The organism is Pseudoalteromonas sp. PAST1, from assembly GCF_021532515.1.
GTDB lineage: Bacteria > Pseudomonadota > Gammaproteobacteria > Enterobacterales > Alteromonadaceae > Pseudoalteromonas > Pseudoalteromonas simplex.
In genome coordinates this window covers 57,672-115,342 of the sequence record NZ_JAKGBH010000008.1, presented here as the reverse complement: position 1 = coordinate 115,342, position 57,671 = coordinate 57,672, and the positions used below count along the sequence as shown (strand labels likewise).

Sequence of the window (57,671 nt, the reverse complement as noted above, 5' to 3'; positions counted from 1 at the left end):
CAAAAGAAGAAGACATCGTTGCTGCTATTGGCGCAAAACCAGGTTCATTAGGCCCAGTCGGTCTATCAATGCCAATTATTGTTGATCGCACAGCTAACGTTATGGCTGACTTTGTAGCAGGTGCTAATAAGGATGGTGAACATTTCAGCGGTATCAACTGGGATCGCGATGTAGAAAACTACGAAGTGGCTGATATCCGTAATATCGTTGAAGGCGACCCAAGCCCATGTGGTCAAGGTTCACTGCAAATCAAACGTGGCATTGAAGTAGGTCATATTTTCCAACTTGGTACTAAATACTCAGAAGCAATGAAAGCTGGCGTATTAAGTGAAACAGGTAAAAATCAAGTAATGACAATGGGTTGTTACGGTATTGGTGTATCACGTATCGTAGCTGCCGCTATTGAGCAAAACAATGACCAATACGGTATTAAATGGCCGCAACCTATTGCGCCTTTTGATTTAGCGATTGTGCCAATGAACATGCATAAGTCTCATCGTATTCCTGACATTGCAGATAACCTTTACAAAGGCTTGAAAGATGCCGGTTTAGACGTGTTGTTTGATGACCGTAAAGAGCGCCCAGGTGTTATGTTTAACGATATGGAATTACTAGGTGTGCCTTTCACATTAGTAATTGGTGAGCGTAACCTTGATGAAAACAAGGTTGAGCTTAAAAACCGTCGTACTGGCGAAAAGCTAATGCTTGATTTAGATAGTGCCGCTTCTGAAATTGCCGCACTTGTTAAAGGCTAATTAAGTCTGCTCAACAAAATTTAAAAAACCGCTTCGGCGGTTTTTTTGTTTTATTAATTGTCATAGATGTTTCGCTAAAGCGTCTTTTAACTGTCATTGATTCTGCCTAGCATTTACTTTATTACACCATGAGTAAATGCCATGAATAACACCACTTGCAGTAGTAAAACCCACTATCCTGCCGTTTGGATTTCCGACGTTCACTTAGGTTATAAAGACTGCCAAGCGCAGTATTTACTAGACTTTTTAAATGCCATTGAATGCGATGTTCTGTATTTGGTCGGTGATATTGTCGATTTATGGTCAATGAAACGACAGTTTTTTTGGCATCCTAGTCATTATGATGTACTTGCGCTTATTCAACAAAAAGCGAAAGATGGCACACGAGTGATCTATATACCAGGAAACCATGACGAAACCTTTCGCCATTATGCTAATGATTCATTATTCGGTATCGAAGTACACAAGCAATATATTCATACCACTAAAGCCAACAAACGTTTTTTACTTTTACATGGCGACGATTTTGACTCAGCAACGCGCTACAACAAATTAATCAGTATTGCAGGCGATGCAGGATACGACTTTTTATTATTTTTAAATCGCTGGACTAATCGCATTCGGCGTTTATTTGGCGGTAATTATTGGTCATTGGCCTCTTGGATCAAAGCACGCGTGCATAAAGCACGTGAAGCTATTGATGCATTTGAAAAAGCAGCCATCCACGAAGCAAAAAAACAAGCCGTCGATGGCATTATTTGTGGGCACATTCATCACCCAGCCGTTAAAGTGGTTGATGGAATTTTATATTGCAACGATGGCGACTGGATTGAAAACTGCACTGCATTAGTAGAGAACAGCTCTGGGCGTATAGAGTTATTGCACTGGAGTGAAACTAAAAAAGTGATTAACTCAGCAGACATTAGCAAACTTACACCAAAGACTGCTTATGATAAAAACCAAGATGCAGCCTAGACCTAAACGTAAAAAGCCCCTACTCGGGGCTTAAATTTATTGTAATTTACTATCTAAATAGTACATCTTCTTTATTGAACCATTTAACACAAAACGCAAGTAATGCACCTGCCACAATGACTGTCGCTAAGAAAATTAAACCCACGAGTGTGTAATCAACTGTGCCTTTAATGATTTCTTTAATTGCCAAAGCTACATTTGTCACAGGAATAAATGCTGTTTTGCTCGTAAGCTCAACATTCGGCATTAAGGCAACCATAATTGGAAAAATTACCCCCATGCTAAGTGGTGCCATGTAGTTTTGTGCTTCTTTAAAGGTTCGCGCATAGATAGAAATAGCCAACGCTAATGATGAGAAGATTGCAGCTATAGGTAATAACAGCACAAAAATCAGCCCTAAATCTAATACAGTTAAAGAGCTAAATGCGTTTTTAACAACGGCTAAATCTACAAATGCAATGGCCACTGATATCCACACCCCCATACTGAGTACGGTAATGGTGGTTGTTGCAATAGAAGAAGCAAGTAAGGTTACAAACTTACCTAACACCAGCTGTGTACGGGTGATTGGTGTAAGTAGAAGGGTTTCGAGCGTACCGCGCTCTTTTTCACCAGCACCTAAATCAATCGCCGGATACGTTGCGCCCATCAATACCAGAGGAATAAGTAGATAAGGAATAAACCCACCAATTTTCTCACCCAGATTTTCACGTTTATCTGCAGTGTCGACCTTCACCACTTTAATAGGCTCGATAATAGCGGCTTGCTGCTGCTCTGAAACACCAAAGCTTAATAGTTTGTTTGTACGCAGCGTATCGCCATATTCTTTTGCCAGTTCTTTTACACGGTCAAATAGGAAGTTAATTGCTTTTGCGTCGTTATACACAACTTGCCATTCACTTTGCTTTGCATCATCTAACGTTTGCTTAGCGTCTGACGGTAAATAGATACCCATGTCAATGGTGCCCGCTTTAACCGCTTCAGTGAGATCTTCTACTGTATTAAAGGTTTCATCACCTTTATATAAAGCAAAGCTTTTATGGTAAAACACCTTATCTGTAAACTCTTGCGCATAGTTACCATTGATAATGGCGTAAGTATGCACCTCTTGTTCTGCCTCTAACGCCGCTTGTGAACTAATAAATGCCATAACAGCAAATAATAATGGAAAGATAGCAACCGGTAATGCAACAACAAATATCAATGTTTTACGGTCACGTAACAGCTCTTTTAACTCCTTTTTAAATACTTCAAACATTACGGCTCTCCGTTAAAATATTCATAAACGCTTGGTTTAATTCTTCACTTTGACCTGCTTGTTTAAACCCATCTAAGGTGCCATCAAAGCAACTAATTCCTTGGTTTATCACCGCAACACGGTCACAAAGTAAGGCAACTTCATCTAAATGGTGCGTTGAGAAAATAACTGGCGTGCCCTGCTCTTTAAGGCCGCGAATAAAGTTAATGACGGTTTGCGTAGTCATAATATCTAAACCAGTTGTCGGCTCATCAAGAATAACCACATCAGGATGATGAACAACAGCACGGGCAATATTGGCTTTTTGCTTCATACCTGTTGAAAGGTTTTCGGCGCGTTTATCAATAAAGCTGTGCATATCAAGTAAGGTGAATAGCTCATCACAACGAGCGGCGACCGCTTTTTTACTCATGCCATGTAAACGGGCAAAGTATTCAACGTTTTCTTTTACTGTTAAACGCCCATATAAGCCAGTACTACCTGACAGAAATCCAATTGATTTGCGGCCAACTAATGGCTTTTTAACGATATCGTGACCAGAGATGGTAATGCTGCCTTCATCTGGTTTTAAGGCTGTTGAAATCATTCTAAGGGTGGTTGTTTTACCGGCACCATTTGGGCCGAGTAAACCGAGTACTTCACCTTTGTTACATTGAAAGCTGACGTCTCTTACAGAATGAAAAAATTCTTTATCTTCACGGGGGTCTATGTTGTCCGTTTTATTTTTTTTATGATCTTTTGTTAGCTTAAACTTCTTTTTAAGCCCTGCCACTTCAATCATGTGCGTTTCCTTCGTTTCGGTCTAAAGTAATCAGTGTTACTGTAAAATTCTGGATTTTCATTGTCAGTCCACCATCCCGGTACGCCTAACAAGGGTAAGGGTGATAAATTTTTATTATCACGCAAACAATCATCATGCTTAATCATCTCATAAAGACGCTGATCTAGATACGCATATTGCTCGGTTAAATCTTTACAAAATATGTCATCAGGAACAATTACAAATAATGCTTTACCCGTTAAACCAATATAAGGCTGTGTGAGCATTTCGTAGTTAGCATGGCCAAACATAAATGGTCTAATGCTTTTACCCCACTGTTCACGCTGTTCTACAAAGGCTTGCTGCCATTGGTGGTCGCGTAATTGCTGCTGCCAGCTTTGTTCAGTAATTGCCAGCACCACGCCGCATTCATCAAATAAGGTCAGTGCGTTTCGGTGTTTACTACGCTCTTTTAGACCATGCAGTTTAATTTCTTCAATGTGCTGATGATTAATCAGCGCTTTGGTTTTTGGGAATAAACACCAAATAAAGCCACCAAAAAGGTCATGCCAATTTTGTTGTCTTGTTGGTACTTGCCCTGTCTCAAATATGATTTGCTCATAATAACGGGTTTCATCGGCAAACTTTTCATCTTCAACAAAGGTTATGGCTTTGCCCTGTGTAGTTTTCGCATTTAGATATTGATTAAACCACTGGCAAGATGGCCAATCTGAGAGTTTATCAATATTAAATAGCGTTGCTAGGTCACTAAAGGCACCCGTTGTAAGGTATTGCGTTGACCATTGCTCGGGAGCAGTAAATCGTTTCATTGCTTATTTTTTTAACTTATTGATGTATTGTGGGTAGTTTACCGTAAAAACTGGTTCTCATTAATAGAACCTCATATACTAACGTCACCATAAAACAAAAAAAGAGCTATTATGAAACGCTATTTTCCAATGACAGTCCTTGCAAGTGCTATTCTTGCGGGCTGTGCTTCAACAAGTATCACATCAAGTGATGTCGAAAAAGCCTATCAAAGCATTAATTCACAGCAACTAGCAGAACACATTAAAGTGCTTGCCTCTGATGAGTTCGGTGGCCGTGCACCCTCATCGAAAGGTGAAGAGCTAACGCTTGCCTATTTAACCGACCAATTTAAAGCATTGGGTTTTGAGCCGGGTAACGGTGATAGCTTCTTACAAGAAGTACCGCTTGTTTCATTAGAAGCTGATTCAGACATGGTACTTACCATTGGCGGCAAAGATTACCAATACAAAAAAGATATGGTAATGGGTAGTAGCCGTATTAGTGCTAAGCAAAGCATTAAAGATTCTGAATTAGTATTCGTTGGTTACGGTGTTAATGCACCAGAGTACAACTGGAACGACTACGAAGGCCTAGATGTTAAAGGCAAAACCGTTGTTATGCTGGTAAACGATCCTGGTTTTGCGACGAAAAACCCTGATTTATTCACGGGCGATGCCATGACCTATTACGGTCGTTGGACATACAAATATGAAGAAGCAAGCCGTCAAGGTGCAGCAGGTGCGATTATCATCCACGAAACAGCACCGGCTTCTTACCCATGGTCAGTTGTTGAAAACTCTTGGAGCGGTGAGCAATTTGGTTTCCAAAAAGAAAATAACAACATGGACCGTGTTGCTGTCGAAGGCTGGGTAACAACTGATGTTGCTAAAGAGCTTTTCACAAAAGCAGGCTTAGATTTCGATACCATGAAAGCGAATGCGGCAAAAGGCGCTTACCATGTTGATATGGGTGACCTAACTGCAAGTGTTGAAGTAAATAACACAATTAAAAAATCAATTTCGTATAACTTTATCGCGACGTTACCGGGTAGCGAAAAGCCTGATGAGCACATCATTTATTCAGCTCACTGGGATCACCTTGGTACTGATAAAACCCGCAAAGGCGACCAAATCTATAATGGCGCCCACGATAATGCAACGGGTACTGCTGGCTTAATCGAAGTTGCTGAAGCATTCGCGACCCTACCTGAGCACCCTAGCCGTTCAATGACTTTCTTAGCCGTTACTGCTGAAGAACAAGGTTTACTTGGCTCGAAATATTATACTGCAAATCCAGTGATCCCAGCATCACAAACGGTTGCAAACATCAATATGGATAGCTTAAACCTATTAGGTAAAGTAAAAGACATCAGTGTTGTTGGTATTGGCAAATCTGAAATGGATAGCCTACTAGAAACAGCTGCAAAAGCGCAAGGCCGTACAGTATCTGGCGACCCTAAACCGTCTTCAGGTGGTTACTACCGCTCTGATCACTTTGCATTTGCAAACATGGGTGTACCAGCAATGTATGCCGGTGGTGGTAGTGAAGCCCTTGATGAAGAAACGGCAAATTACCGTAAGCGTATGAGCCTAGTGCTTCGTGGTTGTTATCATCAGCCTTGCGACCGTTACCGTGATGAATGGGATTTATCAGGTGCCGTTCAGGACCTTCAGTTATTCTATCAAGTAGGTTTTGATATCTCAGAACGAAAAGAATGGCCGACCTGGAATGCCACTTCTGAGTTCCAACGCAAATAGATACAAATGAGATTGATTTTCATTTAAAATCGTACTACAGTGTAACCTGATTAATTTTAAGGTTGCACTGTATGCTCTCACTAACACAAACGAGGTTTATTCCTAACAAAGCGAGGTGTTACATTACGGACAATAAACGCTTATTTTTACCCCTTTTATTACTAATTTCTTTGGCGGTACCTGCAAGCCGAGAATTCACCCTACAAGCGCTAAGTGATGCTTTTTTTCAAGTATCTGTATTTGTTGCAGCCACCTTATTAATCTATTACTACCTTATTGATAAACTTCCTCAGTTACAGCTGAGCTATCTACGCGCTAAATCAGGCATTCTAGAGGTGAGTTTTGCCTCAATTTTAGGTGCTTTACCTGGCTGTGGGGGTGCCATTATTGTGGTAACCCAATTTACTAAAAAGCAGGCTAGCTTTGGCTCTGTTGTTGCTGTCTTAACCGCAACCATGGGTGATGCCGCCTTTTTACTGTTAGCAACCCGTCCGCTTGATGGCTTATTAATGATGTTAATAGGTGTTGCTGTAGGCGTTATTAGTGGTCAATTAGTTAATACATTTCATAGCCCAGATAAATTTCAGCCTGATGAGGCTAGCGAATACAACGAGCAGCCACAATGCCAACCAAAAGCGTTAAAGTTTAGCCGACCAGTATGGAAATTTGCTTTAGTACCGAGCTTGATTGTTGCTTTTGTTATCGCCACCAATACCGACTTAAGTGTATTTGGCAGTGGTATTAATGAGGGCATTACTGTATTTGGCTCAATCATGGCACTATTCACCGTGGTTGTGTGGGCACTGTCTTCTAAAGGCAGCAGTTATAAGCAAGTAACCAGTGAAGAAGCACCTTGCACACCTCCTTCAAAACTCACGAAAGTGTTAATGGACACGCACTTTGTTACGGCCTGGGTAGTTGCCAGTTTTATGCTGTTTGAAATTCTCGTTAACCTAGTTGGTGTTGATTTAACAGCGTGGTTTTCTGAGTATGCTTATCTTGCACCGCTGGTGGTTGTGGCTATTGGCTTATTACCCGGCTGCGGGCCACAAATCGTCGTGATGACACTCTATATTCAAGGTATTATTCCATTTAGTGCGATGGCAGCCAATGCAATTTCAAATGACGGCGATGCCCTATTCCCAGCTATCGCATTAGCGCCAAAAGCGGCCTTAATCGCGACGGTGTATTCAACAATTCCAGCGCTGTTACTCGGTTATGGGTTGTATTTTTACGGCATATAATCCTTAGCATTAAAAAAACCAGCCGAGGCTGGTTTTTTAATGCTTACTGATTTAGCTCATCGCCATCATCATTTTTGCAGGATCTTCTAAATAAGACTTCCATAAGTTATTGAAGCGTGCAATTGTTCCGCCATCAATCACTCGGTGGTCTCCAGACCAGCTTACTTGCATAATTGCTGCTGAAATCACATTACCTTGTGCATCAAAGCGAGGTAAATGCTGCAGTTTACCTAAAGCAACAATCGCTACCTCAGGTTTATTGATGATCGGGGTTGCAATTGTGCCGCCAATCGCACCGATGTTAGAAATGCTAATAGTGCCGCCTTTCAAATCATCCGGTGAAACACGACCATCACGTGCTGCTTCAGTTAAGCGGGTCACTTCGTTTGCAACATCTACGATACTCTTTGACTGACATGATTTAATGTTTGGTACCAGTAAACCAATCTTAGAATCAACCGCCATACCGATGTTATGATCATCAAAGTAAGTTAGCTCACTGCAATCATCATTTACTTGCGAGTTTAGTACTGGGAATTGCTTGATCGCTAACGACAGTGCTTTGATAAAGAACGGCATCATAGTGAGCTTAACGCCCTGCTGCTTATACTGCTCTTTAAGCTCACTGCGCATTGCAATTAGTTTAGTTAGGTCAATTTCATCACAGAAAGTAAAGTGAGGAATTGTCGAAACTGAAGCAACCATTTGCTTAGCCATTGCCGCTTTAATGCCTTTAATAGGCTCTACGCGACTGCCACCAGAAGACACCACCGTTGATACAGGCTCTGCCGCTTTTGGCGAAGCTTGTTGTGATGCTGCTTGGCTTGGTGTTTCATTCAAGAAATCTTCGATATCTTGTTTATAAATACGGCCGTTTTTACCAGAGCCTGGTACTTGCGTTAAATCAACATCAAGTTCGCGGGCTTTACGACGTACAGCAGGTGAAGCAACCGCTTTCTTATTAAGTTGTTTAGTTTCACTTGCTGAAGCCGCAGGTTTCTTTGCTGGTTTAGTTGCTGCATTTGTTTGTGCTTTAACTACCGCAGAACTTACATCTGGCTCTGCACTTTGGCCGGCAATGCTCATTTGGAATAATGGGCTGTGAACCGCTGCAATATCACCCTTTTGATAATAAAGCTTTTCAACTTTACCTGTGTATTTAGCCGGAATTTGCACCAATGCTTTGTCTGTCATTACATCACACACAGCTTGATCTTCTACGATTTCATCGCCTTCACTGACTAACCACTCAACGATTTCACACTCAACGATACCTTCACCGATATCTGGTAAAATGAAATCTTCTAAGTGCTCACCAGTCTCAGATGATGCTTCAGCTGCTACAGGAGCTTGAACTTCTTCACTTTGTGTTGGTGCTTCGCCATCAACATCCATTGCAAATAATGGTGCATGTACTTTCGCAATATCCCCTTTTGCATAATAGAGCTTACTGATCACACCATCATGAACAGCAGGAATTTGCACAAGCGCCTTGTCGGTCATAACATCACAAATAGGCTGGTCTTCTTTTACAGAATCGCCCTCTGCAACTAACCATTCAACAATTTCACACTCTACGATGCCTTCGCCGATATCTGGCAAGATAAAATCTTTAGACATACTGACTCCTAAAACTCTACTGATTGCTTGATCGCAGCAAGCACTTTAAGTGCATCCGGCACATATTCTTTTTCAAGTGCTAATGGGTATGGCGTATCTAAACCACACACGCGAGCAATTGGCGATTCAAGGTGTAAGAAACACTCTTGTTGAATTGTTGCAACGATTTCTGCACCAAAACCATTCGTGATTGGTGCCTCGTGGCTTACCACTAAACGACCTGTTTTAGTCACTGATTTAGCAATGGTCTCAACATCCCATGGTAAAATGGTACGTAAGTCGATCACTTCACAGCTAATACCTTGCTCTGCAGCTTTTTTAGCGGCGTCTTCGATGATTTCCATCTGAGCACCCCAAGCAAGTACAGTGACATCAGTGCCTTCTTGAACGATTTCAGCTTTACCGAGCTCGATGCTGTAATCTTCTTCTGGCACTTCACCTGTTGATGCACGGTATAAACGTTTCGGCTCAAAGAAAATAACAGGGTTATCATCTTTAATTGATGCACGAAGCAAACCTTTTGCTTGGTATGGGTTACGTGGCACAACTAACTTTAAACCCGGTGTGTGAGCAAAATAAGCTTCTGGTGATTGTGAGTGATATAAACCACCTGCAATACCACCACCGTACGGTGTACGAATTGTTAGATTGCCAACATTAAATTCATTACCACTACGGTAACGGAATTTAGCTGATTCATTCACGATTTGGTCAAATGCAGGGAAAATATAATCAGCAAACTGAATTTCAGCTAATGCAGGGGCACCGAACACCGCTAAACCATTAGCAAAACCTAAAATACCTTGCTCAGTTAACGGAGTATTGAACACACGATGCTTACCATATTTTTCTTGTAAGCCAGATGTAGCACGGAATACACCACCAAAATAACCAACATCTTCACCAAAAATACATGCATTTGGATGCTCTGCCATGGTGATATCAAGGGCAGAGTTAATTGCATGAAGCATGTTCATTTTAGCCATTACTTTAATCTCCCTGCAGTTGTTGGATAAGCATCAGGATGCTGCAAAATGTGCTCTTTTAGTTCTTCATATTGCTTTTTCAGTGATGGGATTGGCTTATCATACACATCAGAAATAAGGTCTTCTAATGCTGGTTTTGCTACTTTTTCAGCGCGTTTAAGAGCCGCTAAAATTTCTTCACGAATTGTTTCTTTGTCTTTCGCGTCTTGCGCTTCATCTAACCAATCTTGTTTTAATAACCACTTACGGAAACGCTCGATTGGACAGCCTTTATGTTTTGCTTCTTCATCTTTTGTACGGTAACCGCTTGGATCGTCACTGGTTGAGTGAGCGCCAAGACGATAGGCAATCGATTCAATTAAAACAGGTTCACCTTTGGTAGTCGCAATTTCCCGGGCTTTTTTAGTTGCTGCATAAACAGCAAGTGCATCTGCACCGTCAACACGGATTGTTTTAATGCCATAGCCAACACCACGTGATGCAATACCATCACCTTTAAATTGTTCATCCGCAGGTGTAGAAATCGCATAACCATTGTTACGGGCAAAGAAAATTACCGGTGCTTCATGAACTGCGGCCATATTTAAACCAGCATGGAAATCACCTTCAGATGCAGCGCCTTCACCAAAGTAACAAATAGTGATGTTATCAATAGTGCTGTTTAACTCACCTGTTTGGGCATCAATATGACGAACTTTTTGCCCGTATGCATAACCTGTTGCTTGCGGAATTTGTGTACCAAGCGGTGATGAAATAGTCATGTAGTTAAGTTCGCGTGAGCCATAGTGAATTGGCATTTGGCGACCTTTACCCAAATCTTTTTCATTTGAGAACATTTGATTCATGAATTGGTCAAGGCTAAAACCACGATAACGTAAAGCTGCTTGCTCACGGTATTGGGCCATGATCATGTCGTTTTGATCAAGCGCTGCAGCTGATGCTGTTACAGCCGCTTCTTCGCCTAGACATTGCATATAAAAGCTAACACGGCCTTGACGCTGTGCTGCTTGCATACGCTCATCAAGTGCTCTAATAAAACGCATTGTCTCGTATAAACGGATTGCCGTTGCTTTGTCGATATCAGGTGCGGTTGCACCTTCGTAGATGTCGCCTTCCTCATTAAGAATACTTAATGTAGGGATCGTTAATGCGTGACCGTCAATAAATGACAGTTCATGATTAATGTTTAGCGATACGTTATTTGGATTACTCATAACCTACCTTCTTTCGTTGTCAGAAACCTACGCTACTGCCCTTAATTATATTTTTATCAGCATGAGCTGTAAGGATAAAGTTTGCGCAATATTCAATCTAATTAAATTAAACTGCCGTCACTTTACGTTAACGTAAGTTGTTATTCAACTAATCATAGACGAATAGATGACAAATGGCTAAAAGCGCATGGAAAGTTAACTATACAACAAGATAAATTCTTTAAAGTCATATAGTTAACTAAATCTAGGTGGGTGTTAATGCAGAGATTTTAAATAAAGTTGCTATCAACTTGCATTGGAATAACTGTAAGCAAAGCGCGCTGACCTAAGGCTACATCAGCGTTTGGGAAGATAATAGCTTCACCGTCTACTTCCGCTTCATATCTGGTCTGACCATCAATTGCCATTAATTCGCCTTTTGCGAAACCGGTGAAATTTTCCACATCATCAGCAAATGGAAAACTAAAGTCTTCACACGTACGGTTTATTGTTCTATATACAGAAAACAACTCGAAATCTTCTGCATTGAATTCTTTATATTCAACAGATTCTTGACTAATTAATGCAATTAAGGTTTGTTTGGTTTTCTCAAATCGCGACATGTCGTTTTCGCCAAATGGTTTTACTTGGCCAAGTTCTACCGTAAATGAGTCAGCTCCATGTACAAACGACGAGTAGTAACTGAAGGTAGTTGCCGCTGATTTCATCATTAGTACCGTGTTTACGCCACAACTAAGTAAAAATTGCAGTTGTGATTTTTTCCACGGTTTACCATGTAAGAAAGGATAGACTGCAAACTTTTCATTTTTAGAGCCACGAATTGCTGTGTGAAGATCATAATGAAAACGCTCACTGCCCTGGTTGCCTCTAGCAAAGAAATCAGAAACAACATCTTCAAGTAGCTTTGCACGAACTCGCTCAGGGTTTGAAGCAATGCCTTCTACAGTATGATGACCATTAAACAAACGGTTTAAGTTTTCATCTACAAAACGCTTACCGATATTAATAGATTTAGGATTACCATAAATAAACAGTACACGCTGCTGCAAGGTAAGTTGTTCTGTAACGATTGACTTGATTAATTGATCGCAGATTTCAATTGGCGCAGTTTCGTTACCATGTACCGCACTTGAAAGTACAATATCTTTGTTTGTCTGCTGCGCAGGTTGAAACTCAATGATACCCGTGTCGTGAACAGTGACATCAGTACCGTTTTCAAGGGTAAATGCACAAGGTTCGAGTGAAAATTCATTGTTACGAGTCAGGGTTAAAAAGTCGCCAGTACTTTTTAATTGTTCGAGATATGAAGGAGTTGAATAGCTCATTGTTCTATCCTAAAAATGCGTGAGAGTAGAATACAAAAACGGCTGAGAAACTCAGCCGTTTTAATAGGTAAAAGAGGAATTAGCTAATTACTGAATCAACCAGCTTTTTCGCTTCTTTTTCTAATAATGCTAAATGTTCTTCACCTTTGAATGATTCAAGGTAAATTTTATAGATGTCTTCAGTGCCAGATGGGCGTGCAGCAAACCAACCGTTTTCAGTAACAACTTTTAAACCGCCGATAGCAGCGTTATTACCAGGAGCATGGGTTAGTTTTTGCGTAATGGCATCACCCGCTAAGGTACTTGCAGTTACATCATCCGCTGATAACGCTTTTAAACGTGATTTTTGTTCTGCATTAGCTGGCGCATCAATACGTTTATAAATAGGCGCACCGAACTCTTGCTCAAGTTCTTTATAAAGCTGTGATGGTGTTTTACCTGTTACAGCTAAAATCTCTGCAGCAAGTAGACCTAAGATGAAACCATCTTTATCAGTGTTCCAAACTGTACCATCAAAGCGTAAGAATGACGCCCCTGCACTTTCTTCACCACCAAAAGCAAGGGTACCTTTGCTTAAGCCTTCAACAAACCATTTAAAGCCTACCGGTACTTCTTTTACTTCGCGGTTATTACGTGCAACCACTTTATCAATCATGCCGCTCGATACCAGCGTTTTACCAATTGCGACCTCTTTTGACCATTCGCGGTTATTTAATAAGTAGTCAATCGCAACTGCTAAAAAGTGATTTGGATTCATTAAGCCGTCAGGCGTAACAATACCATGGCGGTCATAATCAGGGTCGTTACCTATACCGATATCATAGTCATCTTTTAATGCAATAAGATTTGTCATTGCATAAGGAGAAGAGCAATCCATACGGATTTTGCCGTCTTTATCTAAAGGCATGAACGAAAATGTTGGGTCAACAGACTCATTTACGACCGTTAAGTCTAAATTATATTTTTCTGCAATGACTGGCCAAAAGTTGATACCAGAGCCACCCAGTGGATCCACACCAATTTTGATTTTCGCATCGCTAATTGCTTTTAGATTAACAATATTAACTAAGTCATCAACATAAGGGGTAATTAAGTCTTGGTACTTAATAAAACCAGAACGTGATGCTTTAGCATATGGAAATAACTCTACTTCAACTAAGTCTTCTAAAAGTAATTGATTTGCTCTGTCTTCAATCCACTTAGTAACATCAGTATCTGCAGGGCCACCATTTGGCGGGTTATATTTAAAACCACCATCTTCTGGCGGGTTATGTGAAGGTGTTACCACAATACCATCAGCAAGTTCATTTGGATTTTCTTTGTTATGGCAAACAACAGCATGACTGATTACCGGCGTTGGCGTGTAATCATCATTTTCTTGTGCAATGACTTGCACTTCGTTTGCAACAAGTACTTCAATAGCAGAGTTAAAAGCCGCTTCACTCAATGCATGTGTATCTTTACCTAAGAAAAGTGGGCCAAAAATATTGTTTTCTTTACGGTAATCACAAATTGCTTGAGTGATCGCTAAAATATGCGATTCATTAAATTTTACATCGAACGAACAACCACGATGGCCAGATGTACCAAAAGCAACACAATGCTCTGGGTTTTGTTCTAGGTCTGGTTCATTTAAGTAATAAGCCGAGATCAGTTTTGGTACATTCACTAAGCTTGATTGCGGTGCAGGTTTACCTGCATCTGGATGAATCGCCATATTATTTCCTTATGGATTATAAGTAATCACGAATTTTTTCTGCTTCATCTGCGCTGTAACCTAAGCACAGTGCTACTTCGTGAAGCATCATTTTTTTTCTGGTTGTATTTGAATTTGTCATCACCCAATACTCAGTATCAGTGATATTTTTTGGATTCATGCTGCTACCGCTCTCCAGAAGTGCTTCTTTGCTTGTGGCAAAATAAACTCGATCACGGCCTTTAATTTCAAGCACGTTAGCAAAATCTTTTTTATGCGTTCTATATAAAGCAGCAAGTATAAATAAGAATCGACCAACAACACCTTTTTGCATTGCCAGCTCTTCTTTGTTTAATACATTAAACACATTACCTTTCACTTGTGTCGATGCTGTGACAGTTTCTGCAGCCTCTTCAACATTTTCGTTGCTAGGTTCAGGGCTTGATTCTTGTTCTGCTTGTTCTTGTACTTCAACAACTGGGGTTTCTTGTTCAGTTTTAGTAGTTGTTTCAACTGGGGCATTGGTGCCATCAGAGAGGTTTAATAAACGACGCAAAATGGTTGATGCACTTTCACCAATACTTTGCGTGTTGCTTGCAATGTATTGATATAACTCGTCGTCTATGTCGATTTTTTTCATGTTATTCCTGTCTTTACGGGTCACATTTTAAAAGTTCTCAATGATTATACCTAAGCTCGCAGCAATTCTCTATGTTTTGCATTTTGTAATTTCACTAGGCAAAATACTGCCATTAAAAATAGGAGTTGAAAATGCTATTAAACTACCAACAAATGGGTCAAGGTTCAGACGTTGTATTGATCCACGGTTTGTTTGGCTCACTTGAAAACCTCAATGTAATCGCAAAAGCATTAGCTGAAAATTATCGTGTAACGAATATCGATTTACGTAACCACGGTAAATCATTCCATAGCGATACCATGAATTATCATGCTATGTCTAAAGATGTCAGTGAGTTACTTGAACATCTAACTATTAGTAAAGCGCACATCATAGGTCATTCAATGGGTGGCAAAGTGGCCATGCAATTAGCACTTAATCACCCTTCACTTATTGATAAGCTTGTCGTGTTAGATATTTCTCCTGTTGCTAATAACCCTCGCCACAGTGCCATTTTTGCAGGCCTAAACGAAGTTGCACAGTCTAATATCACAGATAGAAAAGCGGCTGATGAAATACTTGCCAAGCACATTGATGAAATGGGCGTACGTCAATTTTTATTAAAAAGCTTTGCTAAAAATGATGAAGGTCACTATCAATGGCGCTTTAATTTAGCTGTTTTATACCAGCAATATGAAAATATTTTAGCGCAAGTTAGTGAAAATGATTCTTGTTTATGTGATACTTTGTTCATTAAAGGTAATGATTCTGACTACATTTTAGCAGAGCACCGCCCTGCTATTATGGCGTTGTTCCCTAATGCAAAAGCAAAAATTATTCATGGTGCTGGTCACTGGCTACATGCCCAAAAACCACTTGCTGTTAATAAAGCAATCAGCGATTTTTTAGCTCATTAATAGAGCTGATTAAATTCGCTGTTTTTGATCGTGCGCACTAAATTATTACAAATTTGTGTGATATAGTACGCGCCGTTTAATTTAAAGGTTTATACGTTGATGGTCAGTCAGTTAATTAACGAATTTGATACCTTAGGGTTGTATTTTGGCTTAGCCGGTATTTTCTTTTTTATTGGAATGGCAATTCAAGACGTCCTTAAAAAAGGTGATGTACCACGATTTGGCCGATACATCGTTTGGTTAGTGCTATTTTTAGGCTGTTCTGGGTTTATAGCGAAAGGACTTATTCAAGTCTTCTGGCAAGGCGCAGGTGTGGGCTAGACATGGCAAAGTCAGAAACAGATAGAACAACACCCGATTTATTTGAATACGAAAAGCGTCCAGGTAGGCCGAAAACAAATCCCCTACCTCGCGATATGCAATTAAAAGTAAATAAACGTAATCAAATAAAACGAGATAAAGCACGTGGTTTAAAGCGTGTAGAATTTAAGGTTTCATCACAGTTATATCAAGCATTAAGCGATATGGCAGATGCGCAGAATATTAGCCGTAGCGCGTTGATTGAAACAATTTTACAAGAAAGATTGGCTATTGATAGATAGAAGGTTTTAAATCCATGTCAAGCGTAGGTATTTTTTTCGGAAGTGACACAGGCAATACTGAACACGTAGCTAAAATGATTCAAAAAGAATTAGGTAAAAAGCTTGTAGCTGTTCACGACATTGCAAAAAGTTCTAAAGAAGAGATTGCTGAATTCGATTTATTGTTATTCGGTATTCCAACTTGGTACTACGGTGAAGCTCAATGTGACTGGGATGATTTTTTCCCTGAATTAGAAGAAGTTGACTTCGAAGGTAAACTTGTTGCTATTTTCGGCTGCGGTGACCAAGAAGACTATGCAGAGTACTTCTTAGATGCAATGGGCATGATCAACGATATCGTTACTGAGCGTGGCGCAATCGTAGTGGGCCATTGGTCAACTGAAGGCTACGACTTCGAAGCTTCAAAAGCACTCGTAGATGACAGCAACTTTGTTGGCCTTGGTATTGATGAAGACCGTCAACCAGAGCTTACTGAAAAGCGTGTTAAAGACTGGTGTGCTCAGGTTTATGACGAAATGTGTTTAGCGGAACTTGCTGATTAATAACAAGTACTACTCGCATTTACTAGCTGATGTAAAGATGCACAACCAGTTCATTTTTGTTTGAAAAATCGGCAAATAGACGAATTGTTCTTTGCACTTAGTAACTAGGCACGTTATTCTAATAGTTGCTAATGTGTCGTGTGCATCTTGATGATGCCTAGTATAACTAAATAAAATTGAGACAGATTGAATGACTGATCACAACTTGGAATTAAAAAAAGCAGGGTTAAAAGTAACCTTGCCACGTATTAAAATTTTAGAGATTCTACAATCTCCAGACAACCAACACATCAGCGCTGAAGATGTCTATAAAATTCTTTTAGACAAAGGCGAAGAGATTGGTCTTGCAACTGTCTACCGTGTTCTTAACCAATTTGATGATGCAGGTATTGTATCTCGCCACCACTTCGAAGGCGGCAAGTCAGTATTTGAATTATCAGGTAGCACTCACCATGACCACTTAGTGTGCCTAAAATGTGGTAAGGTAGTTGAGTTTGAAGACGACACTATTGAACGTCGTCAAGAAGAAATCGCAACAGAGAATGGTATTAAACTGACGAACCACTCTCTTTACCTATATGGTGAATGTGAAGACACTGCTGCGTGTAAAGAATACGCTGAATCAAATAGCTAATTAGCTATTTGGTTCAGATATAAAAAAACCTGCTTAAAGCAGGTTTTTTTATATCTATTTGAAATCGATTAGATGATTTCTAATAGCTCAACGTCAAAGATTAACGTTGAGAAAGGAGCGATTGCTGCACCAGCACCGCGCTCACCGTAAGCAAGTTCGTGTGGTACGTATAAACGCCACTTAGAACCAGTACCCATCATTTGCACTGCTTCAGTCCAACCTTTGATTACACCGCCAACTGGGAATTCAGCTGGTTGACCACGCTCGTATGAGCTGTCAAATACTGTACCGTTGATTAGTGTACCGTGGTAGTGTGCACGGATTGTTGAATCTGCAGTTGGTTTTTCACCGTCGCCTGCAGTAAGTACTTCGTATTGAAGACCTGATTCAGTTACTGTTACTTCAGGACGTTTTGCATTTTCTTCTAAGAATGCAATACCTTCAGCTGCAAGAACTTTAGCTTCTTCTTCACGACGAGCTTGGATCTCAGCGTTGATTTTCTCAAAAGCTGCTTGAATTTCAGGGATTTCAACTTGGAAATCATTACCAGTGTATGCGTCTTTCATACCTTCAAATACAGAATTTAAGTTTAAACCTTCGAATGGATTCGCTTTTAATTGCTCACCCATTTGTAAACCAATACCGTAACTTGCTTTTTCAGCGTCTGTTGTAAAATTATCTGACATGTTTTAATTCACGTTTATTTAGTTAAAAGACGTGCTCATACTAACATAAAAAAACAACGAATATCGCCTAGTTTTACTGCGTTTGCTCAGTGTTTGCACTAATTCGCTGCTTTATTTTATCAATTACAAATGTCGCAACAGGTAATGTAGCGATCATCGAAGCAATAAAAAAGCCGCTCATTAAACCATCTTTGCCTAACATAATTAAAGGCACAGCAATAAGACCCACAGTAGAAATCACACATGCTGCAATAACAGGCCAATGCTTGTCGTATTTGCCAATAAGGTGCCCTACTAACACATTAAACCCAATACCATAAGCGATTGAAGATATTAGCCCGTAATCAGGCTGCGCATCATGGGCCATAGCTACAAGTACATTGATCCCGCTGTGATAAAAATAAGAAAAGATACACCAAAGCAGAACATGTTTAACAATGCGCATTAGTGTAGAAGAAGACTCGCTTGCTGACATTACTTATCTCCAGATAGCAAAAAACCGCCCTAAAGGCGGTTTTTCTAAATAATGGTGGAGAGATAGGGATTTGAACCCTAGAGGGGCTACAAACCCCTGCCGGTTTTCAAGACCGGTGCATTCGACCACTCTGCCATCTCTCCGTACGGCGCGCATAATAGTGTTTACTGCGTTCGTTGTAAAGCCTTAAATGTAAAAAACTTTAAAAAAGTATTTTTAATAGTACTGCTTCGGACGCTTTGCGATTAAAGAGCAAACTAAACAAACAATTAAACTAACAATTGCAAAACCTGAGCCCTGCACTATTACGTCAATTTTATTGAGGTTATAACTCGGTACAATAACTAATGCGAAGGCGGGTAAGCAGGTGATCGTTAAAACGTAGCAACAAATTTTAAAAGCGCGGCCGAAATCGAAACGTTTAGTGCTTTGCATCCACCATGTCAATAGAAGTAATACCACTACAGCAGACAAGCCAAGGTAATGAGGTTGTTTTGTAGACATGGCAACAAAAAATGTGACAACAGCGCCAACTAAGCCCCAAATTGACCAAGCGAACCAATTTTCTTTTTCACGTAAAAATAAGTTTCCCATTGTTCTCGTCTTCTTTATCGTTATTTTTTTAAGACTTTCCATACGTTAACAAAAAATAACCGATTAAAAAACACACTGAAGAAGAATTATTTCGTTTTTTGCATCCGTGCGCTTCTTACAGCTAAGCTAAATCTAAAAAAACTAACATAAGTAAGCTTAATATTGTCTGACTGCTTAACTGCAAAAAAGTTCCTACTATTTATAAATTCTCAAAAAACGTCTCTGGCTTGTGTCTGATAGGTTTTTTAATGTCTATTTCCGGCGTACCTAAATAGAGGTAACCAACAATCTCATCTTGTTCTTTACAACCGAGTGCCGCTTTAACAGCTGGGCTCTGTGCAAAATAACCTGTGCGCCAAATACCCCCTAAACCTTGGGCGAATGCCGCTTGTTGCATTGCAAGTACAGCGCAGCCTGCACTTTGTACTTGTTCAATACGTGGCACTTTTGGGTTTTCAGTTACATCTGCAATGGCAATGATCATCATCGGAGATCGCAGCGGTAGTTCTTTAGCGCGCTCAATGGTTCTATCATCTTGGTTTTCAGCAACAGCGGCCTGATGATAGATATCGCCTAATTTATTACGTGCATCGCCTTCAACGACAATAAATCGCCAAGGCGCAATACAGCCATGATCAGGCACTTTAATGGCCGCTCGCTTAATAATTTCAAGTTGTTCTGCAGTAGGTCCAGGTGCGATAAGGCGAGGATCTGATTGTCGAGTTTGTAATAGCGTTAAAGCGTCCATGAATATTCCGTAAATGCTTAAGTACGACGCCCCTTAATAATCGGGGCAGAAAACCCAAGCTTATCATTTATCTTTATGAGCAAGAAAGCTATTCGATACTTTTCTAGTTAACCAATAATCTAAACTAACGTAACGACCACCCCCTGTAAAAAATAAACTCAATAACATAACAAAATATATGGCAGAAAACTCAATACCATTATTTAAGATCACAGGTTTCCCTTTCGCATAAAGGTACTCTGTATAACCATGCGTTTCTAGCAACTCACGCATTTTGGTTAATCTTTCGCTGGCTTCATCAGAATTAACTAGGCTAGCTTCACTACCAGGTATTGCAAGCCAATTGAGTACTCTCGCTGGGCTGGTGCTGGCATCGGTAGGTGTTACAGCAAACCAGCCATTACTGGCATGTACTGTTGTCGCTGCAACCAGCATGGTGATCATCAAAGGAATTGCGGTTAAACGAGTAAATAAACCCAATAATATAAAGATCCCCCCTAAAAACTCAGTCCATGCAGCTAAAAAGGCCAATACAGAGGGCATGGGTAGGCCTAAACCCCAGTCACTATTTCCAAACCATGCAACAATATCTTCAGATGCTAAAAAGTATTGATAAAAATGAGTAACATCACCGCTTAAAGCAAGCTTATTAAAGCCTGCAATGATCATCACTGGGGCTAAAATCAAGCGAATTAATAGACTCGGTAGTCCATCTAAATACTGCAGTTTCTTTAAGGTGTGTTGGTAAAGGGGTATTAGGTGTGTGTTCAACATAGCGGTCTCGTGACTAAATAGATTAATCACATAGACCGCACGTTTTATAGTTTACTTTCAATTAAATTTTACGAGCGACTTGTAACGCTTCAAAAATTGCACGTTTAGCATCGATAGCGGCAGCTAGTTTTGCGCCACCAATAACGTGTACTTTCGCGTTTTCGGTTTGATTGTCGAACGTTTCAGTATTTGATACCTGACCAATACAAGCAATCACGGTATCAACATCGAGGATTTGCTCTTCACCTTTTACCGTTATCTTCAAGCCTTGCTTATCAAAGCTTAGATACTGACACTCAGCGATTTGTTTAACACCGTGCTGTTTGGCAACTTGTCGGTGGATCCAACCCGTTGTTTTACCAAGTTCACTACCAAAACGCCCTGCACTTCGCTTAAGCATATAAATTTGGCGATTGTCTTTTTCAGGCTTAGCTTCGCATTCAATACCCCATTGAGTTTTGAATTGCTCAATTGTTTGGCCTTTGTGTTCACTTAAAAAGGCAACCATATCAAAACCGATACCACCGGCACCTAGAATCGCAATTTTCTCACCGAGTTCTACTTCACCACGAATGACCTCATCGTAAGCAAATACACGTTTGCCATCACTGCATTCGATTTTGGCTTCGCGCGGACGTACGCCTGTTGCAAAAACCACATCATCGTATTGATTGAGCATATTGTCAGTAAATTCAGTACCAAGCTGTAAATCGACATGTAAGCGCTTTAATTCATTAGTAAAGTAGTTAAGGGTATGGTTAAAGTCTTCTTTACCCGGCACTTGCATGGCTAAATTAAATTGGCCACCCATTTGTTCTTTACGTTCAATTAAAGTCACTTTGTGACCTTTCGCTGCTAAGTAACAACTTGCAGCAAGGCCAGCAGGGCCAGCACCCACAACCAGAACTAATCGAGAAGATGGTGCTTTCTCAAGGCTGTAATCTAACTCAAAAGCCGCTTGTGGGTTAACCAAACAGGTGGCACGTTTATTTTTAAACACATGGTCTAAGCAACCCTGATTACAACCAATACAAATATTGATTTGTTCAGACTTATTATTAACGTATTTATTGAAAAACTCTGGATCTGCTAATAAAGGGCGGGCCATCGAAATTAAATCAGACTCGCCTGCTTCTAAAATTCCATTGGCAATTTCCGGCGTGTTAATACGGTTAACCGCGATAACTGGCACTGATACTGTATCTTTTAAGCGTTTTGATGCTTCTTTAAATGCACCTGCTGGGACCATACTGGCAATCGTAGGTACACGAGCCTCGTGCCAACCAATACCGGTGTTAAAGATATCAACGCCAGCTTGTTCAAGTGCCAGGGCTTGTTGCTTTACTTCATCAGGCGTTGATCCATTAGGAATTAAATCCATTACAGACAAACGAAATACAATAATGAACTTTTGACTGACTTTAGCGCGAACAGCTTTAACAATATCAACAGCCAAGCGCATACGGTTTTCTAAACTACCGCCATAGTTGTCTGTTCTTTTATTGGTGTGGTTAGCCATGAATTCATTAATCAAATAACCTTCAGAACCCATGATTTCAACACCGTCATAACCTGCTTTTTCAGCCATTTTTGCTGAGTTAGCAAAGTCTTTGATGGTTTTTTTAATTGAACCTAACGACATTTCTTTAGGTTTATATGGATTAATAGGAGCTTGAATTGAACTTGGCGCTTGATTGAATGGATGATACGCATAGCGACCTGCATGCAATAATTGTAAGCAAATTTTTCCGCCATGTTGATGCACCGCATCAGTATATGCTTTGTGTTTGATCACATCATAAAATGAATTAAATGTTGATGCGAACGGAGATAGCTTGCCACGAATATTTGGGCTGTAGCCACCTGTAATGATTAAACCCGTGCCGCCTTTGGCACGTGCCTCGTAGAATGCACGTAAGCGTTTGCGGTTATGCCAGCCTTCTTCTAAGCCAGTATGCATTGATCCCATAACCAAACGATTACGAAGTTCGGTATGCGGTAATTGTAATTTTTGTTCTAACATTGTGTGCCCCGTTAACTGGTCGAACCTCTATTTGAAATAGATTCTGCGGCAATAACTTAGAATAATCAACTTTTCGCTGCTAATTAATCGGTAGCAAATTATCGTTTTAAACACTCTGTTACTATTTAACAGTTAATTTTAAAGTTATTCTAAGCTAAGATGAGTTCACTACTAAGCTGTACTGAATTAAGGATTTATTTTGCTAGCAAAGATATTTAAAGGCATTTGGACCGGGATTAATTTTTCCCGCCGTTTGGTCCTAAACATATTATTTCTATTACTAGTAATACTCTTCTTTGTTGCTATCACTGGCGAAGAAGATCAAGTAAAAGTAGCAAACGGAACCGTGCTACGCCTAAACTTAAATGGCCCTATTGTTGAAGAAAAAACCTATGTTGATCCTGTAGAAGCAGCCATCAACGATGCAACTATGGGTAAAGAAGCACCATCAGAAATTCTTCTTGATGACGTCATTGAAGTGATCAACGAAGCAACTAAAGATGATCGCATCACTGTTATGCTTCTTGACCTACAAAAAATGCCAAGCGCGCACATTAATAAGCTAAAACAAATAACGAAAGCAATTGATGCGTTTAAAGATGCAGGCAAGCAAGTTATTGCAACGGGCTACTACTATACCCAAGCACAATATTATATTGCTGCCCATGCCAATGAAGTGTCTATGCACCCATATGGTGGTGTGAGCATTGAAGGCTACGGTATGTTCCCACTGTACTTCAAAGATGCGCTTGAAAAGTTAAAAGTGACTCAACATATTTTCCGTGTGGGTACTTATAAATCAGCGGTTGAACCATTTATTCGTAATGACATGTCAGATGCGGCAAAAGAAGCGAATAGTGTTTGGTTAACTGCACTTTGGAACGAGTACAAAACTGACGTTGCAGCAAGCCGTCCATTCGATGAAAGTAATTTCGATGAAGACATGGATGTTTATCTTGCAAAAATGCAAGCAGTGGATGGTAACTCGGGCCAATACGCGCTAAATAATCAGTGGGTTGATTCTTTAAAAACATCACAACAAATTCGCCAACAACTTATTGAGTTAGTCGGTGCAGAAGAAACAGGTAAAACCTTTAAGCAAGTAAGCTTCCGTGAGTATTTATCGCTGGTAAAACCGCCTGTTGAGTTCGATAACCCAATTACTGAAAAAGTAGCTGTCGTTGTAGCTAAAGGCACCATTGTCGATGGCGAGCGTAAAGCAGGTGAAATTGGTGGTGACTCTACTGCAGCCCTACTTCGTAAAGCGCGTCTTGATGACAAAGTGAAAGCCGTTGTACTACGCATCGATTCAGGTGGCGGTAGTATGTTTGCTTCTGAAGTTATCCGCGCTGAAGTATTAGCACTTAAGGCAGCGGGTAAACCGGTTATCGCATCAATGAGCTCAGTGGCTGCATCAGGTGGTTACTGGATTGCATCTGCAGCCAATGAAATTTGGGCAGCCCCTAGCACAATTACAGGTTCAATTGGTGTATTTGGTACTTTCATGACGTTTGAAAATACCATGGCTGAATTAGGTATTTACTCAGATGGTGTTGCAACAACTGACCTTGCTGGCTTCTCTATTGCACGCCCACTTGACGATAAAATGTCAGACATCATACAAATGAGCGTTGAAAATGCATATAAACGCTTTTTAAATGTAGTGGCTGAAGCACGTAACATGACGCCTGAGCAAGTTGATAAAATTGCCCAAGGCCGTGTATGGATTGCAACTCAAGCGAAAGAACTAGGTTTAGTTGATAAACTTGGCGATAAGCAAGATGCAATTAAGGCGGCAGCTGAGCTTGCTAAGCTTAATCATTATGATGTTAAGACCATCAAACAGTCATTAACACCACAAGAGCAAATGCTGCAAGATATCTTTGGCACCGCGGCTGTTAAGAGCTTCTTTGCTAAGTCTGATTCATCACACTCAGTACTCGCAACACAAGCTAACTTACAAAGCCTTATTAATCAGTTAAGTAGTGAGATCGATAATCTAAAAGATTACAACGATCCACAAGGCGTTTACGCTCGTTGTTTAGTGTGTAATGTAATTCAATAAGTTACTTAGCTAAGCGATTTTAGGTATACTAAGCCCAGTTATTTAACTGGGCTTTTTTTATGAAACGTAAACGTATATATATCGCCTATACGGGTGGTACTATCGGTATGAAAAAATCGAGCCGTGGCTATGTTCCGGCAGAAGGTTTTTTAACCGAAACAGTGGTCAATAATGCAGAGTTTAATCGTGATGAAATGCCTTTGTTTGATATTCACGAATATTGCCCACTTATTGATTCTTCAGATATGTCCCCTGCCCACTGGCAATTAATTGCTGACGATATTAAGAGTAAATACCAAGACTATGATGGCTTTGTGGTTTTGCATGGTACCGATACTATGGCCTACACAGCTTCTGCTTTGTCTTTCATGTTCGAAAACCTAACAAAACCTGTAATTGTGACTGGCTCACAAATTCCATTGTCGCAACTTCGTTCTGATGGCCAAGTAAACTTACTTAATGCCATGTATTTAGCCGCTAATTACCCAATTGCCGAAGTAAGCCTGTTTTTTAATAACCAGTTGTTCCGTGGTAACCGTGCAACAAAAGCCCATGCTGATGGCTTTGATGCCTTTGCATCACCGAACCTTGAACCATTAGCACTATCAGGAATTAATATTCAACTGATCAAAGGGCAACTTAGCCCTTATGTTGATAACGAACTACAGGTGTCAAATATCACGCCACAGCCAATTGGTGTGCTTTATCTTTATCCTGGGATCAGCCCAAAAGTGGTTAAAAGTTTAGTTAATGACGACATCAAAGCTCTTGTGTTATTAAGTTTTGGCGTGGGTAATGCCCCGCAAGATCCGGCGTTCTTAGACATACTTAATGATGCAAGTAAACGCGGTATGGTGATTGTTAATCTAACACAGTGCTTAAAAGGCCAAGTTAATATGGGCGGTTATGCAACCGGTAATGCCTTATTAAATTGTGGTGTGATCAGTGGCTACGATATGACATTAGAAGCCTGTTTGACCAAGTTACACTACTTATTTAGTCAAAAGCTGGAAGTAGAAACAATTCGTCACTTGATGCAAGACAACCTGCGCGGTGAGCTAAGTCGTTAATGCAGCAAATACAAAAGAGGCACCAATTGGTGCCTTTTTTATTCTTTTTGATAATTAACGAACTTTTTCGTCAATCTCAACTAAGTCTGTTAAATGGCAAATCTCACCACTGTGAGTTTTAATACCATGCTCACCGAAGTAGTCACGTTGTGCTTGCACAAGGTGGCCATTACTTGGTGTTGTTAACGTCGCAATGTAAGTTTGCGTTGCTGTTAACACAGGGAAAGCTAAACCAGATGCAACTGCTGCACCCGTTACTTTACGTAATGCTGCTGATTCACGCTGCATAGAATCAATAAATTCTACACCTTCAGCGACATTGTCTAAGTAATCAGCACGAATGATACAGCCAGCGCGCCACGTTTGTAGCGTTTTAGAAAGATCAACTTTCCACTGATGCGCACGAGACGCACCTTTGATAAGTGCTAAACCTTGACGATAAGCAAGTAAACTTGCCAATGTGAATGCATCTTTTAGCTCTGCTAAGTCTAAATCAACGGTATCAGTTGCTTTAGCAGCGTAAGTCATTTCTTTAGCAGCATGCGTATCACACGTATTTGTTAAGTGACGTGCTTGAACAGCCGCAACGAGTGATGGCACTGCAATACCAAGCTCTAGAGCATTTTGTGCAGTCCATAAACCCGTGCCTTTCGCGCCAACTTTATTGTCAATTAAATCAACGAGCGGCTCGCCTTCTGTCGTTTCAAGGCTTAAGATATGGCTTGAAATTGACAGTAAGTAGCTATTTAAAGTGCCTTCAGACCATTCATTGAAAATGTCAGCCACTTCTTTTGGTGAACGATTAGTACCTAAACGTAATAATTGATACATTTCTGCAATTAATTGCATTAACGCATATTCGATACCGTTATGAACCATTTTCACAAAGTGACCACTTGCAGATTGGCCCACACGAGCAAAACACGACTCACCTTTGTAGCTTGCCGCTACTTTTTCAAACCACGGCTCAACACGCTCCCAGCCGCCTTCTGAACCACTTGCCATCATTGCAGGACCGTGACGTGCGCCTTCTGCACCGCCAGAAATCCCCATAGTGGCAAATTCAAATTTGTTTTGATATTTAAGTTTACGGCTAATGCCATCTTTGTAGTTACTGTTGCCGCAATCTACGATAATGTCATCACAGTCAACACCTGCTTCTGCAAGCTCTGTACATACTTTATCAACCAATTCACCAGCAGGAACTAAAAGAAGAATCGAACGAGGCGGCTCTAAGCGTCTAACCATATCATTTAAATCAGACACAATATGTAAACGGTCTGCCAAACCTAGTGCTTTCGCACAGCTTAGTAACTCGGCACCCGCATCTGGGTTTTTATCATAAGCTACTAATGTCAGCCCTTTTTCAATCAGGTTGAGGGCAAGATTTTTACCCATAACGCCTAACCCTACTAATGCAACTTGCATTTAGTGTCCTCCTCGGTAACAACTATTGGTTAGTTAATCAAAATAATTACGCGCGCATTATACCCAAGCAGCCCAAAAATGCGAGCTTGACAGCCAACTTGAGATAAATCATCGAAATCATGAAGCGACGTTGTCCTCAGTATATCAAAATAACCAAGGCATCGGACCAGATTTTTATAATACCCTTTAAAAAGGTATGTGTATTGACGCTACCTGACACCGGTGTCATAATAACGTCATTCACCCTTTGTATACTCTATAATTAATACAAAGAGCCAGATTCTCATAAGTAAAAACAATCATTTTTTACTTATGAGTTCTACATTGTGCTTATGTATAAGCCTATATTAAAGGTTTATAGCACGACATTTTAATAGATAACCATCAATTCGCTTAATATATTTGAGCGCACAGGAGAATTTGATGCTAAGACGCACAAAAATTGTTGCGACCCTTGGACCGGCAACCGATCGCGATAACAACCTAGAAAAAATTATTCGTGCAGGTGCAAATGTGGTTCGTTTGAACTTCTCACATGGCGTAGCACAAGATCACAAAGACCGCGCAGAAGCGGTACGCAGCATTGCTAAGCGTTTAGGCAAACACGTTGCTATCCTTGCAGACTTACAAGGCCCTAAAATTCGTGTATCAACCTTCAAGGACGGTAAAGTAAACCTAGAAGTTGGCGCAAAATTTACCCTTGATGCAAAAATGGAAAAAGGCCAAGGCGACGTTAATGCAGTAGGTATCGACTATAAAGAGCTACCTAACGACGTTAAAACAGGCGACTTACTGTTATTAAACGACGGTTTAATCCAATTAACGGTAGATAGCGTTGACGGTGACCTAGTGCACACAACTGTTACTGTTGGTGGCGTACTTTCAAATAACAAAGGTATCAACCGTTTAGGCGGTGGTTTAACAGCCCCTGCTTTCACTGATAAAGATAAAGAAGATTTAATCACAGCGACTGAAATCGGTGTTGATTATATTGCCGTTTCGTTCCCACGCAGTGGTGATGACATGCGTTATGTTCGCTCTTTAGCAGAAGCTGCTGGCTCAAACGCACAACTATTAGCAAAAATCGAACGTGCAGAAGCCGTTGAAACTGTTGAAGCAATTGATGATATCGTACTTGCTTCTGACGCAGTGATGGTTGCGCGTGGTGACTTAGGTGTTGAAATTGGTGATGCAGCGCTTGTTGGTAAACAAAAGCTTATCATTAGCCGTGCTCGTTCACTTAACCGTACTGTTGTTACTGCAACACAAATGATGGAATCTATGATCGATAACCCAATGCCAACACGTGCAGAGGTTATGGACGTAGCAAACGCCGTATTAGATGGTACTGATGCAGTTATGTTATCTGCTGAAACAGCCGCTGGTGACTACCCTGAAGAAACAGTAGCTACTATGGCTCGCGTTTGTTTAGGTGCTGAATCACAAAAAGAAACTCACGTTTCTAAACACCGTTTAGACAGCCGTTTTTCATCAAATGCTGAATCAATTGCATTATCTGCGATGTATGCAGCTAACCACTTAGATTCTGTTAAAGCTATTGTGACTCTGACTGAATCAGGTAGTACAGCTAAATTGATGTCACGCATCAGCTCTGGTTTACCAATTTATTCATTATCACGTCATCCAAGTACGCTGGGCCAAACAGCACTTTACCGTGGTGTTTATCCTGTATTCTTTGATTCAACGAAGTGTGAAGACGAAAGCATGGTACGTGATGCATTAAACACTCTTGTTGAGCAAGGCTCACTAGTAGCAGGTGATACTGTGATTTTAACTCACGGTGATGCAATGGAAACGATTGGTGCAACTAACACTATGAAGATTGTAACAGTTTAAACTATTACAAATTTTCATTAAAAAGGCGCAATTTATTGCGCCTTTTTTGTTTTAAGTTGTTTAGCTTAGAACAACTATTAGCTCGCCAGAGCTGCTTTCACTTTATCGCGATAGCTTCGGCTTACTTTTAGTTCTTGGCCGTTATCTAGCACTAAAAGATACTCACCACTTACTTGAGTTACAAGTTTGCTAATTTGCTTAGTATTCACAATGGCACTGCGATGAACTCGCACAAATAGTTGTGGATCAAGCTCTTGTTCAAGCTCTTTCATTGTTTTACGAAGGATATGCGTTTGCCCATCTTGGCAATGAAGGCACATATAATCACCAGCCGCATCAACCCATTGAATTGTAATAACAGGCACACGAACAATCTCGCCCTGCTCTTTTACAGCTAATGATTCTGGATAACGACGGTCAGCAAGGCTATCGCCCGTTGCTAACTTCTTTAAAATTTCTTCGCAATTATTGCCTGTAATACCTGCAACAAAGCTCGCTAGTTTTTTCTTATGGGCGTTATCTTGTTGCGTTTTTAAATAGGTATGCACTTTTTCTACCGCCTGTTTTAGTCTGTTGTCATCGACTGGTTTAAGAATATAATCCAACGCATGAATCTCGAATGCTTTAACTGCAAACTGGTCAAAAGCCGTTACAAACACAATAGCGGGTAATGGATTAACGCTCTCGCTGAGTGCTCTTGCAACTTCAAAACCGTTCATATTTGGCATTTGAATATCTAAGAAAACCAATTGAATATTGCCCGATAAGCATTCATCAATTGCTTCTTGACCATTGCTACATAAACGAATGACTTCTAAATCGTCAAATTCAGAAAGTCGAACAGCTAAGCCCTTTCTTGCTAGCGGTTCATCGTCAACGATCAAAGTTCTAATTTTGCTCATTTCTTAACAGCCTTTTCAAACGGAACGCGCAGATTAACTTTTAATCCACTTGGCGTATTGTCAGAGAGAACAAACGAGTAGTTGTTCTCATAAAGTGTTTTTAAGCGGTCCTGTGTATTAGCTATGCCAACGCCTTGAGAATTAACCAGTTGGCCATTTTTAAGCTCAGTGCCAGGACCATTATCGCCTACTTCCAATAATAGTTCATTTGCAAAAACTTGTGCTTTAATATCAATCACACCACCTTCATTTAATTGCGCTATCGCATACTTTATCGAGTTTTCGATAATAGGTTGGAGGATCAAGCTTGGTACCAAGGCTTCTTTTGCCTGCTCGCTTACGTCTACATTGACTTGTAAACGTTCATCAAAGCGTACTTTTTCAATTTCTAAGTACAGCATGAGGGCATGAATTTCTTGCTCTAACGGCACCTTTTTTATTGGGTCAGTATTGAGTGTGTATCGTAAGAAGTCACTCAATTTTGACACCATTAAATTTGCATCTTTGTTCTCTTTTACCAAAATTAAGGTTGAGATTGCATTTAGGGTATTAAATAAAAAGTGCGGATTAAGTTGATAGCGCAGCATTTTCAGCTGAGCTTCGTGCGCCATAGTGGTTGCTTTTAGAGCCTTTTGACGCTCACTTTGCAATAGCTGGTAATACTTAATACCAAAATACAAACCACTCCAACAAAGGATGATATAAACCGAATCTAAACCTTGTTGAAAGTAATAAAACCATTCATTTGGACGGTAACCGTGACGGTAGATTTCCCATAAATTGAATTTTTGTACAACGGCCCATAATGTGCCAGTTACATAGGAAGCACCAAAAACGACAAGCATTAATACCCAAGGTGAGGCATTCCACACTTTACGATACATATAACGTAAAGGTACTGTCATTAAACAGCCTGCATAAGCGTTTAATACAATAACAAATACGTAAATATCACGCATTTCAAAGACTTTTGAGCCGATATAATTAACTAACGCATACCCTATCCAGCCTGCAATTTGCAAAACCCAGAAAAAGCGTTGTCGATTATCAACTAATGATTGCCAATTCAAAATATCAGATTACCTTTCATAATTATTTTTATTATACCGATAGTCACGAGAACAAAGCACTGCCGCCTATCTTAATTTTTTATAGCCTTACCGCATTCTTCAGACATTAAAAAAGCGAAGGCCACAACAGCCTTCGCTTTTTATCTGCTTTATTTTTAAGCTAGTTTATCTGAAGCCACTTTATAATTTGGATCTTCAATCACATTCACTTCAACTAAATCACGCGCATTGTGTAATAGTTGAATACAATCAGGGCTTAAATGACGCAAATGCAGTTTCTTACCGACTTTTGCGTATTTTTCTGCAAGACTGTCAATCGCTTCAATCGCACTGTGATCAGCAACACGGCTATGTTTGAATTCAATGATCACGTCTTCTGGGTCATTTTTAACATCAAATAACTCGGCAAAGTTCTTAACCGAACCAAAGAATAAAGGACCATGAAGCTCGTACACTTTAGAGCCTTGCTCATCGATGTAATTGCTTGTGTAAATGTGTTTCGCATGCTGCCAAGCAAAAACTAAAGCAGAAACAATCACACCCACACATACCGCGATCGCAAGATCTGTTACTACGGTTACGCCAGAAACAAGCACGATAACAAAAGCATCAGACTTAGGTACACGTTTCATCATTTTGAAGCTTGCCCACTCGAAGGTACCAAGAACAACCATGAACATAACACCAACTAAGGCAGCTAGTGGGATCATTTCAATGAGGCTGGCTGCAAAAATGATGAATGCTAGCAGTATTATTGCGGCACTAATACCAGATAAACGTGAACGACCGCCCGAGTTAATATTGATCATAGATTGACCAATCATCGCACAACCACCCATTGCACCGAAGAAACCACAGGTAATGTTTGCAGCGCCTTGACCAATACACTCTTTGTTACTGTGACCACGGGTTTCAGTAATTTCGTCAATTAAGGTCAGTGTTAATAACGATTCAATTAAACCAATCGCCGCTAAAACTAAAGCGTAAGGGAAGATAATTTTTAATGTTTCAAGATTAAATGGCACCATAGGAATATGAAACTCCGGCAAGCCACCGGCGATCGTTGCCTGCTCATTACCTGTCATTCCTTTTAAGAAATCTAGTACAGTGCGCGCTTCTAAATCAAAGCCAATCACAATCGCTGTTACCGTTACAATGGCAGCTAACGATGAAGGTACAGCTGTAGTTAACTTAGGTAAGAAATGAATAATAGCCATAGTTAACGCTACTAAGCCAAGCATAATATAAAGTGCTTGCCCTTCCATCCACTGTTGGCCACCCATACCGTCTGGTACTTTAAATTGACCCAGTTGCGCCAAGAAAATAACAATCGCAAGACCATTTACAAAGCCAAGCATTACAGGGTGCGGAACCATGCGAATAAACTTGCCAAGCTTGAAGATACCTGCGAGTACTTGCAGTATCCCCATCAATAAGACGGTTGCAAATAGATACTCTACACCATGATCTAAAACTAAACTTACCATTACAACGGCTAGTGCGCCGGTAGCACCAGAAATCATACCTGGACGACCACCAAAAATAGCCGTAATTAAGCCAACAATAAATGCGGCATATAAACCAACCAAAGGCTCAACATTAGCAACAAAAGCAAACGCAACCGCTTCTGGTACCAATGCCAACGCAACGGTCAGGCCTGATAGAATATCGTTTTTAGCAGAGCTTGGCGCTTTGCTGAGTAAGTTAAACATTAAGATCCTCTTTATAGTGAATGCATTTCGGCAAGGCGCAGAATTCTAGCAAAATCCGCAAAAGTTAACAATTATTAACAACAAAACGGCTAGTACCTAAAAGCACTAACCGTTTTCGAAAAATAAAACGTAGTAGAAAAAGATTAAAGAGGTAAAGACGTACTACGCTTAACACATGTCATGGTCACGTTTGAGTGAACTTCTTGAACAAACTCAAGGTTTAGTAGATTATCACGAACAAACTGCTCATAACCTTCAATACCTTTTGAAATAATACGAAGCATGAAGTCCATGGTACCCGCCATACTGTAACACTCGGTTACTTCATCATAGCTCATAATTAAACGTTCAAACTCAGCTAGGTTCGTTCTACCGTGGTTAGATAGACGAACATGGGCATAAACCAACATATCAAAGCCAAGCTTTTTCTCGTCAAGCAAAGCAACTTTACCTTTGATATAGCCATCTTGCTCAAGCTTAGCAATACGACGCCAACATGGAGATTGAGATAAACCAACTTTATCGGCAATTTCTGCCGTAGATAAGCTAGCATCCTGCTGTAATAATGCCAAAATTTGGCGATCTACTTGGTTCAGAGACATTTTATTTCTTTTTCTGTAAAAATACTGGTTAAATTATATAACTGATTTAAAAATCAGTCTGCCTATTTTCTACTATTTATGCAAAAAAATTGCAATTTTATACCGTTCCACTTACAAACTACTTAACTGATGTTACGCGTTGGCATTAACCAAAACGTCCGCTAATAAATGGATTTGTTTTTCGCTCATGCCCTACGGTGGTATTCGGACCGTGGCCAGGCAAAATAGCAACTTCATCAGAGAATGATAAAATCTCAGACTTAATTGATTCGAGTAATTGCGCACTATCCCCTTTTGGAAAGTCAGTACGACCAACAGAGCCTTGAAAAATCACGTCACCCACTATCACCTGTTCTGAAGCTTGGTGGTAAAAAACAACATGACCAGGCGTATGCCCTGGGCAATGGCGTACAGATAATTCAAGTTCACCCACTGTGATTGTATCGCCATGATTTAACCACTTCGTTGGATAAAATGGTGTAATTGGTGCAAAACCAAACATTTGCGCTTGCATTGGCAAGGCATCAAACCAAAATTTATCATCTAAATGTGGGCCAATGATATCAACGCTAAAATGCTCTGCGAGTTGCTTTGCAGCGCCCACGTGGTCTAAGTGGCCATGTGTTAAATAAATTGCCTCTAATTGGCAATTTAAAGCAGCAAGTTCTGCTTGAAGTTTGTCTGCATCGCCACCTGGGTCAACCAAGGCCGCTTTATTCGTTTGCTCACAAATAATAATTCGGCAATTTTGCGCAAAGCCAGTAACAGGAACAGCAATCACTTTCATGTTATTGTCCTTTTTGTAACTGCTCAAACGCCATTAAAATTGGGTATTTTAAATAGCCTTGATCATAAAACGGTGTACGCTCATAAAGCCAATGCAAGCGAGCATCAGCATCTTTTGCAAAGTTTTTATCTTCACGAATTTTTTTATCGAACTCTAAAGCCAATGCAGGTTTTTCTTTTAGCATTTGACGTGCGTACGGCATTAAAGCGTAATTCTCAACGTATTCAGTGCGCTGAAAAATAGTATTAAACTCGCCCCAAGCAAAGAATGAATCTGGCGCTTCTGGGTGTAGTAAGTGTGTAGCCAGTTCTGAGTATGGCTGCTCAGTTGAGACTTTGTACCAGCCGGTCATATCGACATTTTTTACGTTGTTGTAATCAAATGTCGCCTCTACACGAAAACGTCCTTCAAAAGGTGCTTTTGCAAATGAATAATCAGCAACGCTTGCTTGCGTTAATGGCTCAGAAACAGAACCATTCACTGTCGTTACCTCTACGCCGTGTAATTTAAGCTTACTTACCAATTGGCTGTACGCCGGCGGAATATAAAACGCAGCAGGTACGTTAACGGTCTTTTTAACTTCTTTTTGCCAAAAAACCGGTAATGCGTCATAGTTTTTAGCTTGACCTAAATATTTAACTTCAGGTTGCCCAGACAATGCGCTTTCAGTTCTTGAATAGGCGATCCCTTTAAATTCGATGGTATCTGGCTCTTTTGCATAACCGCGTTCCACTACTAATTGCGTAGGTTTGAAATCGAGCTCTTTTTGAACCGCTTCATTAAGGGCTTTATCGTTTGCAGCTAAAGCGTCAATGGCACCATCAATAAATACATAAGTACCTAATACGCGCTGCTTATAAGGTTTTAAAGAGTGGTTCTCAACTAAGATGGTCGGTAATGAACGTAAATCACCCCAGCCATTTGAAAAACGTGGTGTTGCCACCCAACCCGCTAACCCTTTTTTAAATTCCCGCTTGTCCATTACAAACACAAGTGGACCAGGAATATGCCCTGCTTTTTCGAGTTTGGCATCAATAACAGGTTTAAATAGATTATCCAGCGCTTGTGACACACTCGGTGATTCACTCGAAAAAACCGGATTATAGCCGTAGGTCACGTCATACTGATAATCAGCGCCATCGGTTACATGGACATCCACGTATAAATCTGGCTTAAATTGATTAATAACCTGCATCACACCTCGTACTTCGGGTGTATCAAGCTTAGTGTAATCACGATTTAAATTTAAATTTAGACCATTCGTTCTAAAGCCCATTTCTACTGGGCCACGCTGATTAATACGGTTTATTGGCTACTGCGCTCGTGACCATCAACGTTTAAAATAGGAATAAACAGAATATTTACTTTGCTCAAAATATCGCGGCGTTTACCTGTTGCAATATCGCGTAGCAACATAAACATGGCGTCTTTTCCATCAATTTCACCGCTGTGAATGCCAGCCTGAATAAAGATAGTTGGCTTTGTATCAGCAACAAGTTGTTTGGCATCAAACAAACCTTGCTCATTCGCCACTAACATCTTAACCGCACGACCCGCACTGCTCGTTGCAATTGTCGTTACTTTGAATTGTGTTGGGTTTGCTGCAACTAGGCGATCTACGAACGCCATCGTGTCGGCATAATTTGGCGATAAAGTGCCTTCGCTTAATTCAAAATCTGTGGTTAAAGGTCCTTTTTCTTGCATTAAAGACACACTATCGCCTTGCCATGGCAATAATGGGGGTAAGTGGCTGTCTAAAGTTACTGCAGCAGATAAAAACACTAAACTCGCAAACATATCACTCTCAAGTGCGGTACTTATTCTATATTGGGGAAATTATAACAACTAATCTGAATGGATTGCGTAAACTGCGGTGATTCAACAAAAAAATGGAGCAAACGACATACGCTATGCAAAATCGTTGTTAGTTATGAATATTAATTAAGATCAAAAAAAGGAGCACTAGGCTCCTTTTTAAACTTTATGAAAAGCGAAATTAAGCCGCTAGGCCTTCTTTTGCTTTTGCAACAAGCGCTGCGAATGCAACTTGGTCATAAACAGCGATATCTGCAAGGATCTTACGATCGATTTCTACAGAAGTCTTTTTAAGACCATTGATAAAACGGCTGTATGAAAGACCGTTTTGACGAGCTGCTGCATTGATACGTGCAATCCAAAGTTGACGGAAAGTACGTTTCTTAGCACGACGGTCACGGTAAGCGTATTGACCCGCTTTAGTAACTGCCTGGAAAGCTACGCGGTAAACACGTGAACGTGCTCCGTAGTAACCTTTAGCTTGCTTTAAAACTTTTTTGTGACGTGCACGTGCGATAACACCGCGTTTAACTCTTGCCATTTCTGAAGACTCCTATTAAGCGAATGGTAACATACGTGAAACTAGACCATGGTCATTCTTATGAACCATCATCTTAGGACGTAAGTGTAATTTACGCTTAGAAGTTTTCTTAGTCAGAATGTGACGAAGATGCGCTTGTTTACGCTTGAAACCGCCAGAAGCAGTTTTCTTGAAACGCTTAGCCGCGCCTCTGTGAGTTTTTAGCTTGTAAGCCATTGCAATAACTCCAAATGTATTGCTTAAAAATTAGCAAGCAGGCGAGAGATATAAAAATAGCTCTACTTTTAAGGCCTAACTTACTGCCATAATCCGGTGAAGGCTCACTACAAAAGCAGTGCAACCTTACTTATAACCGGTTATTTCAGGTGAACAGTAAACTGTTACTTGCAGACCTGAAATAAAATCGGTGCGTAATATACCCTGTTTATTGCTTTTTAGCAATAGGTGCCATCATCATAACCATCTGGCGACCTTCAACACGATTTGGGAATGATTCAACTTGTGAAACATCTTCTAAATCGGCTTTAACACGGTTTAATAATTCGATACCAATTTCTTGGTGAGCCATTTCACGACCACGGAAACGGATAGTGATTTTAGCTTTATCACCCGCTTCTAAGAACTTGCGTAAGTTGCGTAGCTTAACCTGGTAGTCACCTTCATCCGTACCTGGACGGAATTTGATTTCTTTAACCTGGATTTGCTTTTGCTTTTTCTTTTGTTCTTTTAGTTCTTTGCTTTTTTCAAAGATGAACTTACCGTAGTCCATAACCTTACAAACAGGTGGCTCAGCATTAGGACTGATTTCTACAAGATCTACACCCGCATCATCAGCGATAGCTTGCGCCTCTTTTAATGACACGATGCCAGCTTGCTCGCCGTCGATGCCAATTAAACGAACTTCTTTAGCTGTAATATCTTCGTTGATACGATTTTTTTGAGCTGTTTGTTGCCCTTTCTTGCCGCCTCTAATGGTACGATCCTCCAAGAATATAAAATAAAAAGCGTGTAGTTGGCTGTTTGTTTTGCCCTACACGCTCATGATTTATTGTCGATTTTTAATTTCTTCGCTTACTTTTGCAATGAAATCATCAACACTAAATTTGCCTAGGTCTTCACCTGTGCGAGTGCGTACTGCCACTTCTTGTTGTTCAACTTCTTTATCGCCAACAACAAGTAAATATGGAATACGTTTTAACGTATGTTCACGGATTTTAAAGCCAATCTTCTCATTTCTCAAGTCAGCAGCGGCTCTAATTCCAAGTTTATTTAATTTTTGTACAATTTCTTGCACATAATCTGCTTGTTTGTCCGTGATGTTCATGATCACAACTTGCTTAGGAGCAAGCCACGTTGGGAACAAACCAGCGTATTCTTCAGTTAAAATACCGATGAAACGCTCAATTGAACCTAAAATCGCGCGGTGGATCATAACAGGTGTACGACGTTCGTTATTTTCAGCAACATAAGTTGCACCTAAACGACCTGGTAATGCGAAGTCTAGCTGTACAGTACCACATTGCCATGCACGGTCTAAACAGTCATAAAGTGTAAACTCAATCTTAGGACCGTAGAATGCACCTTCACCTGGTAGGTAATCAAACTCAATGTCGTTTGCTTTTAATGCATCAGCTAGCGCAAGCTCAGCTTTATCCCACATTTCGTCTTCACCGATACGCTTTTCTGGACGAGTAGATAGTTTTACAACGATCTTCTCAAAACCAAACGTTTCGTATGTGTCGTAAACCATTTTGATACATGCAGAAACTTCATCCATGATTTGCTCTTCAGTACAGAAGATATGCGCATCATCTTGAGTAAAGCCACGTACACGCATTAAGCCGTGTAATGCACCTGATGGTTCGTTACGGTGACAACAACCAAACTCAGCCATACGTAATGGAAGATCACGGTATGATTTTAAACCTTGGTTAAAGATTTGTACGTGACCCGGACAGTTCATTGGTTTGATTGCGTATTCACGCTTTTCAGATTCAGTTGTGAACATCGCATCTGCGTATTTGTCCCAGTGACCTGATTTTTCCCATAAACCACGGTCCATCATTAATGGGCCTTTAACTTCTTCGTAATCGTACTCACGTAATTTTTCACGAACGAAGTCTTCTAGTTCACGGTAAATGCTCCAGCCATCATTGTGCCAAAACACCATGCCTGGTGCTTCTTCTTGCCAGTGCCATAAATCAAGCGCTTTACCAATACGACGGTGATCACGTTTTTCAGCTTCTTCTAAGCGTTTTAAATACGCTTTAAGTTGCTTTTTATCTGCCCATGCAGTGCCGTAAATACGTTGCAGCATCTTGTTTTCAGAATCACCGCGCCAATAAGCCCCTGCCACTTTCATAATTTTGAAATGTTGGCAGAATTTCATGTTTGGTACGTGTGGGCCACGACACATGTCGATGTATTCTTCGTGATGGTATAAGCCTGGACGATCATCTTTCGCGATGTTCTCGTCTAGGATTTCCATTTTATATGTTTCACCACGCGCTTCAAAAGTATCGCGTGCTTCTTGCCAGCTTACGGTCTTTTTAACAACGTCGTAGTTTGTTTTAGCAAGCTCAAGCATACGCTTTTCGATAGCATCTAAATCATCTTGGCTTAAAGAGTGTTCCATGTCGATATCGTAATAAAAACCGTTATCGATGGTCGGACCGATTGCCATTTTTGCTTCAGGGAAAAGCTGCTTAACTGCATGACCAATAAGGTGCGCACATGAGTGACGGATAATCTCTAAACCATCATCATCTTTTGCTGTGATAATTTCTAAACGCGCATCTTCAGTGATTAAGTCACATGCATCAACACGAGTACCATTAACACGGCCTGCAATCGTTGCCTTGGCAAGACCTGGACCGATATCGCTCGCTACGTCATATGTACTTACTGGGTTTTCAAAACTACGCTGACTGCCGTCAGGGAGGGTAATAACTGGCATTATAAATCCTTAATACAGTGGTGATGCCTACAATGCATCACATGTAATATTTTTAAAAAAATTTTATGTAGCTCTGCAACGCTTTTACGAATAAGCATTGCTATTTAAGCTTGTATTTACTGAGTCTTCGCAAATACAAACAGCTATTGTCGCTGCTCACGTGCTCAAATACAAGTAGTTAGAAGAGTAAATTGACAATTAGTTAACTCATTTCATACTTAATGAGTCAGTACTTTTAGGGTGATGAAAATGCCAAACACGCGTTCTTTCAAGTTTGCTACATTTAACTTATTAAATTATACCGCGCCACCCTACTCGTTTTACCAATTACATGAACGCTATAACAATACACAATGGCTGCAAAAACAATTGTTTGTTGCTAATTTCTTAAGAGAGTCAACCCCTGATGTGGTGGCATTTCAAGAAGTGTTTAGTCAACACGCATTAGAAGTGCAGTGTAAAGAAGCGGGTTATGATTATTTTAAAACGGTCGATAGCCCGTCCCATGATGCGCTCTATCCGCAAGTGTTATTCAACCCTGTAGTTGCCATTGCGAGTAAATACCCGTTTAAATCGGCCGATGCACTAGCGCCATGCCCTGAATTACTTGAGTACTTAAACAATCAAAATGAGTTCAAATTTAATCGCACACCGATTAAATGCATCATTGATTTACCTGATTTTGGTGAAGTCTGTTTTTATGTTGTTCATTTTAAGTCACAGCGTGTGCAATCAATGGCGCACATTCTTAATATTCATAACCTTGAAGATCCGCTCCTGCAGTTACTACATCAAACGGTAGGTACCATGCAGTCGCAAATCTCCCGCTCATTAGAAGCGTCTATTGTCTATTATGATGCACTGAAAACGCAGCGAGAAATGCAATGTGCAACGCTTGTTATGGGAGACTTTAATGATGTACTTACCAGCCCAACTTTATCATTTATGACTCAAGGCTTTCACCCCACTCGCTGTGAACCTTGTATAGAACAGAACGAACTCCTTGTTGGTCTGACCGACAGCTATGAGTTTAGCCGCTCATATTATGATAATAAAAACAAACCCTTTAGCCATTATTACCAAGGAAAAGGGAATGTATTAGATTATATTCTTGCTTCAGCGCATTTTAATCCCGATTGCCAAGCTTCGAAAGTTAAAGTGCTCGACTACGAAAGTTATGATAAGCATATTTCGCCAAGTAAATTAACCGAAGATATTAGTGAAAGTGACCACGGTGTTATCGCAATTAAAATTCATTTTTAAAGCACCTGTTTTTCATAACGTTAATTGCTATAATTGCGCAAATTAAGTTATTTAGAGAAAGACCATGAGAACATGTGGTGTAGAAATTACAGGTAGTGACGTACTACTGTGCATTTTAACCAAAGACAATGACGTATTTGATATCCGTGATGTCAGACAAACACGTTTTACCTTAGGCAATGGTAATGACACAGAAGTAATGCGTAAATTCCAATTTGATTTCAAAAAATTAATGGAAGATTACCAAATTGACTCTGTAGCAATCAAAGAGCGCCAAGCAAAAGGTAAATTCGCTGGTAGTGCGAAAGGTTTCAAAATGGAAACGGCTATTCAGTTAATTGAACGCTTAGATGTGCAAGTTTTATCGGCAACTGAAATCAAAGAGCAGCTTAAGCGCAACCCAGTGCCTATTGATTTTGAAGACACAGGCCTGAAAAAATTCCAAGAAAACGCATTCATTAGTGCTTACGTGTACATCATGCGTAAAACTTATAAGCAAGATGAGCCAAAAGCTTAATTGCTGCTTATTCTTAATAAAACGTGCTACGGCACGTTTTTTTATACCTCAAAAACCATCCTTTATTCTGCTTTATTAAAATTACACTCTGTACATTAGTCTTATAAAGCTTTTCTTTGTCGACAATCTATGTTTAGTTAATCAGGTACGCATGTTTTGAAATCATCCTAATTGATTGTTTCAATTCTTTTGCATCAAGTCCATGACAACAAATTAACCGGACACGGAGAATACAATGCAGACAAAGAACACACACTGTAATGCGCTTCCACTTACTCAAAGCTATTATCAAGGCCGTACAGATATTCCTTTAATTGAAAAAACTATTGGACAGTACCTTGATAATATTGTCGACAATTACCCTGATCACCCCGCGATTGTGGTTCATCATCAACAGATCCGTTTAACCTATAGGCAATACCAGCAACAGATTAACCAGTTAGCAATGGGATTATTATCACTTGGCGTAAAACCTGGCGACCGGGTTGGTATTTGGTCTCCTAACAATATTGAATGGTGCTTAACCCAATTTGCTACAGCCAAGATTGGTGCAATTATGGTGTGCATTAACCCTGCATATCGACCAAGCGAATTAAAATACGCACTCAATAGTGTTGAGTGTTCAACACTTATCACAGCAAGTGAATTTAAAGCCAGTAATTATATAAGCATGCTGAATGAGCTCGCACCGGAGCTTGCAGATTCACAAGCAGGTAAATTAAATTTAAACGCCCTGCCACACCTAAAAAACATTATTCGTATTGGTGATGAACCTGCTGCTGGCATGTTTAGCTTTAGCGATATCATGCAGCGCGCTACAGATGCCCATAAGCTGGAGCTTGATGCCATTGCGGCCACTTTACATTGTGACCAAGATATCAATATTCAATTTACTTCTGGTACTACGGGTAACCCAAAAGGAGCGACCTTATCCCATAAAAACATCCTCAATAACGGGTTTTTGATGGCCCAAGCGATGAAGCTGACACATGAAGATAAACTCTGTATTCCGGTACCTTTATACCACTGTTTTGGGATGGTGCTTGGCAATTTAGTATGTATAAGTAAAGGCGCTACCGCTGTTTTTCCGGGTGATTCTTTCGACCCTAAAACAACCCTTGAAGTTGTTGAAAAAGAACGCTGTACAGGCTTACATGGTGTTCCAACAATGTTTATCGCCGAGTTAGAGCTTAAAGATTTTGCAAACTATGACTTATCTAGCCTCCGAACAGGCGTAATGGCCGGCTCAACCTGCCCTGAGCAAGTTATGCGTAAAGTTCACTCATTAATGCATATGAAAGAAGTTGTAATTGGTTATGGCCAAACTGAATGTAGCCCGATAAATAACGTAACCGAAACCGACTCGCCTCTCGAAAAACAAGTTACCACAGTAGGCCGTGCATTAGCCCATACTGAAGTGAAAATTATCGACGAGCTGGGTGATGTTCAACAAGTTGGCTTACCTGGAGAAGTATGTAGCCGTGGTGCTGGAATTATGCGCTGCTATTGGAATGATGAAGAAAAAACGAAAGCAACAATTGATCAAGACGGCTGGTTACATTCTGGTGACTTAGGTGTGATGGACGAAGATGGCTTTGTTGCTATCGTTGGCCGGATAAAAGACATGATCATTCGCGGTGGAGAAAACATTTATCCAAGAGAAATAGAAGAAGTTCTCTACACCTATCCAGGTATTCAAGATGCAGCCATATTTGGTATTAGCGATGAAAAATACGGCGAAGAAGTGTGCGCCTGGATCCAACCAAAAGATGATGCGGTACTTGATGAAAATGCCATTCGTGATTTTTTAAAAGATAAACTTGCCTATTTCAAAGTACCAAAGCACATCCGCTTTGTTGAAGAATACCCAATGACAGTAACAGGCAAGCTTCAAAAATTTAAAATGCGCGAACAAATGCAGGAACTCCTAAGCGAAAAGGCATTTTCGTAATCATTCACTTGCAAAGTACACCCTAATTTAAAGCAAGCTCAGCACCGCTGAGCTTTTTTAATTTATTAAGACACCCATTTTAAATTTGAAGAGTTAACCGAGCTTCATATATAAAGACTAAATTTATGTAGACATCCAACTTAATATTTCTCAATTTTTGGAATTACAGCTAAGCTTATAGTGTTCAACTCATGGAGGAGAAGAGCATGGCAACCCCACGTAGAAACTTAATTAGCGTTTCAAACACGCCTTATTATCACTGCATTTCACGCTGCGTTCGTCGCGCTTTTTTGTGCGGGCAAGACCCACTAACTGGTCGTTCATATGAACACAGGCGCGATTGGGTTGAAAAGAAACTACTTCAACTTGGTCGTATATTTTGTATTGATGTTTGTGCTTACGCAGTTATGAGTAACCATACTCATCTAGTACTTCATATTGATATAGCAAAAGCAAATCGTTTGAATAATAAAGCGATTCTGATTAGATGGCACAAGCTATTTAAAAGTACATTCCTTTGCCAACAATTCTTAAATGGCGAATTGCTAACAAAAGCAGAGCTTTCTGCGATTAATGCCAGAGTAAATTTATATCGAGAGAGGCTCAGTAGCATCAGTTGGTTTATGCGCGTTCTTAATGAGAGTATTGCACAACAAGCAAATCAAGAAGATGACTGTAAAGGTCGTTTTTGGGAAGGTCGCTTTAAGTCACAAGCATTACTTGATGAAGCAGCTCTTGCAGCTTGTCTTGCGTATGTTGACCTAAACCCTGTAAGAGCGAAAGCGGCTGATTTACCTGAGCAATCTGACTACACCAGTATTAAATCTAGAATTAATGCAGCTCAAAATAATAAGCAACCGAAATCACTTATGCGCTTTGCAGGTAAACCACGTAAACATATGCCTAAGGGACTACCATTTGAGCTCAAGACATATCTGCAACTTGTAGATTGGACAGGCCGTTCAATACGAGAAGATAAGCCAGGGAACATCCCAGAAAATGCATTACCAATACTTGAAAGACTAAATATTTGTACTGACAACTGGCTTACACTCACCACTTCCTTTACCCGCTCATTTAAAAATACTGCAGGTAAAGAACAAGCAATCACAGCTTACACAAATCACATGAAACGAAAACGGAGAAGCTCTATAGCTAAGAGCCAAGCTTTATTTTGTTAATCTATTAAAACTACAAAACAATACTAATAAATAGCTATTGATATAAATAGAAATATCGACGTTCTGAAATTACTTATGATATAAATTAAATAGCTAATTTTTCAGATAGAGCAATAATTAAGTACCAACTCCCTACTTTCATCTAGCAGAGATAAATCTCAATTATGCGATGCTGCACTCATATCAATAAATAAAATGGGTGTCTTTATTGTTTATGTAAAAAATGGATGTCTCTTTAATTACATTTTAAATTCTTAGAACAAAAGTGGGTGTCTAATTATATTGTCAAATCACTAAACAACACCTTGCTTTAACATTGCATCTGCAACTCGTTCAAATCCTGCTATATTCGCACCAAGCACCAAGTCGTGTTCATTAGAGTACTGCTTGGCAGTAACTGAAATAGTATTAAAAATGGATTTCATAACTTGCTGAAGTTTTTCATCAACTTGCTCAGATTGCCACTTTTGCATACTGGCATTTTGAGCCATTTCGAATTGGCTCGTCGCCACACCTCCAGCATTTGCGGCTTTGCTTGGCCCTAAGTAAACGTTGTGCTCTTTGAAAATCTTCATTGCTTCAGGTGTAGTGGGCATGTTGGCACCTTCGCACACAGTTAAACATCTGTTTTCTACAAGAGCTTTAGCATCATCTTTAGTAATTTCATTTTGAGTCGCACATGGTAAAGCAATATCTGCTTCATATCGCCAAACTTGATGACCGTCACTTGGGTATTGATTGACAGGTGTGAACTCAGCATCTTTATGTTCATTCAAATAATCTCTAAGCTCAGCACCACGTTCACTTTTTAGATGCATCACTAATTTTACGTCAAGCCCATTCTTACTATATAGCGTGCCCTTCGAATCGCTACAGCTAAGAATCACAGCATCGTACTCATCAAGCTTTTTCATCAGATAAAGTGCAACATTACCAGCACCAGACACTAAGCACCGTTTTCCTGTTAAAGAGTCGCCTTTCGCATCTAACATAGCACTTAGAAAGTAAGCAACGCCGTATCCTGTTGCTTCTGTTCTTAAAGAAGAACCATTTAGTGATTCAGGTTTTCCTGTTAAAACGCCACTAAATTGGTTTGTGATCCGCTTGTACTGCCCAAACAAATAACCTATTTCCCGAGCGCCAACGCCTATATCACCGGCGGGAACATCTGTATTAGCACCAATATGACGGAAAAGCTCAGTCATGTATGACTGACAAAAACGCATAATTTCATGGTCGCTTTTATCTTTGGGGTTGAAATCAGCACCACCTTTACCGCCACCTAACGGTAAACCTGTCAATGCATTTTTTAAGACTTGTTCAAAGCCCAAAAATTTAACCACACTTTGGTTAACGCTGGGGTGAAATCGTAGGCCGCCCTTAAAAGGACCTAACGATGAACTAAATTCAATTCTAAAACCACGATTAACCTGAACATTTCCAAGATCATCAAGCCAAGGAACCCTAAATATGACTTGCCTTTCTGGCTCTACTAATCGTTCAACAATAGAGTTTTTTTGATACTTATCATTAATCTCGAGATATTGATTAATCGAAGACAGAACCTCTTCAACAGCTTGATAAAACTCCGTTTCATTTGGATTAGAACTCTTTACTGATTTTAACACTTGCTCTATGTATTCCATCACTCATTCCTCTTCAAGCTGTTGAAAATAAGATTCTTACAAATTAAACTCATTTACGTAAAGAATCGATCACTCTTACCTAATCGTAAACACCATTGGCTGCTCACTATCATTTTTCCAATAATAACGTAAAGGCTCACTCTGAGTGTCATAAAACCACACCTCGGCCACCAGCTCTAATCCACTGTTAGCTAACATTAAACTAGATGACAGCTTGCTCTGTACCAATGGTGCACGAAGCAAACACTGGTTATAATCGGCTTTATCGTCGTCGCCTTTAAGACATATGTTTAAAAAGGCTCTGGTGTCACCAATATTCAAATCTACATCTACATCGAGCTCTAATTTACTACTTAAATTAAACTCAGGAGCAATCGTTAAATCATTCATCGTCTCAGGATCCACGCCAGTAGCAGGAGGCGTTGTCTCAGGTGGTGTTGTATCTGTTGTAGGTGCTTGCGTTACATTTGTTCCAGCACTTTCAGTTGCAGAGTCGCCTTCACCACCGCCACCACACGCAGCTAACATTAAGCTTATGATCACTAAAGTATAATGTTTCATAATTATTCTCCTCTTGAAATCACGTTAGCAGGCTTAGCATTGTTGAACCACATTGGCTTTTCTTGCCCTTTTGATTCTGCAAATGCTTTAAAGTCGCTGTATGCATGGGTAATATCTAGCCCTTCTTTAGGGTGAGCCCACGAAGTACCTACTTCAATTGCCCAAGGTAGACCTGTTTCGGTTTGGAAGTAAAAACCCTGCGAACTGTCAGATGCATCATCAGACTCTGCGAAAGAAAATAGTTGCATATCAAATTTTTCTGTCGGCTGCTGATTCTTAAGGTGAACCTCCCAGCTTCTAGGGTCTTTACCAACCAAGGCTTCACCATGATAGTGTCCATCAGCTGCAAATATGAAAGGATCTAATGTGTACTTAGGTGCATCAGCGGTCGCTGTACCTGGTAATAAATCAATAAACAATGAAAACGTGACTTTATTGTTGCTATCACAACCCGTCTCGGTTCTAAAATAATTACAATTAGACTGTTTATCAATGTAATCCCAAGTATCAGGCATAATCACGAAAATAGCATCTTCAGTATTTTGCTCTAAGATCTCGTGCGTTTGTTCAAGACCATTAATCAGTAAACTAGTTTTTTCAGCATTAATTTGGCTACGTAAAATGCGTTTATCATTTGAACCTTCCACAGTCTCATATAACCTAACTGCAAAGCCATTATGAAAATCAGCACCTATCCCAACTAGCTCACCTTCTATTTTGTAACCTGTAGCCACACCATTTTGATCTATAATTGTAGTTCGATAGTTTATAACTAAATCATTGAAGTCATAATCTCCAGAAAATGGCCATTTATCCTCAAATGCAAGTGTTACCCAGCTATTTTCTCCGGGGTAAACTAAGCTTCCCAATGTTGTTACAGAGTAATCTTCTACCTCCCCACCAATAACACCACCAGTTGCTGTAATTGGATTGGTTTCACTACCATCAGTTACACGAAAGCGAGACCAGGTTGTTCCCATAACGGCATCATCTGGAACATTAACCAAAATGCTATTATCGCCTTGGTTTAACCGATATTTAGACACCGTAATTTCATCCGCATCAAATTGGTAATTCTGATCCCAATCAAACCATGCGTATAGATATGTCTCGTCATTTGCAGAGGTAACAATAATTTGACTGGTATTGCCTGCTACCAAATCAGTGACGAACTTAACGCCGTCATCTGATTGATCATCAGGTGTTAAAAGTAAGTCTGAACGTGTATTAATATTCTCGCCATCTACTGTAGCACCTAAGTAAACCAAATTAGTTTGATCTGCATTTGGGTCAAATAAATGTCTTGCGCCACTGTCTTCGAGTGAGGTTTGATAAGGAGCAGGTGCATCACCAAAATCGATTGAATTATCCGTTACCTTTACCTCAGCAATTGCGCAGCGTGCACCATCATTTTGATTTGATGTAGGCCCTAAAGTAAACACCGCAGCAGTTGGCGTGTAACCGTTTACAGGGCTGATGCTAAGGTCTACTTTGTGTATTTTACCGCTTCGGTTATTACTAAAATAAAACTGTCCTTTTACATCAAAATACCCAGCACCATTCGCTCCGGTATCACCAGCTATATCTAAGTTCGCCACAAATGTGGGTGTCTGATTATTAAGATCTATTTCGTATAAGTCGCCATTTGATTCAACTGCATACAAAAGGTTGCTATTAGGATGAAAAGCAAAATCATAAATAGCTAACCCCCAGCTAGCTGAACCCGCAACTAAATCAGCTTGATATTCATCAGCAGGCTCTGTCAAATCAATACCGTACAATCCGAATTTGGGATGATACAAATAATATACCGCCTGATTAGTTTCACTATTTACATGGATGTCACCCACATAGAAGTTAGTATCAGGCAGACCGTTAACCACGAGTCGTTCTAGTTGATAATCATCACCAATTTTGACAACACTCTTCGGGCTTTGCTTACTAAAGCCATACATATATTGGTCTTTATAGTTAAAACCCACAGCATTTACGCTTTCATTGTTTGTTTCGTCACTAAAGTTTAATGACGGTGCTAATACTGTCGCTTTAGCAGAGACCAAATCAATTCCAAACATTTGTGCAGGTGTACCTTGTATTAGAAATGCTTTACTTGGGCATTCTTCAAACGGAGCTGCGCTTACATAACTAGTGGCAAGCACAGATAAAAGACAGACGGGTATTTTGCTTTTCATAATTACACTCTCCTGTGGTTATGTAATTATTTAAAGCAGCAATTGTTCCAAAATATAACTCATTAAAAAATAAGGTTTTAAATGTTTTTTGCAGATCCTTTTTGCAAGATGCAACCATCTATATCGCAAAATGCAATTCTTTTTAATCACAAAAAACAAATTTACTCAACACAAAAGCATGATGTGCTAGAATTGCTTCAGAAAAAATAATAATAAATGTTAAAAATGAACTTTAAAGCTCTTGTTATTCTACTGTGTACCTTGTCATTTGCATCAATTGCGTCAACTCTACAAGGCCACATTGATGAAGCTAGAACAATAAGCGATTACCAAGAACGCTATAAATATTTAACAAATATAGATAAACGCCTTATTGAATCTGCCAGTTTTGCTGAGCAATTAAGCTTTAATGTTAGATTAATTCACGTTCATATACACCTAGGTCAGTTTCAACAGGCGCAAAATATAGTAGAAGAACTTGAGTCTTCTCCAAAATATAAAAGTGACTCCTCTATTTATAGCGAATTGTATTTAGTCAAAGCTCGATTGGCATATAGTGCAAATAAACTAGAATCTGCAATTCACTTATCTCAACAAAATGTCGCGCTGTTTCAGCGTTTGCAACTCACCGATTACGAAATTGATGCCGTTGCGAGCCTTGTCAGTGCTTATCATAATGCAGGTGAATATCAAGCAGCCTTAAACTTGCTTGAGGTTTATATTCACGACAACAATCGAGAATTATCCTTAAAGCAAAAAGAAATGCTCTACCATGGTTATTCGCGTAATCTTGAACAGTTAGACCGGTTAACCCTTGCCCTAGAATATAAGCTAAAACGCCGTGAAGTTATTCAGCAAATGTCGCCGTCTATTTCATTACAAGCAGGTATAAGTTATTCAATTGCCCAAAGTTATTTAGATTTAGAACAATACGAAAAAGCAAAGAGCGAGTTTATTACAGCCCTTAGTTTTGATAGGCAAACGGGTTCACTATCTGATATCGGACATAGTTTAGTTAAGCTATCCCAATGCGAATATGGACTTAAAAACTACCCTGCAGCACTTGCATACGCACAAGAGGCTAAGCAGGTCTTCGCTAGTTATAACAGTACGCGAAATACTGCCTGGGCAAACCATAATATTGCGATAAATTTGCTCGAAATAGATAAACCTGACCAAGCATTAAGCATTGAAAAACAAGTGCTCATTGAACTCAAGCAAGACGATCACTTATATATAGATGTATTACTTACATTAGCTAAGCTGTACATTGGCTCTACTGAGCACGAACAAGCTAAACATTATGCTGAGCAAGCCTACCAGTTAAGTAAACAAAAAAATAAGCTGCAAAAACAAATCATTGCCCTAGAACATTTGATCACTGTGACAGAAAAACAAGCTGATTATAAACAAGCCCTGTCGTATCAACGTGCTATTACAGAGCTTGAAAAAGGCTTTGCCCGTAACAACTACAACCAGCGTTTAGCTGAGCTACAAAACTCCATTGCAATGCGCGACCGCGATTTAGCAATACAAGATTTAAAACTTCAAGACAATGAAAAAAGCCAAGCTATTGCCGCACAACGTCAAGCTATTTTATACAGCGTCTTATTATTTAGCCTGCTTTTAGCTGCAATGGGCATTGCTTTATTAAGAATAAGACAGAGAAAACAGCTTATTGAACAGCGCCGAAATTATCTGGATAAACAAATCAGTCAACGTAGTAAGTTATTATCACAAGTAGCTCACGAACTAAGTGGTCCATTAACAGGGTTGCGCTTACACCTTGAAACGCTCCAAGCAGGCCTAACCCAATTTAATGAGCTTACTTACGAAAAACTTAACCAAAAAATCACCGACATGGCAACTTTAGTGACTGATTTAAATAAAATTTCACTTTTAGAACAAAGCAGTTTTCAGCTCAACGTAACAACAGTTAATGCGGCTGAGTATTTCCAAAGCTTACACGCAGATATGCTGATCCAGCTTGAAAAATTTGAAGTGACATTTACACAAAATGTTGCTGATGAACTAAGTTTTGAGTGCGATGCAACACGGCTTTCACAGTTATTTGCAAACTTAATCAGTAATTCGCTTAAGTACACAAATCACCCTGGTAAGATTAATTTGACGATTAGCCAAAACCAAACACAGCTTTTAATCTGCTATGAAGATTCAGCTCCTGGCGTCAGCGACGAGAGTTTAGCAAAGATTTTTGACCATCTTTATAGAGTGCCTGACTTAAAAACAGTGAAACAGTCAGGTTCAGGAATTGGGCTTGCGATAGTAAAACAAATTGTCGAAGCCCATAACTGGCGTATTACAGCAGCTCATAGCGAACTGGGTGGTGTCCGCTATGACTTAACGATTGCTATTTAGCAGATTTGTCTGGCCATTCGAACGCGCCAACATCGCCAGGAAATACAACCGGTGATTCAATACCGTCTTTGTTTACAGCCGCAACACCAAAATAGTAGTTATCGATAACAACATTTTTAAGGGTTGCTTCGGTTACCTTCCCAACATCGCGGCTAAACTGCCATTGTGGCTCACTGGTATAACGCCAATAGATTTTATAACTGACCACCGTTGGATCATCACTTTTATGCCACGCTAATGTTGTACTCGGCTTTACGGCACCTGAAATACTAACACCCGTTGGCGGCGCTGGAGCCCACGCCATTGAAGCCATTGTCACTGCATTGAGTGACGTTAATTTCGCCGCATAGGCAAAATCAACATGGTCGATGGTGTCACCATAAGTAATACCATTTTCAGTACGTAAGTCTTGATGCTGTTGATTATAGTTTTCGTTTGTCTCCATAATACGCACAGCTGCAAAGCCAACATCGTTAAATGGACGATGGTGCCCTCCTCGACCAAACCGATCGAGTCGATATACCAACATGGTATCTAGATTCTCGATGTAACGATCTGCGATTGTATCTATGTAGCGCGCAAGGTTACGACTTGCTGAGTCAACCTCACCACCCGTAAAACGGCGTTTATGAGCCTGGTCTTTCGTTTCAATAACGCGTGTGCCTTCAGAGAAAATACGTGCAGTTGTGTTATCTGTTACACCATTAATGCCCGTTGAATTACCAATCATGTCATTGTTTAAAACACCATGAACACGCCAATCATGCTCTTGTGCATATTTAGCTAAGATTTTACCGCCAAACAAGCCTTGCTCTTCACCAGATAATGCTGCGTAAACAATTGAGCCGTTAAATTTATACTTTGATAAAACTCGCGCCGATTCAAGCACGCCAGCCACTCCAGATGCATTATCGTTAGCCCCTGGCGCATCTGAGGTATAGTCCATAACATCAGACACTCTCGAGTCAATATCACCCGACATCATAACCATACGGTTTGCATCAACTTGACCACGCTGTATAGCCACAATATTGACCACGTCAACCGGGTTTGGAATACGCTTTTCACCGGAGATAGTGTCTTTTACCTCGATGATTTCTAGGCAGTTACCGCAAGCTTTAGAAATCGCCTCAAATTCAGACTTGATCCAACGTCTTGCAGCACCAATACCGCGCGTATCTGATTTCGTCTCAGAGAGAGTATGGCGAGTGCCAAAATCAACCAGCGTTTGAATATCTTGCTCTATACGTGTTTTAGAAACAGCACTTGCAATATCATGCAAAGCTTGTTGATCTTTATATTGAGGTGTTGTGGCATGAGCTGCCGAGACCAATAACAGCGATGAGCTAAACAAAGCACCCGTTGTTGTTATTTTACGCTTTAACATAGTTTCACTCCTTCAATGAATCATTAAAGGCTAACTAATATTTCATTTCGCGCAATAGTAATGCGTTAGAAAACAAATTAATAGGTTAAAACATTTTTCCAATAAAGCTATTAATACTATTTAATATTTTTAGTGCCTGATAACTTTATTCCCTCGTTATAAAACACCAAGCGATTACCCCCTTCATACTTAGCTTTGTACATAGCTTTATCTGCACACTGTATTAAGAATTCTGCATCACCATAATGCTCTGGAAAGAGAACTGCACCAATACTTGGGGAATAACACAGTTCATCATCATTAAAAACTAAAGGCTTACATATTTCACGACTTAGTTTATCAGCAATTTTTTTTACATCAGCTTTGCGTTTTACACTTTTTACAACAATTACAAACTCATCCCCTCCCAAACGGCCAACTATGTCGTCTTTATCCAATACATGGCGAATTCGCATGGCAATAGTTTTTAATAGCTTGTCGCCAGCACTGTGGCCGTGAATATCATTGACTTGCTTGAAGCCATCAATATCGATAAACAATACCGCAATAATTGCAGAAATAGTATTAGCAGTGGATAGTGACTCTTCTAGTTGGGTAATTAAAAAGCTACGATTAGGGAGATTAGTGAGTGGATCGTGCCCAGCCATGAATATGAGTTTTTGCTCAAGATTTTTCTGTTCTGTTATATCATGAGCAATCGCTACTCTAACTTGCTTTTCTTTTGACCAATAGACAGACCACAAGACATGGACCACAGTACCGTCTTTTTTCACCCACCGGTTTACAAACCTTGGATGTAGATTATCTGTCATTATCTGATTGATAGCATTAATGGTTTTTGCTCTATCTTCGGGATAAACAAAGTCCAACATTTTTCTATTGATGGCTTCTTCTGGTGCGTATCCGAAAATTGTTTCAAAGGCTGGATTAGTAAACAGCAAGGTGCCTTTTACATCTACTACGCAAACAGCATCAAGTAATAGCTCAATAATATCCGACAAATAATCCGATGTATCTATGTTCATACGCAACTTTTAGGCTAGCACTATACTGAGTATAGACGAAACCTAACAAGTCACTGAAAGTTTAGACCTTGGGTGGATATAACTTTTTGCTAAGCCATGCAGATATGGCACTAAATATTGCGATACCAGTAAAATCTGCAATTAAATCAACAAAGTCTAATGTTCTCGATTCAATAAAAAATTGGCTTAGCTCTTCTAAAATCACAAACGTACTCACAATCAACACAGCTAAATAAATAGGCCGTCCAGCAAGGTTCAATGTTTTAAACTTAAAGGCAAGGTTTATGAATAACGTAAGTAGTCCAAATAAGCAAAAATGCCCCAACTTATCACCGTAAGGAATGGCCGCAACGAGTTCGAAAAACACCGACTTTTGCCCAGTATTGGCAAGATAAATAACCCAACCAATAAAAGCGAAAAAGCCGATAGCAATTAACACCAGAATACGTTGAAGCATCTTTTATGGCGCCATATGTGAGGTTAAAAATAAAAATTGGTAGGCAATCACTTTATTCCAATAGTGCCAGTCATGAATACCCGGACGCTCAACATAGTCATGGCGGATGCGCATTTTTAACATCGCCTGGTGTAGCGCTCGGTTTTGCTCAATAAAAAAGTCATCAACGCCTATATCAAGCATAATAGGTAAGGTATCAGCGCCCTTTTTCCATGCCGTATTGCCAGCAGCAATTTTATGGAGGTTGTTAATAATGGCAATGCTATCCCATTTTTCTTTGTTTTCAGCATAACTGCCGAGTACTTTTTCAAGGTCAAACTCTGCACTAAAGGGCCTAACATCAACCCCAGCAGATATCCCTGAAACTGCTGCAAACTGTTCTGGGTGATTTATTGCAATGTGCAAGGCACCAAAGCCACCCATTGATAAGCCTGTTATTGCACGGCCACTTTTAGACCGATTAGTCGAATATTCAGAATCGATATAATTTAGTAAATCGTCTGCAATGTAGGTTTCGTATTGCGAGCTTTTGTCGATATCAGAATCGAGATACCACGAACCGAAGTTGCCATCTGGGTTAACAATGATGACATCATATTGGTCTGCCAGTTTTTCTATGTTTGTAAGCTTAGTCCAATCGCTGTGATTGCCACTGTAGCCATGTAATACATAGATAACATTGTATTTTTTTGAGTCCTGATAGCCATCAGGTAATGTCACCGTTACGGGTTTTTCGATGCTGGTTTTTTTGCCCTTAAATATGTGGGTGTCGGTTTGGTAGGCAAAAAGCGGTAAGCTAAAAACGAGGGACAGCGTACAAAGCAACTTTTTCATCATTAATTCCTTTTTCTTATTATATTTTCATTTCTTACACTAGATGTAAATAACTGAATAGTAATTAGATTTTAATCTTAGTTTTTAAATTAAATGAACTGCTAAAAAACTACTCAAATGGTATAGTAAGGCCACTTTGATTTTTAAAAAGCGTCGTGTATGTATCGTTTATTTGAGCGGATGACTAATCCGTTTCCTAAAGAACAACCTTCTCAACCACCTAATAGCTTATTTGCTTTTTGCCGTCATTATACCCGTGGCATGGAGCTTTCATTGCTGCTGATGTCGTTAAGTGCCGCAGCACTTGCTATTTTAGAAGTATCGCTATTTAGTTACATGGGCCAACTTGTCGATTGGCTTGGCGAATATACTCCTGATACCTTTTTTGTTGAGCAGCAGGCTGAACTGACAAAAATGGCAATTATGTTGCTGGTGGTGTTACCTATTGTCGTGTTCTTTCACTCAGCGGTGTTACATCAAGCGCTGCTTGGCAACTATCCTATGTCTATCCGTTGGTTAGCACACCGTTATTTGCTTCGTCAGAGTGTTAGTTTTTATCAAAACGAATTTGCCGGCCGTATTGCGACAAAAGTAATGCAAACCTCATTAGCTGTTCGTGAATCAGTGATGAAACTGCTCGATGTATTAATGTATATCGTGGTCTACTTTGGCGCCATGGTATTTTTGGTCGCAGAATCTGACTGGCGTTTAATGTTGCCATTATTAATTTGGTTAGTTCTTTATGCCGCTATTCAAATGTATTTTGTACCAAAGCTCAAGAAAGTAGCCAGCTCGCAGGCTGATGCGCGCTCAGAAATGACCGGACGTGTAGTTGATAGCTATACTAACATTTCGACTATCAAATTATTCTCGTACACACAGCGAGAAGAACAATATGCCAAAGATAGCATGGATGTATTTTTACAGCCTGTATATAAGCAAATGCGTTTAGTTACTAGCTTAAACTTCTCTATCAACACCCTTAATTATTTATTGGTATTTAGTATTGCTGCCCTCTCTTTATATCTATGGTCAATTAGCGCCATCAGTGTTGGTGCTATCGCCATTGCGGTGAGTTTATCACTGAGATTAAACGGAATGGCACAGTGGATCATGTGGGAGATCAGTAGCCTATTTGAAAACATTGGTACTGTTGCTGATGGTATGAAAACCCTATCAACGCCGATTGAAGTGGATGATAAAGAAAACGCAAGCACTCTTACTGTTAATGAAGGGTCGATAAGCTTTGAGAATGTGCAATTTAACTATGGTAAAGCTGCCAACGAGACCCTCCGCGGCCCTGTTATCAATGGCTTAAATTTAGATATTAAACCGGGTGAGAAAATAGGTTTAGTAGGTCGCTCTGGTGCAGGTAAATCTACCTTAGTGAATTTGTTACTGCGCTTTTATGATGTTGACTCAGGCACAATTCGCATTGATGGTCAAAACATCGCTGAGGTAAGCCAAGAAAGCTTACGTAAGCACATTGCGATGGTGACGCAAGATACCTCGCTGTTACACCGCTCAGTAAAAGATAACATTCTTTATGGCAGACCCGATGCTACTGAAGATGAAATACTTGCGGCCGCAAAGCAAGCAGAAGCAATTGAGTTCATCGAAGACTTAGAAGACAGCAAAGGCAATAAAGGCTTTGCCGCACAAGTTGGTGAACGCGGTGTGAAGCTTTCTGGTGGTCAACGTCAACGTATTGCTATTGCACGAGTCCTTCTAAAAGATGCACCAATTCTAATCTTAGATGAGGCAACCAGTGCCCTTGATTCTGAAGTAGAAGCCGCAATTCAAACTAGCCTAGACGATTTAATGACCGGCAAAACAGTTATTGCCATTGCGCACCGCCTATCAACTATTGCGCAAATGGATAGACTCATTGTGCTTGATGAAGGTGGCGTGGTTGAACAAGGCTCTCACGAGCAACTAATTGCCCAAGATGGTATCTATGCTGCCCTATGGTCACACCAAACAGGTGGCTTTATTGGCGTTGAGTAGCTAGGTTTTCAGTATTAAAAAAGGCATTGTATGAGCATTCATTCAATGCCTTTTATATATGTTAGCAATGCTGTTTAAATCAAACGTAAACCAATTAAAACAAGCATCACACTATTTGCCAAAGCAGCGATTAAAAAGAAATAGCTGCGTGGGCTTGGATTCTGCTCAGTTGCTACACCATAATACAGCAGCATATGAATGATCCTGGCTATCACATACAACCAAATACACAGTGCAAACGCACTACTGTTCAAGTTTAAAAAGAACCCAAGAAATACGCTACCTAAAAATAACGGGCTATTTTCTAAGGTATTCATAAATGTGCGATGTGAACGAAATACAAAGCTATCGTGGCTTAATGAATTATCGAGTTTACCAGGCACCGCATTGGGCTGTTTGGCTTTAGTGACAGCGGCAACCACCCACTGAATTGTCAGCATAATCAGGTAAAC

The 57,671-nt window shown here is 40.0% G+C and carries 51 protein-coding genes, 1 tRNA gene and 1 pseudogene (2 of these 53 cut by a window edge); 18 read left to right on the top strand and 35 right to left on the bottom strand.

Translation table 11 applies throughout. The features are described from left to right. Both L1272_RS05935 and L1272_RS05930 read left to right on the top strand, forming a co-directional pair. Positions 1-755, top strand: partial view of a proline--tRNA ligase gene (locus L1272_RS05935; RefSeq protein ID WP_235372974.1) — the 3' end only. Its footprint begins 970 nt before the window's first position; 755 of the gene's 1,725 nt are visible here — the last part of the coding sequence; the start codon falls outside the window, past its left edge; the stop codon is at positions 753-755. A gap of 141 nt (positions 756-896) precedes the next feature. After that, the gene (locus tag L1272_RS05930; protein WP_138599555.1) at positions 897-1,730 is read left to right on the top strand and encodes a UDP-2,3-diacylglucosamine diphosphatase; all 834 of its coding nucleotides are present in this window, start codon (positions 897-899) and stop codon (positions 1,728-1,730) included. A 49-nt stretch (positions 1,731-1,779) separates the two neighbouring features. On the opposite strand, the gene L1272_RS05925 is transcribed toward L1272_RS05930, so the two are convergent. From L1272_RS05925 to L1272_RS05915, 3 genes are read right to left on the bottom strand one after another with little or no spacing between them, the layout of a single operon-like run. Further along, positions 1,780-2,988 (bottom strand): ABC transporter permease subunit, encoded by a 1,209-nt coding sequence (locus L1272_RS05925; RefSeq protein ID WP_235372973.1) that lies wholly within the window; start codon positions 2,986-2,988, stop codon positions 1,780-1,782. Further along, complete coding sequence (locus L1272_RS05920) at positions 2,981-3,769, bottom strand: ABC transporter ATP-binding protein (protein WP_235372971.1); 789 nt, start codon at positions 3,767-3,769, stop codon at positions 2,981-2,983. The genes L1272_RS05925 and L1272_RS05920 overlap by 8 nt, the downstream gene beginning before the upstream one ends. Further along, on the bottom strand, positions 3,766-4,578 hold the full coding sequence (locus L1272_RS05915; RefSeq protein ID WP_054553918.1) for a DUF3025 domain-containing protein: 813 nt from the start codon (positions 4,576-4,578) through the stop codon (positions 3,766-3,768). Before L1272_RS05915 ends, L1272_RS05920 begins: the two co-directional genes overlap by 4 nt. A 111-nt stretch (positions 4,579-4,689) precedes the next feature. Between L1272_RS05915 and L1272_RS05910 the strand changes: the two genes are divergently transcribed. Both L1272_RS05910 and L1272_RS05905 read left to right on the top strand, forming a co-directional pair. Then, a complete protein-coding gene (locus tag L1272_RS05910; RefSeq protein WP_235372970.1) occupies positions 4,690-6,315 on the top strand; it encodes a M28 family metallopeptidase in 1,626 nt (541 codons plus the stop codon). A 71-nt stretch (positions 6,316-6,386) separates the two neighbouring features. Then, positions 6,387-7,559 (top strand): putative manganese transporter, encoded by a 1,173-nt coding sequence (locus L1272_RS05905; protein WP_235372969.1) that lies wholly within the window; start codon positions 6,387-6,389, stop codon positions 7,557-7,559. A gap of 51 nt (positions 7,560-7,610) precedes the next feature. Here L1272_RS05905 and L1272_RS05900 read toward each other — a convergent pair whose 3' ends face one another. The 6 genes from L1272_RS05900 to seqA form a co-directional block, all read right to left on the bottom strand. Further along, positions 7,611-9,179: a dihydrolipoyllysine-residue acetyltransferase gene (locus L1272_RS05900; protein ID WP_235372968.1), complete on the bottom strand. Its 1,569-nt coding sequence runs from the start codon at positions 9,177-9,179 to the stop codon at positions 7,611-7,613. Positions 9,180-9,187: 8 nt separating this feature from the next. Further along, positions 9,188-10,165, bottom strand: a complete 978-nt coding sequence (locus L1272_RS05895) for an alpha-ketoacid dehydrogenase subunit beta (RefSeq protein ID WP_235372967.1) — start codon at positions 10,163-10,165, stop codon at positions 9,188-9,190. After that, complete coding sequence (locus tag L1272_RS05890; protein WP_235372966.1) at positions 10,165-11,379, bottom strand: thiamine pyrophosphate-dependent dehydrogenase E1 component subunit alpha; 1,215 nt, start codon at positions 11,377-11,379, stop codon at positions 10,165-10,167. The genes L1272_RS05895 and L1272_RS05890 overlap by 1 nt, the downstream gene beginning before the upstream one ends. A gap of 269 nt (positions 11,380-11,648) precedes the next feature. Continuing rightward, entirely contained in the window at positions 11,649-12,704 is a 1,056-nt protein-coding gene (astE, locus tag L1272_RS05885) for a succinylglutamate desuccinylase (protein ID WP_235372965.1), read from the bottom strand. A 79-nt stretch (positions 12,705-12,783) separates the two neighbouring features. Further along, positions 12,784-14,421: a phosphoglucomutase (alpha-D-glucose-1,6-bisphosphate-dependent) gene (gene pgm, locus L1272_RS05880; protein WP_054553925.1), complete on the bottom strand. Its 1,638-nt coding sequence runs from the start codon at positions 14,419-14,421 to the stop codon at positions 12,784-12,786. 16 nt (positions 14,422-14,437) lie between these two features. Further along, positions 14,438-15,040, bottom strand: coding sequence for a replication initiation negative regulator SeqA (gene seqA / locus L1272_RS05875; protein WP_054553926.1), 603 nt, complete (start codon positions 15,038-15,040; stop codon positions 14,438-14,440). A 131-nt stretch (positions 15,041-15,171) separates the two neighbouring features. Here seqA and L1272_RS05870 point away from each other — a divergent pair, with 131 nt between their 5' ends. The 5 genes from L1272_RS05870 (at position 15,172) to fur (ending at position 17,714) form a co-directional block, all read left to right on the top strand. Continuing rightward, complete coding sequence (locus L1272_RS05870; RefSeq protein ID WP_235372964.1) at positions 15,172-15,936, top strand: alpha/beta fold hydrolase; 765 nt, start codon at positions 15,172-15,174, stop codon at positions 15,934-15,936. 99 nt (positions 15,937-16,035) lie between these two features. After that, positions 16,036-16,257, top strand: coding sequence for a DUF2788 domain-containing protein (locus tag L1272_RS05865; protein ID WP_036968243.1), 222 nt, complete (start codon positions 16,036-16,038; stop codon positions 16,255-16,257). Between the two features lie 2 nt (positions 16,258-16,259). Beyond that, entirely contained in the window at positions 16,260-16,538 is a 279-nt protein-coding gene (gene ybfE / locus L1272_RS05860; protein ID WP_004586673.1) for a LexA regulated protein, read from the top strand. A 14-nt stretch (positions 16,539-16,552) separates the two neighbouring features. Continuing rightward, complete coding sequence (gene fldA / locus L1272_RS05855; RefSeq protein WP_054553928.1) at positions 16,553-17,080, top strand: flavodoxin FldA; 528 nt, start codon at positions 16,553-16,555, stop codon at positions 17,078-17,080. Positions 17,081-17,270: 190 nt separating this feature from the next. Then, positions 17,271-17,714 carry a ferric iron uptake transcriptional regulator gene (gene fur, locus L1272_RS05850; RefSeq protein ID WP_054561419.1) on the top strand — a complete coding sequence of 148 codons (444 nt, stop codon included), beginning with the start codon at positions 17,271-17,273 and terminating at the stop codon, positions 17,712-17,714. 68 nt (positions 17,715-17,782) lie between these two features. On the opposite strand, the gene L1272_RS05845 is transcribed toward fur, so the two are convergent. The 7 genes from L1272_RS05845 to L1272_RS05815 form a co-directional block, all read right to left on the bottom strand. Then, positions 17,783-18,400, bottom strand: coding sequence for an FKBP-type peptidyl-prolyl cis-trans isomerase (locus L1272_RS05845; RefSeq protein WP_054561418.1), 618 nt, complete (start codon positions 18,398-18,400; stop codon positions 17,783-17,785). A gap of 73 nt (positions 18,401-18,473) precedes the next feature. Next, a complete protein-coding gene (locus L1272_RS05840; RefSeq protein WP_054553931.1) occupies positions 18,474-18,875 on the bottom strand; it encodes a hypothetical protein in 402 nt (133 codons plus the stop codon). Between the two features lie 52 nt (positions 18,876-18,927). Continuing rightward, positions 18,928-19,018: transfer RNA gene (locus L1272_RS05835), tRNA-Ser, on the bottom strand. Between the two features lie 73 nt (positions 19,019-19,091). Further along, positions 19,092-19,469, bottom strand: a complete 378-nt coding sequence (locus tag L1272_RS05830; RefSeq protein ID WP_054553932.1) for a hypothetical protein — start codon at positions 19,467-19,469, stop codon at positions 19,092-19,094. Between the two features lie 199 nt (positions 19,470-19,668). Further along, positions 19,669-20,217 (bottom strand): NAD(P)H nitroreductase, encoded by a 549-nt coding sequence (locus tag L1272_RS05825; protein WP_138601088.1) that lies wholly within the window; start codon positions 20,215-20,217, stop codon positions 19,669-19,671. A gap of 63 nt (positions 20,218-20,280) precedes the next feature. Then, on the bottom strand, positions 20,281-20,991 hold the full coding sequence (locus L1272_RS05820; protein ID WP_235372963.1) for an HvfX family Cu-binding RiPP maturation protein: 711 nt from the start codon (positions 20,989-20,991) through the stop codon (positions 20,281-20,283). Between the two features lie 61 nt (positions 20,992-21,052). Further along, positions 21,053-23,014, bottom strand: a complete 1,962-nt coding sequence (locus L1272_RS05815; RefSeq protein WP_235372962.1) for an oxidoreductase — start codon at positions 23,012-23,014, stop codon at positions 21,053-21,055. A gap of 199 nt (positions 23,015-23,213) precedes the next feature. Between L1272_RS05815 and sppA the strand changes: the two genes are divergently transcribed. Both sppA and ansA read left to right on the top strand, forming a co-directional pair. Next, positions 23,214-25,079 carry a signal peptide peptidase SppA gene (gene sppA / locus L1272_RS05810; RefSeq protein WP_235372961.1) on the top strand — a complete coding sequence of 622 codons (1,866 nt, stop codon included), beginning with the start codon at positions 23,214-23,216 and terminating at the stop codon, positions 25,077-25,079. A 59-nt stretch (positions 25,080-25,138) separates the two neighbouring features. Then, positions 25,139-26,149 carry an asparaginase gene (gene ansA / locus L1272_RS05805; protein WP_054561413.1) on the top strand — a complete coding sequence of 337 codons (1,011 nt, stop codon included), beginning with the start codon at positions 25,139-25,141 and terminating at the stop codon, positions 26,147-26,149. Between the two features lie 54 nt (positions 26,150-26,203). Here ansA and gndA read toward each other — a convergent pair whose 3' ends face one another. Beyond that, positions 26,204-27,577, bottom strand: coding sequence for an NADP-dependent phosphogluconate dehydrogenase (gene gndA, locus L1272_RS05800; protein WP_054553937.1), 1,374 nt, complete (start codon positions 27,575-27,577; stop codon positions 26,204-26,206). Between the two features lie 423 nt (positions 27,578-28,000). On the opposite strand from gndA, the gene pyk reads away from it, so the two are divergent. Further along, positions 28,001-29,434 (top strand): pyruvate kinase, encoded by a 1,434-nt coding sequence (gene pyk, locus L1272_RS05795; protein WP_138601084.1) that lies wholly within the window; start codon positions 28,001-28,003, stop codon positions 29,432-29,434. A gap of 77 nt (positions 29,435-29,511) precedes the next feature. Here the strand turns inward: pyk and L1272_RS05790 are convergent, their stop codons facing one another. The 10 genes and pseudogenes from L1272_RS05790 to thrS form a co-directional block, all read right to left on the bottom strand. Next, on the bottom strand, positions 29,512-30,336 hold the full coding sequence (locus L1272_RS05790) for a LytR/AlgR family response regulator transcription factor (RefSeq protein WP_054554883.1): 825 nt from the start codon (positions 30,334-30,336) through the stop codon (positions 29,512-29,514). After that, positions 30,333-31,406 carry a sensor histidine kinase gene (locus L1272_RS05785; RefSeq protein ID WP_054554884.1) on the bottom strand — a complete coding sequence of 358 codons (1,074 nt, stop codon included), beginning with the start codon at positions 31,404-31,406 and terminating at the stop codon, positions 30,333-30,335. Before L1272_RS05785 ends, L1272_RS05790 begins: the two co-directional genes overlap by 4 nt. Before the next feature lie 155 nt (positions 31,407-31,561). Then, positions 31,562-33,118, bottom strand: coding sequence for a SulP family inorganic anion transporter (locus tag L1272_RS05780; protein WP_054554885.1), 1,557 nt, complete (start codon positions 33,116-33,118; stop codon positions 31,562-31,564). Positions 33,119-33,261: 143 nt separating this feature from the next. Beyond that, positions 33,262-33,720 carry an Lrp/AsnC family transcriptional regulator gene (locus tag L1272_RS05775; RefSeq protein ID WP_036968198.1) on the bottom strand — a complete coding sequence of 153 codons (459 nt, stop codon included), beginning with the start codon at positions 33,718-33,720 and terminating at the stop codon, positions 33,262-33,264. A 145-nt stretch (positions 33,721-33,865) separates the two neighbouring features. Beyond that, positions 33,866-34,507, bottom strand: a complete 642-nt coding sequence (locus tag L1272_RS05770; RefSeq protein WP_235372960.1) for an MBL fold metallo-hydrolase — start codon at positions 34,505-34,507, stop codon at positions 33,866-33,868. A 1-nt stretch (position 34,508) separates the two neighbouring features. Continuing rightward, positions 34,509-36,304 (bottom strand): annotated as a pseudogene (locus L1272_RS05765) (M14 family metallopeptidase). Between the two features lie 199 nt (positions 36,305-36,503). Further along, positions 36,504-36,863, bottom strand: a complete 360-nt coding sequence (gene rplT / locus L1272_RS05760; protein ID WP_036968189.1) for a 50S ribosomal protein L20 — start codon at positions 36,861-36,863, stop codon at positions 36,504-36,506. A 15-nt stretch (positions 36,864-36,878) separates the two neighbouring features. After that, positions 36,879-37,079, bottom strand: a complete 201-nt coding sequence (rpmI, locus tag L1272_RS05755; RefSeq protein WP_054554888.1) for a 50S ribosomal protein L35 — start codon at positions 37,077-37,079, stop codon at positions 36,879-36,881. Positions 37,080-37,287: 208 nt separating this feature from the next. Continuing rightward, positions 37,288-37,851 (bottom strand): translation initiation factor IF-3, encoded by a 564-nt coding sequence (gene infC / locus L1272_RS05750; protein WP_082389338.1) that lies wholly within the window; start codon positions 37,849-37,851, stop codon positions 37,288-37,290. A gap of 57 nt (positions 37,852-37,908) precedes the next feature. Continuing rightward, positions 37,909-39,819, bottom strand: coding sequence for a threonine--tRNA ligase (gene thrS, locus L1272_RS05745; protein WP_063529252.1), 1,911 nt, complete (start codon positions 39,817-39,819; stop codon positions 37,909-37,911). 249 nt (positions 39,820-40,068) lie between these two features. Between thrS and L1272_RS05740 the strand changes: the two genes are divergently transcribed. The 4 genes from L1272_RS05740 (at position 40,069) to L1272_RS05725 (ending at position 44,731) form a co-directional block, all read left to right on the top strand. Beyond that, positions 40,069-41,082, top strand: coding sequence for an endonuclease/exonuclease/phosphatase family protein (locus L1272_RS05740; RefSeq protein WP_235372959.1), 1,014 nt, complete (start codon positions 40,069-40,071; stop codon positions 41,080-41,082). 64 nt (positions 41,083-41,146) lie between these two features. Beyond that, positions 41,147-41,599 (top strand): DUF3010 family protein, encoded by a 453-nt coding sequence (locus tag L1272_RS05735; RefSeq protein WP_054561405.1) that lies wholly within the window; start codon positions 41,147-41,149, stop codon positions 41,597-41,599. A gap of 235 nt (positions 41,600-41,834) precedes the next feature. Continuing rightward, positions 41,835-43,550 carry an AMP-binding protein gene (locus L1272_RS05730; RefSeq protein ID WP_235372958.1) on the top strand — a complete coding sequence of 572 codons (1,716 nt, stop codon included), beginning with the start codon at positions 41,835-41,837 and terminating at the stop codon, positions 43,548-43,550. Positions 43,551-43,756: 206 nt separating this feature from the next. Then, positions 43,757-44,731 carry a transposase gene (locus tag L1272_RS05725; RefSeq protein WP_235372957.1) on the top strand — a complete coding sequence of 325 codons (975 nt, stop codon included), beginning with the start codon at positions 43,757-43,759 and terminating at the stop codon, positions 44,729-44,731. Between the two features lie 293 nt (positions 44,732-45,024). Here the strand turns inward: L1272_RS05725 and gdhA are convergent, their stop codons facing one another. The 3 genes from gdhA to L1272_RS05710 form a co-directional block, all read right to left on the bottom strand. Further along, positions 45,025-46,377, bottom strand: coding sequence for an NADP-specific glutamate dehydrogenase (gdhA, locus tag L1272_RS05720; RefSeq protein WP_235372954.1), 1,353 nt, complete (start codon positions 46,375-46,377; stop codon positions 45,025-45,027). Positions 46,378-46,452: 75 nt separating this feature from the next. Next, positions 46,453-46,938 (bottom strand): hypothetical protein, encoded by a 486-nt coding sequence (locus tag L1272_RS05715; RefSeq protein ID WP_054554751.1) that lies wholly within the window; start codon positions 46,936-46,938, stop codon positions 46,453-46,455. Between the two features lie 2 nt (positions 46,939-46,940). Next, positions 46,941-49,130 (bottom strand): LruC domain-containing protein, encoded by a 2,190-nt coding sequence (locus tag L1272_RS05710; RefSeq protein WP_235372952.1) that lies wholly within the window; start codon positions 49,128-49,130, stop codon positions 46,941-46,943. Positions 49,131-49,355: 225 nt separating this feature from the next. Here L1272_RS05710 and L1272_RS05705 point away from each other — a divergent pair, with 225 nt between their 5' ends. Further along, a complete protein-coding gene (locus L1272_RS05705; RefSeq protein WP_235372950.1) occupies positions 49,356-51,509 on the top strand; it encodes an ATP-binding protein in 2,154 nt (717 codons plus the stop codon). Here the strand turns inward: L1272_RS05705 and L1272_RS05700 are convergent. The 4 genes from L1272_RS05700 to L1272_RS05685 form a co-directional block, all read right to left on the bottom strand. Further along, a complete protein-coding gene (locus L1272_RS05700) occupies positions 51,502-52,896 on the bottom strand; it encodes a M28 family metallopeptidase (protein ID WP_235372949.1) in 1,395 nt (464 codons plus the stop codon). The two genes, L1272_RS05705 and L1272_RS05700, sit on opposite strands and share 8 nt — an antisense overlap. Positions 52,897-53,012: 116 nt before the next feature. Beyond that, complete coding sequence (locus tag L1272_RS05695; RefSeq protein ID WP_235372948.1) at positions 53,013-53,921, bottom strand: sensor domain-containing diguanylate cyclase; 909 nt, start codon at positions 53,919-53,921, stop codon at positions 53,013-53,015. A 61-nt stretch (positions 53,922-53,982) separates the two neighbouring features. Next, positions 53,983-54,378 (bottom strand): VanZ family protein, encoded by a 396-nt coding sequence (locus tag L1272_RS05690; protein WP_054554745.1) that lies wholly within the window; start codon positions 54,376-54,378, stop codon positions 53,983-53,985. A gap of 3 nt (positions 54,379-54,381) precedes the next feature. Next, positions 54,382-55,212: an alpha/beta hydrolase gene (locus L1272_RS05685; protein ID WP_235372947.1), complete on the bottom strand. Its 831-nt coding sequence runs from the start codon at positions 55,210-55,212 to the stop codon at positions 54,382-54,384. A gap of 159 nt (positions 55,213-55,371) precedes the next feature. Here L1272_RS05685 and L1272_RS05680 point away from each other — a divergent pair, with 159 nt between their 5' ends. Beyond that, positions 55,372-57,219, top strand: a complete 1,848-nt coding sequence (locus tag L1272_RS05680; RefSeq protein ID WP_235372946.1) for an ABC transporter ATP-binding protein — start codon at positions 55,372-55,374, stop codon at positions 57,217-57,219. 74 nt (positions 57,220-57,293) lie between these two features. Here L1272_RS05680 and L1272_RS05675 read toward each other — a convergent pair whose 3' ends face one another. Further along, on the bottom strand, positions 57,294-57,671 hold the 3' portion of the coding sequence (locus L1272_RS05675; protein ID WP_235372945.1) for an MAPEG family protein. Its footprint extends 39 nt past the window's final position; only the last 378 of its 417 coding nucleotides appear in the window; its start codon lies off the right edge, out of view; it ends in the stop codon at positions 57,294-57,296.

Coding starts and splice junctions, on each gene's coding strand:
- L1272_RS05825 (WP_138601088.1), bottom strand. CDS start 20,217: ATGGACGCTTTAACGCTATTACAAACTCGACAATCAGATCCTCGCCTT.
- gdhA (WP_235372954.1), bottom strand. CDS start 46,377: ATGGAATACATAGAGCAAGTGTTAAAATCAGTAAAGAGTTCTAATCCA.
- L1272_RS05890 (WP_235372966.1), bottom strand. CDS start 11,379: ATGAGTAATCCAAATAACGTATCGCTAAACATTAATCATGAACTGTCA.
- L1272_RS05930 (WP_138599555.1), top strand. CDS start 897: ATGAATAACACCACTTGCAGTAGTAAAACCCACTATCCTGCCGTTTGG.
- L1272_RS05725 (WP_235372957.1), top strand. CDS start 43,757: ATGGCAACCCCACGTAGAAACTTAATTAGCGTTTCAAACACGCCTTAT.
- L1272_RS05845 (WP_054561418.1), bottom strand. CDS start 18,400: ATGTCAGATAATTTTACAACAGACGCTGAAAAAGCAAGTTACGGTATT.
- L1272_RS05690 (WP_054554745.1), bottom strand. CDS start 54,378: ATGCTTCAACGTATTCTGGTGTTAATTGCTATCGGCTTTTTCGCTTTT.
- rplT (WP_036968189.1), bottom strand. CDS start 36,863: ATGGCAAGAGTTAAACGCGGTGTTATCGCACGTGCACGTCACAAAAAA.
- L1272_RS05780 (WP_054554885.1), bottom strand. CDS start 33,118: ATGTTTAACTTACTCAGCAAAGCGCCAAGCTCTGCTAAAAACGATATT.
- L1272_RS05770 (WP_235372960.1), bottom strand. CDS start 34,507: ATGAAAGTGATTGCTGTTCCTGTTACTGGCTTTGCGCAAAATTGCCGA.
- L1272_RS05920 (WP_235372971.1), bottom strand. CDS start 3,769: ATGATTGAAGTGGCAGGGCTTAAAAAGAAGTTTAAGCTAACAAAAGAT.
- L1272_RS05820 (WP_235372963.1), bottom strand. CDS start 20,991: ATGTTGAACACACACCTAATACCCCTTTACCAACACACCTTAAAGAAA.
- L1272_RS05715 (WP_054554751.1), bottom strand. CDS start 46,938: ATGAAACATTATACTTTAGTGATCATAAGCTTAATGTTAGCTGCGTGT.
- L1272_RS05840 (WP_054553931.1), bottom strand. CDS start 18,875: ATGTCAGCAAGCGAGTCTTCTTCTACACTAATGCGCATTGTTAAACAT.
- L1272_RS05695 (WP_235372948.1), bottom strand. CDS start 53,921: ATGAACATAGATACATCGGATTATTTGTCGGATATTATTGAGCTATTA.
- L1272_RS05700 (WP_235372949.1), bottom strand. CDS start 52,896: ATGTTAAAGCGTAAAATAACAACAACGGGTGCTTTGTTTAGCTCATCG.
- L1272_RS05925 (WP_235372973.1), bottom strand. CDS start 2,988: ATGTTTGAAGTATTTAAAAAGGAGTTAAAAGAGCTGTTACGTGACCGT.
- thrS (WP_063529252.1), bottom strand. CDS start 39,819: ATGCCAGTTATTACCCTCCCTGACGGCAGTCAGCGTAGTTTTGAAAAC.
- pyk (WP_138601084.1), top strand. CDS start 28,001: ATGCTAAGACGCACAAAAATTGTTGCGACCCTTGGACCGGCAACCGAT.
- ybfE (WP_004586673.1), top strand. CDS start 16,260: ATGGCAAAGTCAGAAACAGATAGAACAACACCCGATTTATTTGAATAC.
- L1272_RS05775 (WP_036968198.1), bottom strand. CDS start 33,720: ATGTCTCTGAACCAAGTAGATCGCCAAATTTTGGCATTATTACAGCAG.
- L1272_RS05685 (WP_235372947.1), bottom strand. CDS start 55,212: ATGAAAAAGTTGCTTTGTACGCTGTCCCTCGTTTTTAGCTTACCGCTT.
- pgm (WP_054553925.1), bottom strand. CDS start 14,421: ATGGCGATTCATCCAGATGCAGGTAAACCTGCACCGCAATCAAGCTTA.
- L1272_RS05910 (WP_235372970.1), top strand. CDS start 4,690: ATGAAACGCTATTTTCCAATGACAGTCCTTGCAAGTGCTATTCTTGCG.
- astE (WP_235372965.1), bottom strand. CDS start 12,704: ATGAGCTATTCAACTCCTTCATATCTCGAACAATTAAAAAGTACTGGC.
- L1272_RS05895 (WP_235372967.1), bottom strand. CDS start 10,165: ATGGCTAAAATGAACATGCTTCATGCAATTAACTCTGCCCTTGATATC.
- L1272_RS05730 (WP_235372958.1), top strand. CDS start 41,835: ATGCAGACAAAGAACACACACTGTAATGCGCTTCCACTTACTCAAAGC.
- L1272_RS05710 (WP_235372952.1), bottom strand. CDS start 49,130: ATGAAAAGCAAAATACCCGTCTGTCTTTTATCTGTGCTTGCCACTAGT.
- L1272_RS05915 (WP_054553918.1), bottom strand. CDS start 4,578: ATGAAACGATTTACTGCTCCCGAGCAATGGTCAACGCAATACCTTACA.
- rpmI (WP_054554888.1), bottom strand. CDS start 37,079: ATGGCTTACAAGCTAAAAACTCACAGAGGCGCGGCTAAGCGTTTCAAG.
- L1272_RS05735 (WP_054561405.1), top strand. CDS start 41,147: ATGAGAACATGTGGTGTAGAAATTACAGGTAGTGACGTACTACTGTGC.
- L1272_RS05870 (WP_235372964.1), top strand. CDS start 15,172: ATGCTATTAAACTACCAACAAATGGGTCAAGGTTCAGACGTTGTATTG.
- L1272_RS05865 (WP_036968243.1), top strand. CDS start 16,036: ATGGTCAGTCAGTTAATTAACGAATTTGATACCTTAGGGTTGTATTTT.
- L1272_RS05830 (WP_054553932.1), bottom strand. CDS start 19,469: ATGGGAAACTTATTTTTACGTGAAAAAGAAAATTGGTTCGCTTGGTCA.
- L1272_RS05680 (WP_235372946.1), top strand. CDS start 55,372: ATGTATCGTTTATTTGAGCGGATGACTAATCCGTTTCCTAAAGAACAA.
- L1272_RS05905 (WP_235372969.1), top strand. CDS start 6,387: ATGCTCTCACTAACACAAACGAGGTTTATTCCTAACAAAGCGAGGTGT.
- gndA (WP_054553937.1), bottom strand. CDS start 27,577: ATGCAAGTTGCATTAGTAGGGTTAGGCGTTATGGGTAAAAATCTTGCC.
- L1272_RS05740 (WP_235372959.1), top strand. CDS start 40,069: ATGCCAAACACGCGTTCTTTCAAGTTTGCTACATTTAACTTATTAAAT.
- L1272_RS05900 (WP_235372968.1), bottom strand. CDS start 9,179: ATGTCTAAAGATTTTATCTTGCCAGATATCGGCGAAGGCATCGTAGAG.
- seqA (WP_054553926.1), bottom strand. CDS start 15,040: ATGAAAAAAATCGACATAGACGACGAGTTATATCAATACATTGCAAGC.
- fldA (WP_054553928.1), top strand. CDS start 16,553: ATGTCAAGCGTAGGTATTTTTTTCGGAAGTGACACAGGCAATACTGAA.
- ansA (WP_054561413.1), top strand. CDS start 25,139: ATGAAACGTAAACGTATATATATCGCCTATACGGGTGGTACTATCGGT.
- L1272_RS05705 (WP_235372950.1), top strand. CDS start 49,356: ATGAACTTTAAAGCTCTTGTTATTCTACTGTGTACCTTGTCATTTGCA.
- L1272_RS05815 (WP_235372962.1), bottom strand. CDS start 23,014: ATGTTAGAACAAAAATTACAATTACCGCATACCGAACTTCGTAATCGT.
- L1272_RS05790 (WP_054554883.1), bottom strand. CDS start 30,336: ATGAGCAAAATTAGAACTTTGATCGTTGACGATGAACCGCTAGCAAGA.
- fur (WP_054561419.1), top strand. CDS start 17,271: ATGACTGATCACAACTTGGAATTAAAAAAAGCAGGGTTAAAAGTAACC.